Source organism: Serratia sp. 2880STDY5682894 (assembly GCF_001537385.1).
GTDB lineage: Bacteria > Pseudomonadota > Gammaproteobacteria > Enterobacterales > Enterobacteriaceae > Serratia > Serratia nevei.
In genome coordinates, this window is the sequence record NZ_FCJA01000012.1 from 1 (window position 1) to 56,734 (window position 56,734).

General features: G+C 60.2%; 54 protein-coding genes and 1 riboswitch (1 of these 55 cut by a window edge). Of the genes, 28 read left to right on the plus strand and 26 right to left on the minus strand.

From position 1 onward, the window contains the following. Positions 1 to 355: 355 nt before the first annotated feature. Entirely contained in the window at positions 356 to 1,219 is an 864-nt protein-coding gene (murI, locus tag AWX27_RS21520; protein WP_060424947.1) for a glutamate racemase, read from the minus strand. Beyond that, complete coding sequence (btuB, locus tag AWX27_RS21525) at positions 1,164 to 3,041, minus strand: TonB-dependent vitamin B12 receptor BtuB (protein WP_060424950.1); 1,878 nt, start codon at positions 3,039 to 3,041, stop codon at positions 1,164 to 1,166. Before btuB ends, murI begins: the two co-directional genes overlap by 56 nt. 68 nt (positions 3,042 to 3,109) lie before the next feature. Next, positions 3,110 to 3,323: riboswitch (cobalamin riboswitch) on the minus strand. A 122-nt stretch (positions 3,324 to 3,445) separates the two neighbouring features. On the opposite strand from btuB, the gene trmA reads away from it, so the two are divergent. Then, complete coding sequence (gene trmA / locus AWX27_RS21530; RefSeq protein ID WP_060424952.1) at positions 3,446 to 4,549, plus strand: tRNA (uridine(54)-C5)-methyltransferase TrmA; 1,104 nt, start codon at positions 3,446 to 3,448, stop codon at positions 4,547 to 4,549. Between the two features lie 34 nt (positions 4,550 to 4,583). Here trmA and AWX27_RS21535 read toward each other — a convergent pair whose 3' ends face one another. Both AWX27_RS21535 and fabR read right to left on the minus strand, forming a co-directional pair. After that, entirely contained in the window at positions 4,584 to 4,955 is a 372-nt protein-coding gene (locus tag AWX27_RS21535) for a YijD family membrane protein (RefSeq protein WP_049201879.1), read from the minus strand. A 15-nt stretch (positions 4,956 to 4,970) separates the two neighbouring features. Further along, positions 4,971 to 5,603 carry an HTH-type transcriptional repressor FabR gene (gene fabR / locus AWX27_RS21540; RefSeq protein ID WP_004931044.1) on the minus strand — a complete coding sequence of 211 codons (633 nt, stop codon included), beginning with the start codon at positions 5,601 to 5,603 and terminating at the stop codon, positions 4,971 to 4,973. 218 nt (positions 5,604 to 5,821) lie between these two features. Between fabR and sthA the strand changes: the two genes are divergently transcribed. Then, entirely contained in the window at positions 5,822 to 7,219 is a 1,398-nt protein-coding gene (gene sthA, locus AWX27_RS21545; protein ID WP_004931047.1) for a Si-specific NAD(P)(+) transhydrogenase, read from the plus strand. Here sthA and oxyR read toward each other — a convergent pair. Beyond that, the gene (gene oxyR / locus AWX27_RS21550) at positions 7,202 to 8,119 is read right to left on the minus strand and encodes a DNA-binding transcriptional regulator OxyR (RefSeq protein WP_033636422.1); all 918 of its coding nucleotides are present in this window, start codon (positions 8,117 to 8,119) and stop codon (positions 7,202 to 7,204) included. The genes sthA and oxyR overlap by 18 nt on opposite strands. A 151-nt stretch (positions 8,120 to 8,270) precedes the next feature. On the opposite strand from oxyR, the gene AWX27_RS21555 reads away from it, so the two are divergent. From AWX27_RS21555 to AWX27_RS21565, 3 genes are all read left to right on the plus strand, one after another. Continuing rightward, entirely contained in the window at positions 8,271 to 9,002 is a 732-nt protein-coding gene (locus tag AWX27_RS21555) for a glutathione peroxidase (protein WP_019452251.1), read from the plus strand. Between the two features lie 72 nt (positions 9,003 to 9,074). Then, the gene (locus AWX27_RS21560; protein WP_060424956.1) at positions 9,075 to 10,523 is read left to right on the plus strand and encodes a dihydrolipoyl dehydrogenase; all 1,449 of its coding nucleotides are present in this window, start codon (positions 9,075 to 9,077) and stop codon (positions 10,521 to 10,523) included. A gap of 181 nt (positions 10,524 to 10,704) precedes the next feature. Further along, on the plus strand, positions 10,705 to 11,031 hold the full coding sequence (locus tag AWX27_RS21565; protein WP_060424959.1) for a type II toxin-antitoxin system HicB family antitoxin: 327 nt from the start codon (positions 10,705 to 10,707) through the stop codon (positions 11,029 to 11,031). A gap of 36 nt (positions 11,032 to 11,067) precedes the next feature. Here the strand turns inward: AWX27_RS21565 and argH are convergent, their stop codons facing one another. The 4 genes from argH to argC all read right to left on the minus strand — a co-directional run bounded on the left by argH (position 11,068) and on the right by argC (position 15,554). After that, positions 11,068 to 12,441: an argininosuccinate lyase gene (argH, locus tag AWX27_RS21570; protein ID WP_043140965.1), complete on the minus strand. Its 1,374-nt coding sequence runs from the start codon at positions 12,439 to 12,441 to the stop codon at positions 11,068 to 11,070. Positions 12,442 to 12,509: 68 nt separating this feature from the next. Continuing rightward, a complete protein-coding gene (locus tag AWX27_RS21575) occupies positions 12,510 to 13,730 on the minus strand; it encodes an argininosuccinate synthase (protein ID WP_019452247.1) in 1,221 nt (406 codons plus the stop codon). Between the two features lie 25 nt (positions 13,731 to 13,755). Next, entirely contained in the window at positions 13,756 to 14,529 is a 774-nt protein-coding gene (argB, locus tag AWX27_RS21580; protein ID WP_060424961.1) for an acetylglutamate kinase, read from the minus strand. A gap of 20 nt (positions 14,530 to 14,549) precedes the next feature. After that, the gene (argC, locus tag AWX27_RS21585; RefSeq protein ID WP_025304655.1) at positions 14,550 to 15,554 is read right to left on the minus strand and encodes an N-acetyl-gamma-glutamyl-phosphate reductase; all 1,005 of its coding nucleotides are present in this window, start codon (positions 15,552 to 15,554) and stop codon (positions 14,550 to 14,552) included. Positions 15,555 to 15,770: 216 nt separating this feature from the next. On the opposite strand from argC, the gene argE reads away from it, so the two are divergent. Both argE and ppc read left to right on the plus strand, forming a co-directional pair. After that, positions 15,771 to 16,916 carry an acetylornithine deacetylase gene (argE, locus tag AWX27_RS21590; protein WP_033649896.1) on the plus strand — a complete coding sequence of 382 codons (1,146 nt, stop codon included), beginning with the start codon at positions 15,771 to 15,773 and terminating at the stop codon, positions 16,914 to 16,916. 258 nt (positions 16,917 to 17,174) lie between these two features. After that, positions 17,175 to 19,811 (plus strand): phosphoenolpyruvate carboxylase, encoded by a 2,637-nt coding sequence (gene ppc / locus AWX27_RS21595; RefSeq protein ID WP_038872687.1) that lies wholly within the window; start codon positions 17,175 to 17,177, stop codon positions 19,809 to 19,811. Positions 19,812 to 19,921: 110 nt separating this feature from the next. Here the strand turns inward: ppc and metF are convergent, their stop codons facing one another. From metF to metB, 3 genes are all read right to left on the minus strand, one after another. Continuing rightward, positions 19,922 to 20,818, minus strand: a complete 897-nt coding sequence (metF, locus tag AWX27_RS21600) for a methylenetetrahydrofolate reductase (RefSeq protein ID WP_033645217.1) — start codon at positions 20,816 to 20,818, stop codon at positions 19,922 to 19,924. A gap of 227 nt (positions 20,819 to 21,045) precedes the next feature. Beyond that, on the minus strand, positions 21,046 to 23,481 hold the full coding sequence (locus AWX27_RS21605; RefSeq protein ID WP_060424963.1) for a bifunctional aspartate kinase/homoserine dehydrogenase II: 2,436 nt from the start codon (positions 23,479 to 23,481) through the stop codon (positions 21,046 to 21,048). Positions 23,482 to 23,483: 2 nt separating this feature from the next. Next, entirely contained in the window at positions 23,484 to 24,644 is a 1,161-nt protein-coding gene (metB, locus tag AWX27_RS21610) for a cystathionine gamma-synthase (RefSeq protein WP_060424965.1), read from the minus strand. 304 nt (positions 24,645 to 24,948) lie between these two features. Between metB and metJ the strand changes: the two genes are divergently transcribed. Further along, positions 24,949 to 25,266: a met regulon transcriptional regulator MetJ gene (gene metJ / locus AWX27_RS21615; RefSeq protein WP_004931076.1), complete on the plus strand. Its 318-nt coding sequence runs from the start codon at positions 24,949 to 24,951 to the stop codon at positions 25,264 to 25,266. A gap of 77 nt (positions 25,267 to 25,343) precedes the next feature. On the opposite strand, the gene rpmE is transcribed toward metJ, so the two are convergent. Further along, entirely contained in the window at positions 25,344 to 25,559 is a 216-nt protein-coding gene (gene rpmE, locus AWX27_RS24775) for a 50S ribosomal protein L31 (RefSeq protein WP_004931078.1), read from the minus strand. Positions 25,560 to 25,758: 199 nt separating this feature from the next. Here rpmE and priA point away from each other — a divergent pair, with 199 nt between their 5' ends. The 7 genes from priA (at position 25,759) to rraA (ending at position 33,812) form a co-directional block, all read left to right on the plus strand. Continuing rightward, positions 25,759 to 27,954 (plus strand): primosomal protein N', encoded by a 2,196-nt coding sequence (gene priA, locus AWX27_RS21620; RefSeq protein WP_060425020.1) that lies wholly within the window; start codon positions 25,759 to 25,761, stop codon positions 27,952 to 27,954. 291 nt (positions 27,955 to 28,245) lie between these two features. Then, the gene (cytR, locus tag AWX27_RS21625) at positions 28,246 to 29,274 is read left to right on the plus strand and encodes a DNA-binding transcriptional regulator CytR (protein WP_038872675.1); all 1,029 of its coding nucleotides are present in this window, start codon (positions 28,246 to 28,248) and stop codon (positions 29,272 to 29,274) included. Between the two features lie 65 nt (positions 29,275 to 29,339). After that, positions 29,340 to 30,257 carry a cell division protein FtsN gene (gene ftsN, locus AWX27_RS21630; protein WP_060424966.1) on the plus strand — a complete coding sequence of 306 codons (918 nt, stop codon included), beginning with the start codon at positions 29,340 to 29,342 and terminating at the stop codon, positions 30,255 to 30,257. Between the two features lie 102 nt (positions 30,258 to 30,359). After that, positions 30,360 to 30,890 carry an ATP-dependent protease subunit HslV gene (gene hslV / locus AWX27_RS21635; protein ID WP_004931085.1) on the plus strand — a complete coding sequence of 177 codons (531 nt, stop codon included), beginning with the start codon at positions 30,360 to 30,362 and terminating at the stop codon, positions 30,888 to 30,890. A 12-nt stretch (positions 30,891 to 30,902) separates the two neighbouring features. Beyond that, entirely contained in the window at positions 30,903 to 32,237 is a 1,335-nt protein-coding gene (hslU, locus tag AWX27_RS21640) for an HslU--HslV peptidase ATPase subunit (protein ID WP_025304663.1), read from the plus strand. Between the two features lie 96 nt (positions 32,238 to 32,333). Then, positions 32,334 to 33,251 (plus strand): 1,4-dihydroxy-2-naphthoate polyprenyltransferase, encoded by a 918-nt coding sequence (locus AWX27_RS21645; RefSeq protein WP_015379416.1) that lies wholly within the window; start codon positions 32,334 to 32,336, stop codon positions 33,249 to 33,251. Positions 33,252 to 33,326: 75 nt separating this feature from the next. Then, a complete protein-coding gene (rraA, locus tag AWX27_RS21650) occupies positions 33,327 to 33,812 on the plus strand; it encodes a ribonuclease E activity regulator RraA (protein WP_038872664.1) in 486 nt (161 codons plus the stop codon). A 60-nt stretch (positions 33,813 to 33,872) separates the two neighbouring features. On the opposite strand, the gene zapB is transcribed toward rraA, so the two are convergent. After that, on the minus strand, positions 33,873 to 34,112 hold the full coding sequence (gene zapB, locus AWX27_RS21655; protein WP_004931092.1) for a septal ring assembly protein ZapB: 240 nt from the start codon (positions 34,110 to 34,112) through the stop codon (positions 33,873 to 33,875). A gap of 524 nt (positions 34,113 to 34,636) precedes the next feature. Between zapB and AWX27_RS21660 the strand changes: the two genes are divergently transcribed. From AWX27_RS21660 to glpX, 3 genes are all read left to right on the plus strand, one after another. After that, positions 34,637 to 35,482 (plus strand): MIP/aquaporin family protein, encoded by an 846-nt coding sequence (locus AWX27_RS21660; RefSeq protein ID WP_038872721.1) that lies wholly within the window; start codon positions 34,637 to 34,639, stop codon positions 35,480 to 35,482. Positions 35,483 to 35,524: 42 nt separating this feature from the next. Further along, positions 35,525 to 37,033 (plus strand): glycerol kinase GlpK, encoded by a 1,509-nt coding sequence (gene glpK, locus AWX27_RS21665; protein ID WP_019452234.1) that lies wholly within the window; start codon positions 35,525 to 35,527, stop codon positions 37,031 to 37,033. Positions 37,034 to 37,161: 128 nt separating this feature from the next. Then, complete coding sequence (gene glpX / locus AWX27_RS21670) at positions 37,162 to 38,172, plus strand: class II fructose-bisphosphatase (RefSeq protein WP_060424968.1); 1,011 nt, start codon at positions 37,162 to 37,164, stop codon at positions 38,170 to 38,172. A gap of 40 nt (positions 38,173 to 38,212) precedes the next feature. On the opposite strand, the gene tehA is transcribed toward glpX, so the two are convergent. Together tehA and emrD are read right to left on the minus strand one after the other, a co-directional pair. Then, positions 38,213 to 39,187, minus strand: coding sequence for a dicarboxylate transporter/tellurite-resistance protein TehA (gene tehA / locus AWX27_RS21675; RefSeq protein ID WP_060424970.1), 975 nt, complete (start codon positions 39,185 to 39,187; stop codon positions 38,213 to 38,215). A gap of 134 nt (positions 39,188 to 39,321) precedes the next feature. Further along, complete coding sequence (gene emrD / locus AWX27_RS21680; RefSeq protein ID WP_004931102.1) at positions 39,322 to 40,506, minus strand: multidrug efflux MFS transporter EmrD; 1,185 nt, start codon at positions 40,504 to 40,506, stop codon at positions 39,322 to 39,324. A gap of 297 nt (positions 40,507 to 40,803) precedes the next feature. Here emrD and AWX27_RS21685 point away from each other — a divergent pair, with 297 nt between their 5' ends. Continuing rightward, the gene (locus AWX27_RS21685; RefSeq protein ID WP_060424972.1) at positions 40,804 to 41,415 is read left to right on the plus strand and encodes a helix-turn-helix transcriptional regulator; all 612 of its coding nucleotides are present in this window, start codon (positions 40,804 to 40,806) and stop codon (positions 41,413 to 41,415) included. A 3-nt stretch (positions 41,416 to 41,418) separates the two neighbouring features. Then, a complete protein-coding gene (gene fpr, locus AWX27_RS21690) occupies positions 41,419 to 42,165 on the plus strand; it encodes a ferredoxin--NADP(+) reductase (protein WP_047729616.1) in 747 nt (248 codons plus the stop codon). Positions 42,166 to 42,176: 11 nt separating this feature from the next. On the opposite strand, the gene AWX27_RS21695 is transcribed toward fpr, so the two are convergent. After that, entirely contained in the window at positions 42,177 to 42,596 is a 420-nt protein-coding gene (locus AWX27_RS21695) for a DUF805 domain-containing protein (protein WP_019452229.1), read from the minus strand. 199 nt (positions 42,597 to 42,795) lie between these two features. Between AWX27_RS21695 and AWX27_RS21700 the strand changes: the two genes are divergently transcribed. Further along, on the plus strand, positions 42,796 to 43,380 hold the full coding sequence (locus tag AWX27_RS21700; RefSeq protein WP_047729614.1) for a DUF1454 family protein: 585 nt from the start codon (positions 42,796 to 42,798) through the stop codon (positions 43,378 to 43,380). Between the two features lie 127 nt (positions 43,381 to 43,507). Beyond that, positions 43,508 to 44,275 carry a triose-phosphate isomerase gene (gene tpiA / locus AWX27_RS21705; RefSeq protein WP_004931113.1) on the plus strand — a complete coding sequence of 256 codons (768 nt, stop codon included), beginning with the start codon at positions 43,508 to 43,510 and terminating at the stop codon, positions 44,273 to 44,275. Positions 44,276 to 44,340: 65 nt separating this feature from the next. On the opposite strand, the gene AWX27_RS21710 is transcribed toward tpiA, so the two are convergent. The 4 genes from AWX27_RS21710 to cpxP form a co-directional block, all read right to left on the minus strand. Beyond that, on the minus strand, positions 44,341 to 45,330 hold the full coding sequence (locus tag AWX27_RS21710; protein ID WP_060424973.1) for a sulfate ABC transporter substrate-binding protein: 990 nt from the start codon (positions 45,328 to 45,330) through the stop codon (positions 44,341 to 44,343). Positions 45,331 to 45,516: 186 nt separating this feature from the next. After that, positions 45,517 to 46,479, minus strand: a complete 963-nt coding sequence (pfkA, locus tag AWX27_RS21715) for a 6-phosphofructokinase (RefSeq protein WP_004931116.1) — start codon at positions 46,477 to 46,479, stop codon at positions 45,517 to 45,519. A 231-nt stretch (positions 46,480 to 46,710) separates the two neighbouring features. Beyond that, positions 46,711 to 47,613, minus strand: coding sequence for a CDF family cation-efflux transporter FieF (gene fieF, locus AWX27_RS21720; protein WP_033649885.1), 903 nt, complete (start codon positions 47,611 to 47,613; stop codon positions 46,711 to 46,713). A 132-nt stretch (positions 47,614 to 47,745) separates the two neighbouring features. Continuing rightward, a complete protein-coding gene (gene cpxP / locus AWX27_RS21725) occupies positions 47,746 to 48,225 on the minus strand; it encodes a cell-envelope stress modulator CpxP (protein WP_004931122.1) in 480 nt (159 codons plus the stop codon). 148 nt (positions 48,226 to 48,373) lie between these two features. Here cpxP and cpxR point away from each other — a divergent pair, with 148 nt between their 5' ends. From cpxR to AWX27_RS21750, 5 genes are all read left to right on the plus strand, one after another. Next, positions 48,374 to 49,072 carry an envelope stress response regulator transcription factor CpxR gene (cpxR, locus tag AWX27_RS21730; protein WP_004931124.1) on the plus strand — a complete coding sequence of 233 codons (699 nt, stop codon included), beginning with the start codon at positions 48,374 to 48,376 and terminating at the stop codon, positions 49,070 to 49,072. Continuing rightward, entirely contained in the window at positions 49,069 to 50,463 is a 1,395-nt protein-coding gene (cpxA, locus tag AWX27_RS21735; RefSeq protein ID WP_047729612.1) for an envelope stress sensor histidine kinase CpxA, read from the plus strand. Before cpxR ends, cpxA begins: the two co-directional genes overlap by 4 nt. A 43-nt stretch (positions 50,464 to 50,506) precedes the next feature. Beyond that, entirely contained in the window at positions 50,507 to 50,980 is a 474-nt protein-coding gene (trmL, locus tag AWX27_RS21740) for a tRNA (uridine(34)/cytosine(34)/5-carboxymethylaminomethyluridine(34)-2'-O)-methyltransferase TrmL (protein ID WP_004931130.1), read from the plus strand. Between the two features lie 61 nt (positions 50,981 to 51,041). Continuing rightward, positions 51,042 to 51,815 (plus strand): CHAD domain-containing protein, encoded by a 774-nt coding sequence (locus tag AWX27_RS21745; RefSeq protein WP_060424975.1) that lies wholly within the window; start codon positions 51,042 to 51,044, stop codon positions 51,813 to 51,815. A gap of 104 nt (positions 51,816 to 51,919) precedes the next feature. Next, entirely contained in the window at positions 51,920 to 52,591 is a 672-nt protein-coding gene (locus tag AWX27_RS21750; RefSeq protein WP_060424978.1) for a DUF3313 domain-containing protein, read from the plus strand. Positions 52,592 to 52,652: 61 nt separating this feature from the next. On the opposite strand, the gene cysE is transcribed toward AWX27_RS21750, so the two are convergent. The 5 genes from cysE to AWX27_RS21775 all read right to left on the minus strand — a co-directional run bounded on the left by cysE (position 52,653) and on the right by AWX27_RS21775 (position 55,836). Further along, complete coding sequence (cysE, locus tag AWX27_RS21755; protein ID WP_004931135.1) at positions 52,653 to 53,474, minus strand: serine O-acetyltransferase; 822 nt, start codon at positions 53,472 to 53,474, stop codon at positions 52,653 to 52,655. Positions 53,475 to 53,577: 103 nt separating this feature from the next. After that, the gene (gpsA, locus tag AWX27_RS21760; protein WP_038872626.1) at positions 53,578 to 54,597 is read right to left on the minus strand and encodes an NAD(P)H-dependent glycerol-3-phosphate dehydrogenase; all 1,020 of its coding nucleotides are present in this window, start codon (positions 54,595 to 54,597) and stop codon (positions 53,578 to 53,580) included. Further along, complete coding sequence (secB, locus tag AWX27_RS21765; RefSeq protein WP_025304678.1) at positions 54,597 to 55,067, minus strand: protein-export chaperone SecB; 471 nt, start codon at positions 55,065 to 55,067, stop codon at positions 54,597 to 54,599. Before secB ends, gpsA begins: the two co-directional genes overlap by 1 nt. Before the next feature lie 57 nt (positions 55,068 to 55,124). Next, positions 55,125 to 55,373: a glutaredoxin 3 gene (gene grxC / locus AWX27_RS21770; protein WP_004931142.1), complete on the minus strand. Its 249-nt coding sequence runs from the start codon at positions 55,371 to 55,373 to the stop codon at positions 55,125 to 55,127. 28 nt (positions 55,374 to 55,401) lie between these two features. After that, entirely contained in the window at positions 55,402 to 55,836 is a 435-nt protein-coding gene (locus AWX27_RS21775) for a rhodanese-like domain-containing protein (RefSeq protein WP_038872623.1), read from the minus strand. A gap of 297 nt (positions 55,837 to 56,133) precedes the next feature. Between AWX27_RS21775 and gpmM the strand changes: the two genes are divergently transcribed. Then, positions 56,134 to 56,734, plus strand: the start of a protein-coding gene (gpmM, locus tag AWX27_RS21780; protein ID WP_060424981.1) for a 2,3-bisphosphoglycerate-independent phosphoglycerate mutase. 944 nt of this gene lie beyond the right edge of the window; 601 of the gene's 1,545 nt are visible here — the first part of the coding sequence; the start codon lies at positions 56,134 to 56,136; the stop codon falls past the right edge of the window.

Sequence of the window (56,734 nt, forward strand, 5' to 3'; positions counted from 1 at the left end):
CACTCGAGAAGCGATGCTCAAAGATTTACTGCATGAATTTTACTTCAGTTAGTCACTCTTCAAGACTTGATATTTTTTGCATCCGAAGATGCTGGATATCGTCTTGTGGAGTGCCCACACAGATTGTCTGATAAATTGTTAAAGAGCAGTGCCGAGAAACTCATCGGCGCGGGCTGCGTATATTACGCTTTTCACCCGGAGAGTCAAGCGTTTATTTCGCTTTCTTCTCGCTGACCCGGCGGCTTGTCAGTCGTTGTTCCCGGTCAGTGGAGGCGCATTATAGGGAGTTCTCGGCGGGCCGCAACCCCTATTTTCAATATTTTTTCCGACCGTTGAATGTTTAACCAAAACACCGTTAAAGCGGCAGTTTTTTCAACGATTTAAAGCCGTAGCCCTGCAAAACGGGCAATAAAGCGTCAGTATCTTCATTTAACGCCATGCAATACGCCAGATTCTCTTCCTGGCTCGAGACCAGATTTTCCTGCGTCGAGATGAGCCAGGCGGTACGACGGGCAATCGCCGCACCGGAATCCACCAGCCGGGTGCCTTCTGGCAACACCTGCATCAGCTCTTCAGCTAATAGAGGAAAATGAGTGCAGCCCAGCACGACGGTATCCGGCGGCTCGCGCATGCTCAGCCACGGATGCAGGATCTTCTTCAGCACCGGCAGCGGCACGGCTTCGCCGTGCAGCTTGGCCTCCGCCAGTTCCACCAGCTCTGAAGAGCCCAGCAGCTCAATCTTGCAGTCGGTAGCGAAACGGGAAATCAGTTCGTGGGTGTAGCTGCGCTGTACGGTGCCGCGAGTCGCCAACAGGCCGACAATGCCATTGACGGTAAGACGGGCGGCAGGCTTGATGGCGGGTACCACGCCCACGACCGGGAAACTGAAGCGCTCGCGCAGGGCCGGCAAAGAGACGGTGCTGGCAGTGTTACAGGCAATGACGACAATCGCCAGAGGATGCCGCTGCTGCACTGCGCCGACAATCTCCACCACGCGCTCAACGATAAACTCTTCGGACTTCTCGCCGTAGGGGAACGCCACGTTGTCGAAAGCGTATATATAGTGGAGATCCGGCAGCAACTGCCGAATCTCTTGATATACCGACAGCCCGCCGACGCCGGAATCGAAAACCAGCACCGTCGGGCGAGGTGTGGCGGTGCTGTTAGAAGGTATAGCTTCCAGTGAGGTAGTATTCTCTTCCTGGAGTAGCGTAGCCATAGGCCGTCTCATAATCTTTATCAAACAGGTTGGCAATTCTACCACGAACTGTCAGATGAGATGTGACCGGATACGAAACTGCGAGATCCCACAGGCTCACTCCGCCAAGTTTAACCGTCGGGCTTGGATAAACGCCATAATCCTTGTCGTAGCGCTCACCTAAGTATTGATAGGTCACTGCCCAGTCAAAGTCGTACAGCTGCCAATCCAGCTCATATTTCACCTGTTGTTTCGCGCGGCGCAGCAGCACTTCGTTGGTTTTAGCATTGCGCGGGTCGACATAATCGTAACCAATCTGATGCGTCAACGGACCGGTTTCAAAAGAAGCGGTGGCCTCTACGCCCTTAATGGTCGCCTTACCGATATTGTAATAACGGTAACTCACCGGATCGCTGTCAATCAGGTTATCAATGTCGTTGCGATAACCGGAAACGCGCCAGGTCACCGGCCCGGTCAAACCTTCGAAGCCGCCTTCCCACTGTTTGCTTTCTTCCGGCTTCAAGTTGCTATTGCCATAAGTGGTACTAAACAGCTGGTTCATGTTTGGCGCTTTAAACGCGGTGCCATAGGAAGCGATGAAGCGGTATCCTTCGATGAACTCCCAGGCCGCGCTGGTTTGCCACGTGCCGTGCCAGCCGAACTCCGAATTATCGTCGCCGCGCGCGGCAGCCTCAAGCGTCACCGGCCCCACCAGTTGCTGCCCGGTCAGATAGATGCCGGTATTGCGCTGGCTTCTCTCGCGGCTGACGGACGCGGTGCCCGGTTTGATCTGTTGATCCTGCCAGTCGGCACCCGCACTGACGGTGCCTTGAGCCACCTTGAAAGTATTGCCCCACTGCAGATTGTATTGCTCCGAATCATCCAGGCTGGAGGAGATCGCATACTGCCCTTTGCGCGGATCGTAATTGTAGTCTTTGCTGTGGCTATAGCTTCCCACTAACTGCGTGGCGTAAATCCCTTCCTGATAGCGCAACCCGGTGTCCCAAGTTTGACTATACAGTTTGCGCGTATCCGGCAGACCGGTGATATTGAAATTTTTATCGTAAGAATAAAAGCCGTCGTAGCCCGTACGGTTGTCGTAGCCATATCCACGCACAAAGCCGCTGATTTGCTCGTTGAACCGGTGCTGTACCGCCCCATATAGCGATTTGCTCATGAAGCCATCGCGATCGGGCTGCGGAATGCTGGTGTTGCCTTCAGCCACCACATCATACCCTTTGGTATAAGTGTAATTCCCTGCCACCGTCGCCACGGTGCTGTCGCCCAGCTGTTGCTGGGTCGACGCGTCATAGGCCTGATAGCCGTTGGAGCCGACGCCTGCAGAGAGCGTAGTACCGTTCTTTTCACGCGTGGTGATGATGTTGACCACACCACCGATGGCGTCGGAACCGTACACCGCCGAGCGCGGGCCGCGAATGTATTCGACTTTCTGCACCAGCGAAATCGGGATTTGGCTGAGATCGGAAGAGCCGCTGACGCCCGCCTGGTTAAGGCGAATGCCGTCGATCAATACCAAGACATGGCTGGAGTTGGTGCCGCGAATAAACAGTGAGCTCTTTTGCCCCAGCCCGCCGTTTTGGCCGATGTCCACGCCCGGCAAACGGCGCATCACGTCGGTCAGGCTCTTGGCCTGCCAACGATCGATATCGTTACGGGTGACGATAGAAGTCGGCGCCAGCACGGAAGAAACCGGCTGCGGGAAGCGGTTGGCGGTCACCACCAGGTTATCGCCATTCGTGGCTGTCGTGTTGTCTTGCGCCCATCCAGAAAAAGCCGTGACGGAGGAGACCACCGCCAGCAGCGTATTTTTTGTAATTGTCATGAGAAAAGCATCCAAACTTAATTGGCGGATGCCGCAGGATCATGGCCGGTAGTTCGCGACGGCCACGGACATTGCGACGTAACACCGGCAGGTCTTCGGGCTTGGGATTTGCGGGCCGCGGGGTGCGACCGGCAACGGGCGATGACTTCCCATCCTGCAGTGGACAGTGTCTGCGTCGAAACGCTATCGCCGTGACTTCCCCTTACCGCTGCGCGTCAGCTCCGGATTCACACCGGATTCCCTTTTCACTCGCTGCTTGAGGCCGGACGGCAATGCTACGATCAATGAAAATAGATGTCTAGACTGCTACTAATGTTACAAATAATAAACGCGACAAAACTGGACTTCACGGGCTGATTCCCTACAATCCCCGCTGATCAAATTTGCCTGACGAGAAGACACACATGACGCCCGAGAATTTGCCTATTGAACGTTACGATGACCAACTGGCGGAGAAAGTCGCCCGCCTGAAGACGTTGATGTCACCGTTCGCGGCGCCCGAGCCGGAAGTGTTCCGCTCGCCAGTCGACCACTACCGCATGCGCGCCGAATTCCGCATCTGGCACGACGCGGACGACATGTACCACATCATGTTCGATCAGCAGACCAAGCAGCGTATTCGCGTCGATCAATTCCCGGCCGCCAGCGAACTGATCAACCGCCTGATGAGCGCCCTGATCGCCGCGCTGAAACCGGAGCCGATCCTGCGCCACAAGCTGTTCCAGATCGATTATCTGTCGACGCAAAGCGGCAAAATCATCGCCTCGCTGCTGTACCACCGCAAGCTGGATGACGTTTGGCAACGGCGCGCCGAGCAGCTGCGTGACGAACTGCGCGCTCAGGGTTTCGATCTGCAGCTGATCGGCCGGGCGTCGAAGACCAAAATCATGCTCGACCAGGATTATGTCGACGAAGTGCTGCCGGTCGCCGGCCGCGACATGATCTACCGCCAGGTGGAAAACAGCTTCACTCAGCCCAACGCGGCCATGAACGTGCAGATGCTGGAATGGGCGCTGGCGGTGACCGCCGGTTCCAAAGGCGATTTGCTGGAGCTGTATTGCGGCAACGGCAACTTCTCGCTGGCGCTGGCGCGCAATTTCGAGCGCGTGCTGGCGACCGAGATCGCCAAACCGTCGGTGGCGGCGGCGCAATACAACATCGCTGCCAACCATATCGACAATGTGCAGATCATCCGCATGGCGGCGGAAGATTTCACCCAGGCGATGAACGGGGTGCGCGAATTCAACCGGTTGAAGGGCATCGATCTGAGCGGTTACAACTGCGAGACAATTTTCGTCGATCCGCCGCGCAGCGGGCTGGACGATGAAACGGTGAAGATGGTGCAGGCCTACCCGCGCATTCTGTATATCTCATGCAACCCGGAAACGCTGTGCGCCAACCTGGAAACGCTGCAGGCCACGCACCGGGTCAGCCGCCTGGCGCTGTTCGATCAGTTCCCGTATACCCATCACATGGAATGCGGCGTGCTGCTGGAAAAGCGCTGCTGATACGACAGGGGCGCCATCATGGCGCCCCGTTGCATTACGACTCTTGAGTCGGCGCATCCGGCGCCTTGCGCGCCTTCAGTTTGACTCCGATCCACAGTACCAGCGCCACGCAGATCACCGACGGCAGGAAGTTGGAACCGATCTGCGGGTATTCTGCGCGCACGATGGCGCTGTACATCAGCAGCCCCAGCAGGAAACAGGCCGCCGCCAGCTTCGGCATGCCGTCCGGCATGGCGCGGTTCAGGTAACGCTGATGCAGGCAGTACACCGCCAGCACCAACGCGATCAGCGGGAAGATCGAAAACGGCACCACCGAGCTGAACAGCGCGGCAAACGAACCGTTGATCGAAAGGCCGGCAATCAACGCCAGCAGTAAGGTGCCATTTTCACGGCCTGGTTTTTCCATCATTTTTTACCTTTTTTATACGTGGGACACAGAAGCTTTTTCTTGTTCGCGACGATACCAGTAATACGCCCCTTTGGAGATCATCCGCAGCTGAAGCACCAGCCGTTCTTCCAGCTGCTGCCGCTGCTCGACGTCGATATCCAGCGCTTCCGCGCCGGCGCTGAACACGATGGTGACCATCGCTTCCGCCTGCGCTTCGGTAAAGCTGCGCGGCATGTGATTTTCCAACTCGAGGTAGTCCGCCAGTTCGGCGATGAAATGCTGGATCTCGCGCGCCACCGCCGCACGGAATGCCGCCGACGTGCCGGAACGCTCGCGCAGCAGCAGGCGGAAGGCGTTCGGGTTGTTGCCGATAAATTCCATAAAGGTGGACACCGAAGTGCGGATCACGCTGCCGCCCTTGGCGATGCGTTGGCGCGCCTGGCGCATCAACTGACGCAGCATCAGGCCGCTTTCGTCCACCATGGTCAGCCCCAGCTCATCCACATCGCGGAAATGGCGGTAAAACGACGTGGGCGCGATGCCCGCCTCGCGTGAAACTTCCCGCAGGCTCAGGCTGGCGAAGCTGCGTTCGGCGCTCAGCTGGCTGAATGCGGCTTCGATCAGGGAACGACGAGTCCGTTCTTTTTGTTGTGCTCTGACGCCCATATGCATATCCGGATAGGTTCCATTCTCTCAGTCTAACGCCCTAGACTCGGCAATATAGCAAATTTTATTGCAACAGCATTTATACTAACGCGCTCTATCACACTTCCGCCCTGAGCCGATTGTGCTTTGCCTCAAAAAGCCTAATGGTGATTGGGTGAGCAGCGCTATGATGTTAAGATACCGTTGTAATCTTGTATAAAAAAACAGGTCTCTCCTACATGCAACAGCACTATCAATTTGATGCCATTGTGATTGGCTCGGGCCCTGGTGGTGAAGGTGCCGCCATGGGGCTGGTGAAACAGGGCGCCCGCGTGGCCGTTATCGAACGGTACAACAACGTAGGCGGCGGATGTACCCACTGGGGCACCATCCCTTCCAAAGCCCTCCGCCACGCCGTCAGCCGCATTATCGAATTCAACCAGAACCCGCTTTACAACAACTCGCGCACGCTCAGCGCGACCTTCCCTGACATTTTACGCCACGCCGATAACGTCATCAGCCAGCAGACCCGCATGCGCCAAGGCTTCTATGAGCGGAACCAGTGCAAACTGTTCGCCGGCGACGCGCGCTTCATCGACGCCAACACCGTCAGCGTCAGCTACATGGACGGCACCCAGGACACCATCCGCGCCGACCACATCGTGATCGCCTGCGGCTCGCGCCCTTACCATCCGGCCAGCGTCGATTTCAATCACCCGCGCATCTACGACAGTGATTCCATTCTCGAGCTGAGCCATGAACCGCGCCACGTGATCATTTACGGCGCCGGGGTGATCGGCTGCGAATACGCGTCTATCTTCCGCGGCCTGAACGTCAAGGTGGATCTGATCAACACCCGCGATCGCCTGCTGGCGTTCCTCGATCAGGAGATGTCGGATTCGCTCTCTTACCACTTCTGGAACAACGGCGTGGTGATCCGCCACAACGAGGAGTTCGAGAAGATTGAAGGCACCGAAGACGGCGTGATCGTGCACCTGAAGTCCGGCAAAAAGGTGAAAGCGGACTGCCTGCTGTACGCCAACGGCCGTACCGGCAACACCGATTCGCTGGGGTTGGAAAACGTCGGCCTGGAATCGGACAGCCGCGGGCTGCTGAAGGTGAACAGCATGTACCAAACCGCGCTGTCGCACATCTACGCGGTCGGTGACGTGATCGGCTATCCGAGCCTGGCTTCCGCCGCCTACGATCAGGGCCGCATCGCCGCGCAGGCGATCGCTTCCGGCGAAGCCAGCGGTCACTTAATCGAAGATATCCCGACCGGCATCTACACCATTCCGGAAATCAGCTCCGTCGGCAAAACCGAGCAGGAACTGACGGCGATGAAGGTGCCGTATGAAGTGGGCCGCGCCCAGTTCAAACATCTGGCGCGCGCGCAGATCGCCGGGATGAACGTCGGCAGCCTGAAGATCCTGTTCCATCGCGACACCCTGCAGATCCTCGGGATCCACTGCTTCGGCGAGCGTGCGGCGGAGATCATCCACATCGGTCAGGCGATCATGGAACAGAAAGGTGAAGGCAATACTATCGAGTATTTCGTTAATACGACCTTCAACTATCCGACCATGGCCGAAGCCTACCGGGTGGCGGCGCTTAACGGCTTAAACCGCCTGTTTTAACGCGTTGTCGATGTAGCCCTGCATGTGCTCGCGGATCGCTTCGGCCAACTGCTCATAACGGCTGCGCAGTGGGGAACCGGGGCGATACACCAACGCGATGGTGCGCTTCGGTTCCGGCTTGTAGCAATCCAGATAGCAGACGCCGTCGCGTTCGCGCTGCGGCGGCACCGCCAGTGACGGCAGCAGGGTAATGCCGCTGCCGGCCGCGACCATATTGCGCAGCGTTTCCAGACTGGTGGCGCGGAAGTGGGTATCCTCGTCCGCGCCCGCCTGGAAGCAGAAGCCCATCGCCTGATCGCGCAGGCAGTGGCCATCTTCCAGCATCAGCAGCTTCTCTCCCGCCAAATCCGGCATCGCCACGCGCTCGCGCTGCGCCCACGGGTGATCGGAATACACCGCCAGCTTCATCGGTTCATCGAACAGAGGCACTTCGATAAACGCCTCGGTTTCCTTCACCAATGCCAGAATGGCGCAGTCCAATTTGCCGCTGTCGAGTTGCGCCAGCAGTTGCTGGGTTTGCGCTTCGTGCAGGTACATTTCCAGTTTCGGGAAAGTTTTGTGCAGCGTCGGGATGATCTGCGGCAGCAGATAAGGCCCCACGGTCGGGATCAGGCCGATGTGCAGCGGCCCGGACATGGCTTCGCCCTGCTGGCTGGCCATCTCCTTCAATACTTTCACTTCGCGCAGCACGGTACGCGCCTGCTCCACCAGCAACAGACCCGCCTGGGTGAACAGCACCTTGCGGCTGGTGCGCTCGAGCAGCATGACGCCCAACTCGTCTTCCAGCTTGCGGATCTGCCCGCTCAGCGTGGGCTGGCTCACATGGCATGAATCGGCCGCACGGCGGAAGTGCCGGTGCTCGGCCAAGGCGACCAGATACTCTAAATCACGAATATTCATTGTTTCCCTCCATTCCATGATAGCTCATGGCGATAGATAAGATAGCAATGAGCGATTAGATCTATCAAGCCCCAGCGACAATAATGTGTCCCAACGAAGCGATATCGCGCTAAATGCTAAAAATTACTTTTCCTAATTAAGGGGTTAATCAATGTTTACCAGTCAAGAAGGCAAGAAAGTTCCTCAGGTTACTTTCCACACCCGTCAGGGCGACCAATGGATTGATGTGACCACTGATGACCTGTTCAAAAACAAAACGGTCATCGTGTTCTCGCTGCCGGGCGCGTTCACGCCGACCTGCTCTTCGAGCCATCTGCCGCGCTACAACGAGCTGTCCAGCGTATTCAAACAGCACGGCGTCGACGGTATTCTGTGCGTCTCGGTGAACGACACCTTCGTGATGAACGCCTGGAAAGCCGATCAGCATGCGGAAAACATCACCTTCGTGCCGGACGGCAACGGTGAATTCACCAAAGGCATGAACATGCTGGTCGAGAAAGCGGATCTGGGCTTTGGCCCACGTTCATGGCGCTACTCGATGCTGGTGCGCGACGGCGTGGTCGAGAAAATGTTCGTCGAACCGAACAAACCGGGCGACCCGTTTGAGGTGTCCGACGCCGACACCATGCTGAAATACCTGGCGCCGGAATTCAAAGTGCAGGAGTCGGTCTCCCTGTTCACCAAACCAGGCTGCCCATTCTGCGCCAAAGCCAAACAGATGCTGCAAGAACGCGGCATTCAGTATGAAGAGATCGTGCTGGGCAAAGACGCCACCACCGTCAGCCTGCGCGCCGTCAGCGGCCGCGCCACGGTGCCGCAAGTGTTCATCGGCGGCCGTCACATCGGTGGCAGCGACGATCTGGAAACTTTCCTGTCAGCTTAATAAGTAATAACAAAGCCAACGTGAACTTTGGCGGGCTACGGCCCGCCCTTTTTTTACCTTTCAGGAGCGGATATGAAACTGTTGAACGTTGATGTCGCGGTCATCGGCGGCGGCACCGCAGGGCTCGGCGCCTATCGCGCGGCCAAACTGTCTACCCCCAGCGTGGTGATGATCGAAGGCGGGCCTTACGGCACCACCTGTGCGCGCGTTGGCTGTATGCCATCCAAGTTGCTGATCGCCGCTGCCGAAGCGGTGCATCAAATCGAACGCGCGCCGGGCTTTGGCGTGCACCCAACCGGTAAAACCCGCATCGACGGACGTGAAGTGATGGCGCGCGTCAAGCGCGAACGCGATCGCTTCGTCGGCTTCGTGCTGGAAGGCGTGGACGAGATCCCGGCCGGCGACAAAATTCAGGGCTATGCCCGCTTTATCGACGACAACACGCTGCAGGTCGATGACCATACGCGCATCGTGGCGCAGCGCATTGTGATCGCCACCGGCTCCCGCCCCAGTTGGCCGGCGCCGTGGAGCGAACTGGGCGATCGTCTGATCGTCAACGACGACCTGTTCAACTGGGATGATTTGCCGCAGTCCGTCGCGGTATTCGGCCCCGGCGTCATCGGGCTCGAGCTGGGGCAAGCGCTGCACCGCCTCGGCGTCGACACCAAGGTCTTCGGCATCGGCGGCGCGGTCGGGCCGCTCACCGACAGCGCCGTGCGCGACTACGCCGCCAAAGCACTGGGGGAAGAGTTCTATCTCGACGCCGACGTGAAGGTAGAGATGATGCAGCGCGAAGGCGACAAGGTGTTTATCCGCTATCGGGACCTGCAGGGCCAACCGCAGGAGATCCTGGTGGACTACGTGCTGGCCGCCACCGGCCGCCGCCCCAACGTCGATCGGCTGGGCCTCGAAAACACCGGCTTGCAACTCGACGCCCGAGGCGTACCGCTGGCCGACTGCCTGACGATGCAAACCAGCGTGCCGCATATTTTCATCGCCGGCGACGCCAGCAACCAACTGCCGCTGCTGCACGAGGCCAGCGATCAGGCACGTATCGCCGGCGCCAACGCCGGCAGCTTCCCGGAGATCAACCCGGGCCTGCGCCGCAGCGCGATTTCGGTGGTGTTCTCCGATCCGCAGATCGCCATGGTCGGCTCAACCTTCCGCGAGCTGAGCGAGAAGTTCAGTGCCTGCGGCTGCTTTGAAGTGGGCAACGTCTCGTTTGAGAATCAGGGCCGCTCGCGGGTGATGCTGCGCAACAAAGGCATTCTGCACGTCTACGGCGAGCAAGGCACCGGCCGTTTCCTCGGCGCGGAAATGATCGGCCCGGACGCCGAACACATCGCACACCTGCTGGCCTGGGCGCACCAGCAGCAGATGACCGTCGATCAGATGCTGGACATGCCGTTCTATCATCCGGTGATCGAAGAAGGTTTGCGCACCGCGCTGCGCGATCTGCAGGCGAAGCTCAAACTCGGCACGGCCGAAATCGAGCGCTGCCAGCGCTGCCCGGGCGAATAACCTCTCATTCTCCGCTCATACCCACCGGGCCTTCAGGCCCGGTTTTTTGCGCAGCACTTTCCACATTTTCCTCCCTCCTCTTGCCTCACGGCCCTTCTGCGCTCATTTTTTATGCGTCGACATTGAAATGATACCGATATTGATACTAAAATAAAGAAAGGAGCCAGAATGGAGGAAGAACATGGAAAGGCATGAACACTATACCTATCGCATCACCTGGTCAGCGGAAGATCGTGAATATGTCGGGCTGTGCGCCGAATTCCCCTCGTTGTCCTGGCTGGCGGCCACGCGTACCGGCGCACTGGAGGGTATCGAAAAAGTCGTGAGCGAAACGATCGCCGATATGCTGGCGCAAGGCGAAACGCCGCCGCAGGCGCTGGCGGAAAAGAACTTCAGCGGAAAACTGGTGCTGCGCATGACGCCGGAACAGCATCGCCGGCTGGCGCTCGGCGCGATGGAGGAAGGCGTGAGCCTGAACCGCTATCTGTGTGCACGTCTGGCGGGGTAAAGGTTCAAGGGCGGCGCCGGGCCGCCCTTGTCGTCGTCAGGCCAAACGCTGTTTCGCTGCGGCGATTGCCGCGGCCACCTGCTGCGGTGCGACGCCACCTTTGGCCGCACGCTTGTCCAGGCAGGATTGCAACGCCAGGATCGGGTAAACGTCGTCGCCGATCGTCGCGCTAAACTGCTGCAAGTCCGCCAGCGGCAGCGCTTCCAGCGGTTTACCCTGGCGAATCGCTTCTACCACCGCCTCGCCGACGATGTGGTGCGCTTCGCGGAACGGCACGCCCTTGGCGACCAGGTAATCCGCCAGCTCTGTGGCATTGGCATAGCCCTGCTCCGCCGCTTCCTGGCAGCGCGGGCGTTTCACCTGGATGCCGTCCAGCACCAGCGCCGCCATCTGCAGGCAGTCCATCCAGGTGTCGAGCGCGTCGAACAGCCCTTCTTTGTCTTCCTGCATGTCTTTGTTGTACGCCAGCGGCAGGCCTTTCAGCGTCATCATCATACCGGTCAGCGCGCCCTGTACGCGGCCGCATTTGCCGCGGATCAGCTCCAGCGCGTCCGGGTTTTTCTTCTGCGGCATCAACGAAGAGCCGGAGGTCACGCGGTCGGACAGCTCGACAAACGCCGCTTCGCCGCTGTTGAAGAAGATCAGATCTTCGGCGAAGCGCGACAGGTGCACCATGCTGATGGCGGCGTTGGACAGCAGCTCCAGCACGTGATCGCGATCGGATACGCTGTCCAGGCTGTTGCGGGTCGCCGAGGCGAAGCCCAGCCAGCCGGCCAGCTGCTCGCGATCGATAGGATAAGCGGTGCCGGCCAGCGCGCCGCTGCCCAGCGGGCTGACGTCCAGCCGTTTCAGGGTATCCTGCAGACGGCTCTCATCGCGCGCCAGCATCTCGACATAGGCCAGGCACCAGTGCGCGAAAGTCACCGGCTGCGCGCGTTGCAGGTGGGTATACCCCGGCATCACCGCATCCTGGTTAGCTTCGGCGGTCTCCACCAGCGCCTGCTGCAGCTGGACGATCGCCTGATGCAGATCGCCGATCTGCTGTTTGCACCACAGCTTCAGATCGGTCGCGACCTGATCGTTGCGGCTGCGGCCGGTGTGCAGCTTCTTGCCCAAATCACCGACCTTCTCGATCAGCTTCTGCTCCACCCAGCTGTGGATGTCTTCGGCATCGCTTTGGACGATCGCCAAAGGGTCGGCCTGGACCTCCGTCAGTAGCGCATTCAGCGCCTGCTCCAGCTGCTGTTGCTCCGTTGCCGTCAACACGTTAACGGTCACCAGCGCCTTCGACCAGGCCACCGAGCCCACGATATCCTGCTCCGCCAGGCGATAATCGAACCGCAGCGAATCGTTGAGTTGCTTGAACCGCTGATCCGCCGCCTGAGTGAACCGTCCGCCCCAAAGTGCCATATCTTACTCCTGAATTTTTATGCGAAAGGGCGCAGCATGCTGCGCCCTTGCAGAGTCACGCCAATCGATTATTTATTCTTTTTCTCGTTCAACGCGCGGATGCGTGAAGACAGAGAGAACAGGCGAATAAAGCCGCCCGCGTGGCTGTGATCGTAAACTTCGTCTTCGCCGAAGGTGGCGAACTCTTCGGAGTACAGGCTGTTGGCCGATTTCTTCTGGGTCGCCGTCACCTGGCCTTTGTACAGCTGCAGCACGACTTCGCCGTTCACCTCTTCCGCCAGCGCTTCGGCAGAAGCCTGCAGCGAGCGGCGCAGCGGCGCGAACCAGCGGCCGTCGTACACCACATAGGACATCTCCAAGCCCAGCTGCTCGCGCCATTTGAAGCTGTCGCGATCCAACACCAGCTGTTCGACGGCGCGCAGCGCCGCCACCATGATGGTGCCCCCCGGGGTTTCATAGCAGCCGCGGGATTTGATGCCCACCAGGCGGTTTTCCACGATGTCGATACGGCCGACGCCGTGCTTGGCACCCAGCGCGTTCAGGGTTTCCAGGCACTGGTAAGGCGACAGCGCTTTACCGTTAACCGCCACAACGCGGCCTTTCTCAACGGTAACGGTCACCTGCTCAGGCTGATCCGGCGCTTCCTGCGGATCGACGGTCCATACCCAGCAATCTTTGTTCGGCGCATTCCACGGGCTTTCCAGCACGCCGCCTTCGGTGGAGATGTGCCAGGCGTTCTCATCGCGGCTGTAGATTTTTTCCAGCGACGCGGTGGTCGGAATGTTGCGCTCTTTCAGGTAATCCAACAGCGCTTCACGGGAACGCAGGTTCCACTCACGCCACGGCGCCACCACTTTCAGCTGCGGCGCCAGCGCGGTGTAGGTGGTCTCGAAACGCACCTGGTCATTGCCTTTGCCGGTCGCACCGTGGCACAGCGCGTCGGCACCCACTTTCAACGCCAGCTCGACCTGCGCCTTGGCGATGATCGGCCGCGCCATCGACGTGCCCAGCAGGTAGCTGCCTTCGTACAGGGCGCCGGTCTGCAGCACCGGATAAACGTAATCGCGGATAAATTCTTCACGCAGATCGACCACGTGACATTCAGAGGCACCGGACTGCAGGGCTTTTTGCTCCACGCCTTCCAGATCGCTGCGCTCCTGACCGATGTCCGCCACGAACGCCACCACTTCACAGCCGCCGTAGTTCTCTTTCAGCCATGGAATGATGGCCGAGGTATCCAGGCCGCCGGAGTACGCCAGAACGATTTTTTTGATGCCTTGGTTTTGCATGATCTATTCCTTTCTAATTCTAAAATTAAGCGAGGATCCGGGTGCCAATCGACACGCCGTTAAACAAAGCAGGAAGCTGATCGGCATGGCGCCAGCTGGCGATATCCACCGGGCGGCCGAGGGTGCGGGCCGCGTCGAGCGCCGCATTCACCTTCACCACCATACCATCGGTGATGATGCCTTGCGCGATCAGTTGTTCCGCTTTTTGCGCCGTCATTTCCGCAATGCGTTGCCCCTTGCCGTCGAGGATGCCGCTGACGTCCGACAGCAGGATCAGATCCGCCCCCAGCGTCGCCGCCAGCGCCGTCGCCGCCTGATCGGCGTTCACGTTCATTAACTGCCCTTCGGCAGTGATACCGATGGAGCTGACCACCGGCAGGTAGCCGGCGCTCAGCAGGGTATTGAGCAGCGCGGGCGAACCGGGCTGCGCGTTGCCGACGTGGCCCAATGCCGGATCGAGCGGGGTCACGACCGCGCTGCCGCCATCCGCCAGGCTCAGGCCGACGGCGTTGATTTGGTGTTTAATCGCCCACGCCAGCAGCGTTTTGTTGGCGGTGCCGGCCAGCGCGCCGGTGATGATGTCGATCTGATCGGCCGGCGTGACCCGCAGGCCGTTCTTTTTCACCACCGGCAAAGAGAGCAGCTTCATCAGTTCGTCCACCACGCAGCCGCCGCCGTGCACGATCACCAGCGGGCGCTGATGCTGCTGCCGGTAGCTGTCCAGCGCGGTAAACAGACGCTCCAGCGCTTCTTCACTGTCTAATAACACGCCACCTAACTTGATAATTAACGGGTTCATTGCTGTTTACTCACGCTGGTTTAAAGGAGTGACTGGGTTTCCGGGAAGCCGAAACGGATATTCAGGCATTGCACCGCCTGCGCCGCCGCGCCTTTCAGCAGGTTGTCTTCCACCGCTACGGCGATCAGATGCTCGCCCTGCACCGCAAAACCGATGTCGCAGAACGGCAGCCCCACCACCGCTTTCAGCGCCGGCACGCCCTGGTCGTACAACCGCACCAGCGGCTTGTCGTCATAGGCGGCATGATAGGCGGCGGCGACGTCCTGCGCGGTCACGCCGGCCTTCAGGCGGCAGGTGATGGTTTCAAGGATACCGCGCGGGAAGTTGCCCAGGTGCGGCGTAAAGATAACCGGCACGCCCAGGTGCGCGGCGATCTCCGGCTGGTGCCGATGAGTGAAAATACCGTACGGCTGCAGGCTCACTTCGCAGAAGCTGGTGGTCATGCTGGCCTTACGACCGGCGCCGCTGACGCCGCTGGTGGCGTTGATCACCGGCCACTGGTCGAGGTTCAGCAGCTGCTTCTCGATCAACGGCTTCAGCGCCAGCTGCGCCGCCGTCGGGTAACAGCCCGGCACGGCAATCAGCTGCGCCTGTTTAATCTTGTCGCTCTGCCACTCCGCCAGGCCGTACACCGCCTGCTCCAGCAGGGCGCCATGCTGATGTTCGAAACCGTAGTACTGGCTATAAAAACCGGCGTCCTGCACGCGGAAGGCGCCCGACAGATCGAACACCACGCAGCCCGCCGCCAGGAAAGCCGGTGCGATATCGTGGCTGACTTCATGGGCGGTGGCGAGGAACACCACGTCGATGCCCTGTGCCGCCTTGGCAACGTCGGTCAACGGCTGCAGCGGCAGATCGACGATGCCTTTCAACTGGGGATGGAGATCGGAAAGCAACTTTCCTGCATCTGCACTTTGCGCTGAAACCGCTAAAGCGGTTATGTTCATGTGTGGGTGGCGATTCAGGTAAGCCGTGAGCTCCGCTCCGGCGTAACCGCTGGCACCAACGATCAGCGTATTCAACATGTGGCCTTTCACCTTCTAAACTGACGTGCGGTCGCTTGCGACCCAGGTAACAGGGCTAGCCAGCGTTGTTGCGCCGTTCACCCACGGAGCCAGGCGTTGATGCTTTTATAAACATCCGGGTATCGGGTTCCCTTACGCTTCGGCTTACTGTATTTTTATTCAAAATAAATGCATGAATATTGATACTATCCTAACCAAAGGCTGTCAACAGTGAAGATGAAATTACCTCCATTTATTGAGCTGTACCGGGCGTTGATCGCAACGAAGTCGATCAGCGCCACCGATGCCGGCCTCGATCAGAGCAATGAGGCGTTAATCAACTTGCTGGCCGGATGGTTTGCCGACCTGGGCTTTCGCGTCGACGTACAGCCGGTGCCGGAATCGCGCCACAAATTCAACCTGCTGGCCAGCATCGGCGAAGGCAGCGGCGGCCTGCTGCTGGCCGGCCATACCGATACGGTGCCTTACGACGAAGGCCGCTGGACGCGCGATCCGTTCACCCTGACCGAGCACGACAACAAGCTCTACGGCCTGGGCACCGCCGACATGAAAGGCTTCTTCGCCTTTATTCTGGATGCGGTGCGCGACATCGACGCGAGCAAACTGACCAAGCCGCTGTACATTCTGGCTACCGCAGATGAAGAAACGACGATGGCCGGCGCACGTTATTTCGCCGCCTCCACCGCCATTCGGCCGGATTTCGCCATCATCGGCGAACCAACCTCGCTGCAGCCGGTGCGCGCACACAAGGGCCACATGGCCAACGCCATTCGCATCGTCGGCCAGTCCGGCCACTCCAGCGATCCGGCGCGCGGCGTCAACGCTATCGATCTGATGCACGAATCCATCGGCCGCCTGATGGAGCTGCGCAAAACCCTGCAGGAGCGCTACAACAACCCGGCGTTCGCCGTGCCTTATCCCACCATGAACTTCGGCCATATCAGCGGCGGCGACGCGGCCAACCGCATCTGCGCCTGCTGCGAGCTGCACCTGGATATCCGCCCGTTGCCTGGCATGACGCTCGACAACATCAACGAGCTGATGCATCAGGCATTGGAGCCGGTGAGCCAACGCTGGCCGGGCCGCCTGACCATCGAAGAGCTGCACGCGTCGGTGCCGGGTTACGAATGCCCGACCGACCACCGCATGGTGGCGGTGATCGAGGAACTACTGGGCACCCGCACGCAGGTGGTCAACTACTGCACCGAAGCGCCGTTCGTGCAGCAGGTTTGCCCGACGTTGGTGCTCGGCCCCGGTTCCATCGATCAGGCCCACCAGCCGGACGAATATATCGACACCGCGTTTATCGAACCGACGCGCAAACTGTTGGGCCAGCTGGTCAATCACTTTTGTCGGCAATAAACCCGACATTTAGCAGGGGAAATGCTTTATGCTTTCCCCTACCTCAAAATAAGTAGAAAACGGCGAAATAAGCCACGCTGATAACCGACGCGGCGTAATTAAATTTCAGAAAATGCGCCGATTTTGATGTTTTTTTGCTAAAAATAGTGTCAATTGACGATTGGACAGGAACGCGATGTGATCAGGCGGGCGGTCTGCGCCTGACGCGTGAAATTTATTTACAAGATAAAAATCATACAGAACTGGGTCAGGGGTTATATGAACGAACAATATTCGGCAATGCGCAGTAATGTCAGTATGCTCGGCAAATTGCTCGGCGATACCATCAAAGAAGCGCTGGGCGAGCATATTCTCGATCGCGTTGAGACCATCCGTAAGCTTTCCAAATCTTCACGCGCCGGCAACGAAGCGCATCGCCAGGAGCTGCTCTCCACCCTGCAGAACCTGTCCAACGACGAGCTGCTGCCGGTGGCGCGCGCCTTCAGCCAGTTCCTCAACCTGACCAACGTCGCCGAGCAGTACCACAGCATTTCGCCCAACGGCGAAGCCGCCAGCAACCCGGAAGCGCTGGCGCAGCTGTTCAGCCGCCTCAAAGACAAAAAGCTCAGCGACAAAGAGCTGCAGCACGCGGTGTCGCAACTTTCCATCGAGCTGGTGCTGACGGCGCACCCGACGGAGATCACCCGCCGCACCCTGATCCACAAGCTGGTGGAGGTCAACACCTGCCTCAGCCAGCTCGATCACAACGACCTGGCCGACTACGAGCGCAACAAGATCATGCGCCGCCTGCGCCAGCTGGTGGCCCAGTCGTGGCACACCGATGAAATTCGCAAACATCGCCCCTCCCCGATCGACGAAGCCAAATGGGGCTTCGCGGTGGTAGAAAACAGCCTGTGGGAAGGCGTGCCAGCGTTCCTGCGCGAATTCAACGAGCAGTTGGAAAACTCCATCAATTACAGCCTGCCGGCGGAAGCGGTGCCGGTGCGCTTCACCTCCTGGATGGGCGGCGACCGCGACGGCAACCCGAACGTGACCGCCGAAATCACCCGCCATGTGCTGCTGCTCAGCCGCTGGAAAGCCTGCGACCTGTTCACCCGCGATATCCAGGTGCTGGTCTCCGAGCTGTCGATGACCGAATGCACCCCGGAGCTGCGCGCCCGCGCCGGCGGTGACGAGGTGCAGGAACCGTACCGCGAAATCATGAAGCAGCTGCGCAGCCAGCTGATGAGCTCCCAGGCCTATCTGGAAGGCCGCCTGAAGGGCGAACGCGTGCTGAAGCCGCACGACCTGCTGGTGAACAACGAGCAGCTGTGGGAGCCGCTGTATGCCTGCTACCAATCGCTGCAGGCCTGCGGTATGGGCATCATCGCCAACGGTCAGCTGCTGGATACCCTACGCCGCGTGCGCTGCTTCGGCGTGCCGCTGGTGCGCATCGACGTGCGCCAGGAAAGCACTCGCCATACCGAAGCCATCGCCGAGCTGACCCGTTATCTGGGGCTGGGCGACTATGAAAGCTGGTCGGAAGCCGATAAACAGGCGTTCCTGATCCGCGAACTGAACTCCAAACGCCCGCTGGTGCCGCTGAAGTGGCAACCGAGCGCCGACACGCAGGAAGTGCTGGAAACCTGCCGGGTGATCGCCGAAGCGCCGCAGGGCTCGATCGCCGCCTACGTGATTTCGATGGCGCGCACGCCTTCCGACGTGCTGGCGGTGCACCTGCTGCTGAAAGAGGCCGGCTGCCCGTTCGCGCTGCCGGTCGCTCCGCTGTTCGAAACCCTCGACGATCTGAACAACGCCGACGACGTAATGACCCAGTTGCTGAATATCGACTGGTATCGCGGCTTTATTCAGGGCAAACAGATGGTAATGATCGGCTACTCTGACTCGGCGAAAGACGCCGGCGTGATGGCCGCTTCCTGGGCGCAGTACCGTGCGCAGGACGCGTTGATCAAAACCTGTGAAAAAGCCGGCGTGGCGCTGACGTTGTTCCATGGGCGCGGCGGCTCCATCGGCCGCGGCGGCGCACCGGCGCATGCGGCGCTGCTGTCGCAGCCGCCGGGCAGCCTGAAGGGCGGCCTGCGCGTCACCGAACAGGGCGAGATGATCCGCTTCAAATTCGGCCTGCCGGAAGTCACCATCAGCAGCCTGGCGCTGTATGCCGGCGCGATCCTCGAGGCCAACCTGCTGCCGCCGCCGGAACCGAAGAAAGAATGGCGGGCGTTGATGGACGATCTGTCCGAGACCTCCTGCCGAATGTATCGCGGCTACGTGCGTGAAAACCCGGACTTCGTGCCTTACTTCCGCGCGGCCACGCCGGAGCTGGAACTGGGTAAACTGCCGCTGGGCTCACGCCCGGCCAAACGCAAGCCGAACGGCGGCGTGGAAAGCCTGCGCGCCATTCCGTGGATCTTCGCCTGGACGCAGAACCGCCTGATGCTGCCGGCCTGGCTCGGCGCCGGTGCCGGATTGCAGGAAGCGGTGAAAGCCGGCAAGCAGGCGGAGCTGGAGGCGATGTGTCGCGACTGGCCGTTCTTCTCCACCCGCATCGCCATGCTGGAAATGGTGTTCGCCAAAGCCGACCTGTGGCTGGCGGAATACTACGATCAGCGCCTGGTGGATAAATCGCTGTGGCCGCTGGGCCAACAGCTGCGCGATCAGCTGGAAAGCGACATCAAGGTGGTGCTGACCATCGCCAACGATGCGCACCTGATGGAAGACCTGCCGTGGATCGCCGAATCCATCGCGCTGCGCAACGTTTATACCGACCCACTGAACGTCTTGCAGGCCGAGCTGCTGCATCGTTCGCGTCAGCAGGAGCAGCCGGACGCCCGCGTCGAGCAGGCGCTGATGGTCACCATCGCCGGCGTCGCCGCCGGGATGCGCAACACCGGCTAGTGAGCCTAATCGCGGCCCCGTTTATCGGGGCCGTTTTTTTATGTCTTGTCTTCCCCACAAAAAAAGGGCGCCGCGGTAAAGCGACGCCCTTTTTCAATGGAACAAGCCTGTCAGGCGGCGGCCACCGGTCGCACGCCCAGCGTGTGGCAGATGGCGTAGCTCATCTCGGCGCGGTTCAGCGTATAGAAGTGGAAATCTTTCACCCCTTCGCGGCTGAGGATCTTCACCATGTCCATGGCGATGTTGGCACCGACCATTTTGCGGGTCTCCGCATCGTCGTCCAGCCCTTCGAACATGCTGGTCATCCAGCTTGGCACCCGCACGTTGGTCATGGTGGCGAAGCGCTGCAGCTGCTTGAAGTTGGACACCGGCAGAATGCCCGGCACGATTTCCACGTCGATACCGGCGGCGACGCAGCGGTCGCGGAAGCGCAGGTAGCTCTCAACGTCGAAGAAGAACTGGGTGATGGCGCGGCTGGCGCCGGCATCGATCTTACGTTTCAGGTTAATCAAATCGGCCTGGGCGCTCTTCGCCTCCGGGTGCACTTCCGGGTAGGCGGCGACGGAAATGTCGAAGTCGCCCACGTCTTTCAGCAGCGCCACCAGATCGGTCGCGTACATTTCCGGCTTGCCGCCGCCCGGTGGCAGATCGCCGCGCAGCGCCACGATGTGACGAATGCCGCTGTTCCAGTAATCGGTCGCGATGTCGCGCAGCTGCGCCGGGCTGGCGTCGATGCAGGTCAGGTGCGGCGCCGCCTCCAGGCCGGTGCGCTCCTTGATCCCCTTGATGATGCTGTGGGTGCGATCGCGCTCGCCGGAGTTGGCACCGTAGGTGACGGAAACGAATTTGGGTTTGAGGATGCTCAGACGATCGATCGACTGCCACAGGGTCTCTTCCATCTCGCTGGTGCGCGGCGGGAAGAACTCGAATGATACGTTAATCTGGCCGTTCAACTCCGCCAGACTCTGATTCAGCGCTTCCCGCTGGTTTGCGTGGAAAAAGCTCATACCCTGCTCACCTCTTATCGATCACTGTTTTTATTTCATTTTGATGAGCGTCTATACGTTTAGACGTCTAGATAGAAAATGCCGCATGTTGGCTAAAGAGTCAACAGGAAAATGAGGGGAATAAGATGATTAATCCTCACCCACTCAACGAGGGAATTTCATGACGGCGGCAGGGATAAGTATGGCAGGAAAAGCAAGGGGCGCGGTGAACCCGCGCCCGCAGAGGATTAAAGCAGCTGCGCCAACCGGTTAAGGTCTGACTGGATCGCGCCGGCGGTCACGTCGCGGCCGGCGCCCGGCCCGCGGATCACCAGCGGATTATCGCGATACCAGCGGCTTTCGATGGCGAACACGTTGTCGCACGGCAGCAGCGAGGCCAGCGGATGCTCAGGACGCACCGCCTCCACGCCGACCCGCGCCTTGCCATTGGCATCGAAACGCGCCACGTGACGCAACACCAGGCCCATTTCGCTGGCGGCCTCAAAGCGCTGCTGCATCTGCTGGTTCAGCGCCTCACCGTTCTCGAAGAACTGATCGACGGAGCCCAGCTCGCAGCCCGCCGGCACCAGCGACTCGACCCGTACCTGGTTCGGTTCGATGTCGTAGCCCGCTTCGCGCGCCAGGATCACCAGCTTGCGCATCACGTCCTGACCAGAAAGATCGACCCGCGGATCCGGTTCGGTCAGCCCCTGCTGCCAGGCCTGATCCACCAGTTCAGTGAACGGCACCGTGCCGTCATACTGCAAGAACAGCCAGGAAAGCGTGCCGGAGAAGATGCCGCTGATTGCCAAAATACTGTCGCCGCTGTCGCGCAGATCGCGCACCGTATGGTTGACCGGCAGGCCGGCGCCGACGGTGGCGTTGTACAGCCAGTGGCGGCCGGTTTTGGCAAAGGCGTCGCGAATTTGGCGATAGGTATCGCTGCACGAGGCGCCCGCCAGCTTGTTGGCGCTGATCACGTGGAAACCGTAGCTGGCGAAATCCAGATACTGCCCGGCTAGCTCTTCGCTGGCGGTCACGTCGAGCACCACCAGATCGTCGAACGGGTGCGCGCGCATCCACAGGAACAGCGACTCTTCGTCGAGTTCCTGCGCCTCGTCCTCAAAGAACGCCAATGCACGGCTGGCATCCAGCCCCTCGTAGTTCAGCAGGCTGCGGCGGCTGTCCACCACCCCCGCCAGGATAAATTCGAAACCGCTGCGCGCGGAGATATTGGTCTGCTCACGGGCGAACAGCTCCAGCCAGCGCGACCCGATGTTGCCCTTGCCGAACAGCACCAGACCGATACGCTTCTCGGCGCGGAACAGGCTTTGGTGCAGCCCCTGAATCAGCAGCGCGGTCGGCCCCTGGCGCAATACCGCCACCAGGCTGATGCCATCTTCGGCCTGCCAGATAAACTCAACCGGCTGATCTTTCAGTTGCTGATAGAAACGGTGGCTGTGCAGCGGGTTCTTGCATACCCCGGCGCCGACCATCGCCACCAGCGCCAACCCTTCGCGCAGGTGCAGTTCACCCGGCAGCGCCGAGGCCTGCAGGGTCGCCAGCGCGCTGTTGACCACCTCGGAGGTGTAGCACAGCTGTATCCGATTGCGGTCAGGATGGATGCCCACCGCCAGCGGTTTGATCTGTGCGCGCTTGAGCACCAGATCCAACTCTTTCTGCGCCAATTTGAAGTCGTGCTGAGCGGCGACGTGCAGCTCAATCAGACACACGTCATCGTGGCTGGTGACAATCTTGGCGCCAGTGCCGGACGCCAATACGCGCTCGATGCGTGTCGAGCCCTGCTCCGGCTGGTAGCTGCAGCGCAGCTGAAGATCGATATCGCTGCCGGAGACCGGCTGCAGGGTGCGGGTATGCAGCACCGGCGCCGCCAGGCGCGCCAGCTCGCTGGCTTCGTCCAGGCGCAGCAGCGGCAGCAGGCAGGCGTCTTTCACCTTGCGCGGGTCGGCGCTGTATACCCCGGCCACGTCACTCCAGATGGTGACGCGCGCCGCGCCGGCCAACGCGCCGACCTGAGTGGCAGAGTAGTCGCTGCCGTTGCGCCCCAACAGCACGGTTTCCCCGGCGTCGTTGCGCGAAATGAAGCCGGTCACCACCAGGCGCTTGCCCGGATGTTGGGCCAACAATTGTTGCAACAGCGGATAAGAACGGCCTTCATCCACCTGCGGCTGCGCGGCGCGCTCGGCGCGCAGGAAATCACGCGCATCCAGCCAGGCCGCCTGCATATCCAGGTGGTTGAGCACCGCCGCCATCAGGCGCGCCGACCAGATCTCGCCGTGCCCGACCACTTCGGCATAGCACACCTCGTCGACTTTGCCGTCCAGCAGCACCGCCAGACGTTCCAGATCCTGAATGAACTCGGCGATCAGCGGCTCGGCGCTTTCCGCCGGCAGCAGGCCGCCGATAAGATCGCTATGATAGCGACGCAACGTCTGCTGCACCTGGTGCGCAGACAGGCGATCGCTCTGGCTGAGCTTCAGCCAGTTGATCAACTGGTTGGTGGTACTGCCGGCGGCCGATACCACCATCATGTCGCCCGGCTGGCTGTATTCCGCCATAATCCCGGCCACACGCAGATAACACTTCACATCCGCCAGACTGCTGCCGCCAAACTTGTGCAGTTGACGCCCGCTCACCGGCCCTGCTACAGCAATTGCATTCATGCTTACCTCGTTGCCGCCGCCTGGAAAGCGCGTTCCAGATCGGCAATCAAATCTTCACTGTCTTCAATACCCACGGAAATGCGCAGCAGGCTCTCGGAGATGCCGGCCGCTGCCCGCGCCTCCGCCGCCATACCGGCGTGGGTCATGGTCGCTGCATGCGAGATCAGGCTTTCTACGCCGCCCAGCGATTCTGCCAGAGTAAACAGCTCAAGGGCAGAGAGAAAACGGCGCAGCACCGCTTCATCGCCGTCCAGTTCAAAACTCAGCATCGCGCCGAAGCCGCGCTGCTGCCGGCGGGCGATCTCATGCCCCGGATTTTCCGGCAGGGAGGGATGATACAGCTTTTTCACCAGCGGTTGCTGCTGTAAATAGCCGACAATCGCTTCGGCGTTTTGCTGCGCCGCCTTGATGCGCGGCGACAGCGTGCGCATGCCGCGCAGCAGCAGATAGCTGTCGAACGCGCCGCCGGTCACGCCGATATTGTTCGCCCACCAGGCCAATTCGACCGCCAGCTCGGGATCTTTGGCAATCACCGCGCCGGCCACCACGTCCGAATGCCCGTTCAGGTATTTGGTGCAAGAATGGACCACCAGATCGGCACCGAGTTCGATCGGCTGTTGCAGGGCCGGGCTGAGGAAGGTGTTGTCCACCACCGTCAACGCGCCCGCCGCGTGTGCGGCGGTGCAGATCGCCGCAATGTCCACCACGCGCAGCAGCGGATTGCTGGGGCTTTCAATCAGCACCAGCTTCGGCTTTTGCGCCAGCGCCTGCTGCAGGGCGGCTTCATTACCCTGATCGACGAACAATACGCGATAGGCGCCGCGCTTGCTCAGGCTGTCGAACAACCGATAGCTGCCGCCGTAGCAGTCGTGCGGCGCCACCAGCAGATCGCCCGGCTTCAGCAGCACGGTGGTCACCAGATGGATCGCCGACATCCCGCTGCCGGTCATCACCGCGCCGGCGCCGCCTTCCAGCTCCGCCAACGCGCGTTGCACCACGTCGCGCGTCGGGTTGCCGCGGCGCGAGTAATCATGGGCTCGGGGTTGGTTGAAGTCGGTAAAGTTATAGGTGCTGGACAGATGAATCGGCGGGACAACGCAGCCATACTGTTCGTCGTCGTTCAGGCCGCTGCGTACGGCAATCGTGGCTGGTTTACGCGTCATGGGCTCGCTCGGCTCTCGGTTCGGTGAATGAGGCCTAAAGAGTAATCGCAGGATTGATAGACGTCAATACATCTGGACATCTAAACTTCTCTGCGTATAGATTGAGCAATGGCACAATACCCGCTAAAATTATGCCGATATGACATGACGATAAGATGTTAAGCCACAATGTCCGGCCGAGGCGGGGCATTCAGTGACCCTGGTCGCGTAAAATTGACATTTATTTAGTGAGAACAGTGAAGATCGGGCATAATTGGCCGGTTTTTAGAATTTTGTAATTTTTCTGACAAAGTTAAGGTGTCCCATGGCTGAGTGGAACGGCGAGTATGTCAGCCCTTACGCTGAACACGGTAAAAAAAGCGAGCAAGTCAAAAAGATCACGGTATCCATTCCGCTGAAGGTCCTGAAAATCCTCACCGACGAACGGACCCGTCGCCAGGTGAACAACCTGCGCCACGCCACCAACAGCGAACTGCTGTGCGAAGCGTTTCTGCATGCCTTTACCGGCCAGCCGCTGCCGAACGATGAAGACCTGCGCAAAGAGCGCAGCGATGAAATCCCGGAAGCCGCAAAAGCGTTGATGCGCGAACTGGGTGTCGATCCCGATACCTGGGAATATTGAGAACCGTCCGGCGAACGCCGGCGGCAGAAACGAAAAAAGGCGCCAAAGGCGCCTTTTTCATCGGACGATAAGAAATCTTATTTCTTAGCGCCTGGTACGCTGAAACGCTTGTTGAAGCGGTCAACGCGGCCACCGGTAGCAACGTCACGCTGCTTGCCAGTGTAGAACGGGTGGCATGCGCCACAAACGTCCAGGTTCAGATCGTGGCCCACGGTGGAGCGGATCTTCATCACGTTACCGCAAGAGCAGTTAGCAGTAACTTCTTCGTATTTTGGGTGGATACCTTGTTTCATGGGAAACCTCAGTTAAGGCCGTGTCGCTATCCAGCCCTGTTTCGCCAGACACCACACGTGGTTGATAATAGAATTTTGGTATCGAATTATACCAAAGGCGGCAAATTATACAGCATTAGTCGAGGCGCGCAATCGGAACCGTACATTTGCCGATGCGCCGTGTAAACTGATGCCCACTTTTTTCAATTTGGATGAGATCATGCCCGTCGTACACGTTGCCTTGCCGGTCCCCCTCGCCCGCACCTTCGACTATCTGCTGCCGCCCGGCATGCAGCCGGTGGCCGGCGCGCGCGTGGGCGTGCCCTGGGGCAGGCAGCATGCGATCGGCATCGTCACCGGCTGCAGCGACACCAGCGAACTGCCGCTGGACAAGCTCAAACCGATCGACAGCGTGATCGACGCCGAGTCGCTGTTCTCCCCCAGCCTGTGGCGCATCCTGCGCTGGGCCAGCGATTACTATCACTACCCCATCGGCGAGGTGCTGTTCCATGCGCTGCCGATCCTGCTGCGGCAAGGCAAACCGGCCGAGGCCGCACCGCTGTGGCAATGGTTCGCCACCGAAGAGGGGCGCGCCACCCCGCCCGAAAGCCTGAAACGCGCGCCGAAACAGCAGCAGGCGCTGGCGGCGCTGCTGCAACGCCCGGTCTATCGCCACCAGGTCAGCCAGCTGGAGCTGACGGAAAGCGCCCTGCAGGCGCTACGCGCCAAAGGGCTGATCGATCTGCGCGCTCAGGTCGCGGATACGCACGACTGGCGCCCTAACTTCGCGGTGCTCGGCGAGCGGCTGCGGCTGAACACTGAACAGGCTACCGCCGTCGGGGCGATCAGAAGCGAGGATGAGCAGTTCGCCGCCTGGCTGCTGGCCGGGGTGACCGGCTCCGGCAAGACCGAGGTCTACCTCAGCGTACTGGAGAACGTGCTGGCCAAAGGCCGGCAGGCGCTGGTGCTGGTGCCGGAAATCGGCCTGACGCCGCAAACCATCGCCCGCTTTCGCGAGCGCTTCAACGCGCCGGTAGACGTAATGCACTCCGGCCTGAACGACAGCGAGCGGCTGGCGGTTTGGCTGCGCGCGCGCAGCGGCGAAGCCGCCATCGTCATCGGCACCCGCTCGGCGCTGTTCACGCCGTTCCGTCAGCTGGGCGTGATCATCATCGACGAAGAGCACGACAGCTCTTATAAACAACAGGAAGGCTGGCGCTACCACGCCCGCGATCTGGCGGTGTTCCGCGCCCGGGAAGAGGATATCCCGATGGTGATGGGCTCCGCGACCCCGGCATTGGAAACGCTGCACAACGTGCAGCTGGGCAAATACCGCCAACTGAAGCTCACCCAACGCGCGGGCAACGCCAAACCGGCGGCGCAGCACCTGATCGATCTGAAGGGGCTGCCGCTGAAGGTCGGCCTGTCGCAGCCGCTGCTGAAGAGCATGCAGCACCATTTAAAAGCCGGCAATCAGGTGATGCTGTTCCTCAACCGCCGCGGTTACGCCCCGGCGCTGCTGTGCCACGAGTGCGGCTGGATCGCCGAATGCCAGCGCTGCGATCACTACTACACCTTCCACCAGCATCAGCGCCAGCTGCGCTGCCACCACTGCGACAGCCAGCGGCCGGTGCCGCACCAGTGCCCGCAGTGCGGCTCCACCCACCTGGTGTCGGTCGGCGTCGGCACCGAACAGCTGGAGCAGGAGCTGGCGCCGCTGTTCCCCGATACGCCAATCACCCGCATCGATCGCGACACCACCAGCCGTAAAGGCGCGCTTGAGCAGCACCTGGCGGATATCCATCGCGGCGAAGCGCGCATTTTGATCGGCACGCAGATGCTGGCCAAGGGCCACCATTTTCCCGACGTCACCCTGGTGGCGTTGCTGGACGTGGACGGCGCGCTGTTCTCCGCCGACTTCCGCTCCGCCGAGCGTTTCGCTCAGCTGTATACCCAGGTCTCCGGGCGGGCCGGCCGGGCGGGCAAACAGGGTGAAGTGCTGCTGCAAACCCACCATCCGGAGCACCCGCTGCTGCAGGTGCTGCTGCAACAGGGTTACGACGCCTTCGCCAAACAGACGCTGGCGGAGCGCAACAGCGTGTTTCTGCCGCCTTACACCAGCCACATCATCGTGCGCGCCGAAGATCACGACAACCAGCAGGCCCCGCTGTTCCTGCAGCAGCTGCGCAACCTGCTGGAAGCCAGCCCGCTGAAGGACGACTCGCTATGGGTGATGGGCCCGGTGCCGGCGCTGCAGTCCAAACGCGGCGGCCGTTTCCGCTGGCAGCTGCTGCTGCAGCACCCGACGCGGCGCGTCCTGCAACAGCTGATGAAAAGCTCGCTGCCGCTGATCGGCACCCTGCCGCAAACGCGCAAGGTGAAATGGACGCTGGATGTCGATCCGATCGACAGCTGATCCCGGAAAAGTCCGATTTAGCTGCCGCAGTGCAAACGTTTACCCTTGAAATTGCGAGCGAACGCTAAAAAACCTTCTCAGGTCACATTTTTTATGCAAATTAGGTAACAAAGGCGGGGCGTATTCTGTTTAGAATGTCTGCGAGGGCAAATTTTGTCGCCACATCGCAGCGCGACGGAGTGCCCGAACGCGAGTGGCGCTCAATGACAACAATCTCGCCACCGCATGCCGGACATTGTGAGCAAACAGCAGTAGTGGCGTCGGCATGGGGCTGACGCAAGGAGAAAGGCGTTGGAACACAAGAAAGAGTTATCCATGGCGACCATGAAAGACGTCGCCGAAATGGCGGGCGTTTCAACGGCTACCGTATCGCGTGCGCTGATGAACCCGGAAAAGGTGTCAACGCCGACGCGCCAGAAAGTGGAACAGGCCGTCCTGGCCGTGGGTTATTCTCCTCATGCTCTGTCACGCAATATCAAGCGCAACGAATCCCGCACCATCCTGGTGATCGTGCCCGACATCTGCGATCCGTTTTTCGCCGATGTGATCCAGGGGATCGAACAGACCGCCGCCCAACAAGGCTATCTGGTGCTGATCGGCGACTGCGCGCAGCAAAACCAGCAAGAGCGCACCTTCGTCAATCTGATCATCACCAAACAGATCGACGGCATGCTGCTGCTGGGCTCCAACCTGCCGTTCGACGCCAGCAAGGAAGAACAGCGCAACCTGCCGCCGATGGTGATGGCCAACGAGTTCGCCCCCGAGCTGGAACTGCCGACGGTGCACATCGACAATCTGACCGCCGCCTTTGAAGCCGTGCATTATTTGCATCAATTGGGCCACCGGCAGATCGCCTGCGTCGCCGGGCCGGAACAGATGCCGCTGAGCCATTATCGGCTGCAGGGTTACGTTCAAGCGCTACGTCGTAATGGCATTACCGTCGAAAGCAGCTATATTACCCGGGGTGATTTTACCTACGAAGCCGGCGCGCAAGCGCTGACGGCGCTGATGGCGCAGCCGAAACCGCCAACGGCGGTGTTCTGCCACAGCGACGTCATGGCGATCGGCGTGCTGTCCCAGGCGAAGAAAATGGGGCTGCGGATACCGCAGGATCTGTCGATCGTCGGCTTTGATGACCTCAAGCTGGCGCAGTATTGCGATCCGCCGCTGACCACGGTGGCGCAGCCGCGCTTCCAGATCGGCCAGCAGGCGATGTTGTTGCTGTTGGAGCAGTTGAACGGCCAGACGGTGGCCAGCGGCTCCCGGCTATTGGACAGTGAATTGATTATCAGAGGCAGCACCGCTGCCCCGAAACGCTAGTCAAATATTTTAGGGTTCAGTAACATGACGGACTTATCCTCTCATCAGGACACAGCGGAATAATAGTGGCACAAAAAGACTATGTAAGCCGTGGGCGCGCAGCAGGAGCTAAGCGTAAAACCCCCAGCCGTAAAAAACGCAGTTCTCCGAAGGTTTCCAAAACCGTGCTGGCGTTAGCCGCCGCGTTGCTGGTTGTCTTTGTCGGTGGCCTCTATTTCATTACCCACAACAAGCCGGAAGACGCGCCGTTGTTGCCTGCGCACACCACGCGCCCCGGCAACGGCCTGCCGCCGAAGCCGGAAGAGCGCTGGCGCTACATCAAAGAGCTGGAAAATCGGCAGATCGGCGTGCAAACCCCGACCGAACCGACGGCCGGCGGCGAGCTCAATTCCAAAACTCAGCTGACCGCCGAACAGCGGCAGCTGCTGGAGCAGATGCAGGCCGATATGCAGCAGCGCCCGACGCAGCTGAACGAAGTGCCGTATAACGATCCGGGCCAGGCCAACGCGCGCAGCACCCGCCAACAGCAGCAGATGCAACAACAGCAAATGCAGCAGCAGCAGGTCAGCCAGCCGCCGCGCAACCCGTTCAGCAACGGGGCCACTACCGCGCCGGTGCAGCCGCACCCGCAGCCAAAACCAACTACCCAGCAACCGGTGCAGGTGAAACAGCCTGAGCCGAAGCCGCAACCGAAGCCGGAGCCCAAACCGGAAGTGAAGCAGGAAACGGCCAAGCAGGAAACCAAACCGGAATCGAAGCAGAAGTGGATGGTGCAATGCGGTTCGTTCCGCGCCACCGATCAGGCTGAATCCGTGCGTGCGCGCCTGGCGTTCGAAGGCATCGAGAGCCGCATCACCGCCGGCGGCGGTTGGAATCGCGTGGTGCTCGGCCCGTACAGCAGCCGCGCCGCCGCGGACAAAACCCTTTCGCGCCTGAAGGGCGTCGGCATGTCGAGTTGCATTCCCCTCTCCGTTGGGGGTTGAAAAGCGTCAATCCCCCCCCATCTATACTCTCAATATGCCTCGTAGCGTCTGCGAAAGCAGGCGCTGCGGGGACTTCTTTCCGTCTTTAACGAGGGTCTGCTCGTGACAACAATTGTAAGCGTACGCCGCAACGGCCAGGTCGTCATCGGTGGTGATGGCCAGGCAACCCTGGGTAATACGGTGATGAAGGGTAACGTCAAGAAAGTGCGTCGCCTGTATAACGACAAAGTGATCGCCGGTTTCGCCGGTGGCACCGCTGACGCCTTCACGCTGTTTGAACTGTTTGAACGCAAACTGGAAATGCATCAGGGCCACCTGGTGAAAGCCGCCGTCGAGCTGGCGAAAGACTGGCGCACCGACCGCATGTTGCGCAAGCTCGAAGCGCTGCTGGCGGTCGCCGATGAAACCGCCTCGCTGATCATCACCGGCAACGGCGATGTGGTGCAGCCGGAAAACGATCTGATCGCCATCGGCTCCGGCGGCCCGTACGCCCAGGCCGCAGCCCGCGCCATGTTGGAAAATACCGAGCTGAGCGCCCGCGACATCGTTGAGAAATCCCTCAACATCGCCGGCGACATCTGTATTTACACCAACCATTTCCACACCATTGAAGAATTGCCTTCCAAAGCGTAAGGATCGAATACCATGTCTGAAATGACCCCGCGCGAGATCGTCAGCGAACTGGACAGCTATATCATTGGCCAAAACAAGGCCAAACGCGCTGTCGCCATTGCCCTGCGCAACCGCTGGCGCCGGATGCAGCTCAACGAGATGCTGCGTCACGAAGTGACCCCGAAAAACATTCTGATGATCGGCCCAACCGGCGTCGGTAAAACCGAAATCGCCCGTCGTCTGGCGAAGCTGGCCAACGCGCCGTTCATCAAGGTTGAAGCCACCAAGTTCACCGAAGTGGGCTATGTGGGCAAAGAAGTGGACTCCATCATCCGCGATCTGACCGATGCCGCCATCAAAATGGTGCGCATGCAGTCGATCGAGAAAAACCGCACCCGTGCCGAAGAGTTGGCCGAAGAGCGCATTCTCGACGTGCTGATCCCGCCGGCCAAGAACAACTGGGGCCAGCCGGAAGAGCATCAGGAGCCGTCCGCCGCCCGCCAGGCATTCCGCAAGAAACTGCGCGAAGGCCAGCTGGACGACAAAGAGATCGAAATCGATCTGGCCGCGGCGCCGATGGGCGTGGAAATCATGGCGCCTCCGGGCATGGAAGAGATGACCAACCAGCTGCAGTCGATGTTCCAGAACCTCGGCGGCCAGAAGCAAAAGCCGCGCAAGGTGAAGATCAAAGAAGCCTTCAAGCTGCTGGTGGAAGAAGAAGCCGCCAAGCTGGTGAACCCGGAAGAGCTGAAAGAGCAGGCGATCGAAGCGGTTGAACAGCACGGCATCGTGTTTATCGACGAGATCGACAAAATCTGTAAGCGCGGCGGCCAGAGCTCCGGCCCGGACGTCTCGCGCGAAGGCGTGCAGCGCGATCTGCTGCCGCTGGTGGAAGGCTGCACCGTGTCGACCAAGCACGGTATGGTGAAGACCGACCACATCCTGTTCATCGCTTCCGGCGCGTTCCAGACCGCCAATCCGTCGGATCTGATCCCGGAACTGCAGGGCCGTCTGCCGATCCGCGTTGAGCTGCAGGCGCTGACCACTGAAGACTTCGAGCGCATCCTGACCGAGCCGAGCGCGTCGCTGACCGAGCAGTACAAAGCGCTGATGGGCACCGAAGGCGTCAACATCGAGTTCACCGCCGACGGCATCCGCCGCATCGCCGAAGCCGCGTGGCAGGTCAACGAAAGCACCGAGAACATCGGCGCGCGTCGTCTGCACACCGTGCTGGAACGTCTGATGGAAGATATTTCCTACGATGCGAGTGAAATTAATGGCCAATCCATTACAATTGATGCGGATTACGTGCGCAGTCATCTGGATGAACTGGTGGCGGATGAAGATTTGAGTCGTTTTATCCTATAATCGCTCAATCATTGTCTTGTCAGTCATCTGTGTGGGAGGCATTGCCTCCCACAATTATTTCTAACGGACACCGCAACTCACTGACAGAAGCGAAACATGAGCTCATCAACCTCCACCACCCCGATCTCCGCCTGGCTGGAAAGTCTACGCCCCCGCACCCTGCCGTTGGCTTTTGCCTCCATCGTGGTCGGCTCGGCCATCGCCGCCTGGCACGGCAGCCTGAAACCTGAAGTGGCGCTGCTGGCGCTGTTGACCGCCGGCCTGCTGCAGATCCTCTCCAACCTGGCGAACGACTACGGCGATGCGGTCAAAGGCAGCGACAAAGAAGATCGCATCGGGCCGTTGCGCGGCATGCAAAAAGGCATGATCACCCAGGCGCAGATGAAACGGGCGCTGGTGGTGACGGTGGTGCTGATCGCCCTCGCCGGCTGTTCGCTGATCGCAGTCGCCTGCGAGCAACCCAGCGACGTGGTGGGCTTCCTGGTGCTGGGCGGGCTGTCTATCGTGGCGGCCATCACCTATACCGTCGGCAACAAGCCCTACGGGTATTTGGGGCTGGGCGACATCTCGGTGCTGGTGTTCTTCGGCTGGCTGAGCGTGGCCGGCACCTACTATCTGCAAACGCACACCTTCGACAGCGTCGTGATGCTGCCGGCCACCGCCTGTGGCCTGCTGGCGACGGCGGTGCTCAACATCAACAATCTGCGCGATATCGAGAGCGATCGCGAAAACGGCAAGAACACGCTGGCGGTGCGCCTCGGCCCGCACAAGGCGCGCATTTACCATGCCCTGCTGCTCGGCGGCGCGGTGCTGTGTTTCGCGCTGTTTACGCTGTTCAATCTCCACAGCCCGTGGGGCTGGCTGTTCGTGCTGGCGATCCCGCTGCTGGTGCGCCACGGCCTGCGCGTGCTGCGCGATCCGACGCCGGTCGGCATGCGGCCGATGCTGGAACACATGGTCAAGGCGGCGTTGCTGGCCAACCTGCTGTTCGCCATCGGCGTGGCGCTCAGTTAAAAACTGATGATTTTGCCAACAGGGCGAATAAAGGGATATACTGAACATTCCAGCGGCAAACAGACGTAAAATCCTATGAAATACGATACTTCCGAACTTTGCGACATCTATCATGAAGAGGTGAACGTTGTTGAACCTCTGTTCTCCAATTTTGGCGGGCGTACTTCATTTGGCGGGCAGATCACCACGGTGAAATGCTTTGAGGATAACGGCCTGTTGTTCGATCTGCTTGAAGAAAACGGCCGCGGCCGCGTGCTGTTGGTCGACGGCGGCGGTTCGGTACGCCGGGCGCTGATCAACGCCGAACTGGCGCGCCTGGCCGCCCAGAACGAATGGGAAGGCATCGTGGTGTACGGCGCGGTGCGTCAGGTGGACGATCTGGAAGAACTCGACATCGGCATTCAGGCGATGGCGGCGATCCCGGTGGGTGCCGTGAGCGAAGGCGTGGGCGAAAGCGATATCCGCGTCAACTTCGGTGGCGTCACCTTCTTCTCCGGCGATCACCTGTATGCCGACAACACCGGCATCATCCTCTCCGAAGACCCGCTCGACATCGAGTGATTTTCGGTCATGAAAAAGGGCGCCTGAGGCGCCCTTTTCGTTGCTGCATGGCGTGAGGAATCAGACCTCTTCCATTTTGCCCAGCAGAGCGCGCAGGCGATCTTGCCATACGTGCTGTTCTTCTTTCAGCTGTTGGTTTTCGCGCACCAGCGCTTCGTGGTTGCCGGAGGCAGCCTGAACTTCCTGCGACAGAGAGTTGTTTTTGTCTTTCAGCTCTTCAATTTCCATCTGCAACAAGGTGATGGTATCAATCGCCTGCTGTACTTTTGCTTCCAGTTTCTCAAATACTTCAAATGACATGCTTCAGTCCCCTCATGATAGCAAGGCGTACATCTATAAGTAGCGGCCGCAACGTCGGCTGCAGCTACTGCGAATATTGCATCGCGCTCAGTGACGCGCGCCGTTACGGAAGGCGCGCCAGTCTCGATTCGTTAAAAACGATTGTAAGTAGCCAGTCTCCGCCTGTCTAGCAACATACCGGATCATCGCGCAGTCTGTTGCAATTTTCCTGCCCCCGCCATCAGCAAAAACTGAAAATCCCCGCCGCCACCGCCGCGAGTTGTTAACAACCCTCGCCAAACCACTGGTCAGATCACACTTTTATGGCTCAGAAAGAACACTAAACGACGCGAAATCGCTCAATTTTATGACGCGCCACACACATTTTGATTTCGCTATTTCTCGTTTATGTTCGTTAACGATAAATTTACATCACGTCCTTATTCAATAATTGGACGAGATGAAAAAAACTGTGCCCATAGGCCGGATGTATACCCAACTGAGCCTATAAACCAACAACCGCCGTTTTGCAGGACAACAACATTATGAGCCAAACCACCAGTCCGACATTAAAAGGCCAGTGCATCGCCGAGTTCCTCGGCACGGCGCTGCTGATCTTCTTTGGCGTAGGCTGCGTTGCCGCGCTGAAACTGGCGGGCGCCAGCTTCGGCCAGTGGGAAATCAGCATCATTTGGGGCCTGGGCGTCGCCATGGCCATCTATCTGACCGCCGCCATTTCCGGCGCGCATCTCAACCCTGCGGTCACCCTCGCTCTGTGGCTGTTCGCCTGCTTCGACGGGCGCAAAGTGGTGCCTTACATCATTGCACAGGTCGCCGGTGCCTTCTGCGCCGCTGCCCTGGTCTATGGGCTGTACTACAACCTGTTCTTCGACTTTGAAGCGGCTCACCACATGGTGCGCGGCAGCAACGAAAGCCTCGAACTGGCGGGCATCTTCTCGACTTACCCTAACGCGCACATCTCCGTCGGCCAGGCCTTCCTGGTAGAAACGGTGATCGCCGCCATTCTGATGTGCCTGATCCTGGCGCTGACCGACGACGGCAACGGCATTCCGCGCGGCCCGCTGGCCCCGCTGCTGATCGGTATTCTGATTGCCGTGATCGGCGCCTCCATGGGACCATTGACCGGCTTTGCGTTGAACCCGGCGCGTGACTTCGGGCCGAAACTGTTTGCCTACCTGGCCGGCTGGGGCAAAGTCGCCTTCACCGGCGCACGGGACATCCCGTACTTCCTGGTGCCGATCTTCGCCCCTATCGTCGGCTGTGGCCTGGGCGCTTTCGGTTACCGCGCGCTGATTGGCCGCCACCTGCCGTGCGACGTCTGCGTGACGGAAGAAGAGCCTGATGCCAAGACCCAGCAGCGCAAAGCGTGATGGGTGCAGTTTTACACGGTTAACAACAGCAGGATAATTACCATGACTGTAGAAAAAAAATACATTGTCGCACTCGACCAAGGGACCACCAGTTCACGCGCCGTCGTGCTCGATCACGACGCCAACATCGTTGCGGTATCGCAGCGCGAATTCCCGCAGATCTATCCAAAGGCCGGCTGGGTTGAGCACGACCCGATGGAGATCTGGGCGTCGCAAAGCTCGACGCTGGTAGAAGTGCTGGCGAAAGCCGACATCAGTTCCGATCAGATCGCCGGCATTGGCATCACCAACCAGCGAGAAACCACCATCGTCTGGGAAAAAGAGACCGGCAAGCCGATTTACAACGCCATCGTCTGGCAGTGCCGCCGCACCGCCGACATCTGCGAGAAGCTCAAGCGCGACGGCCTGGAAGAGTACATCCGTCACAACACCGGCCTGGTGGTTGACCCGTACTTCTCCGGCACCAAGGTGAAGTGGATCCTGGACAACGTCGAAGGCGCCCGCGAGCGCGCCAAGCGCGGCGAACTGCTGTTCGGCACCGTCGATACCTGGCTGGTGTGGAAAATGACCCAGGGGCGCGTACACGTTACCGATTACACCAACGCCTCACGCACCATGATGTTCAACATCCACGAGCTGGACTGGGATGAGCGCATGCTGGAAGTGCTGGATATCCCGCGTGCCATGCTGCCGAAAGTCCGCCCTTCCTCCGAGGTGTACGGCCAGACCAACATCGGCGGTAAAGGCGGCACGCGTATTCCTATCGCCGGTATCGCCGGTGACCAGCAGGCAGCGCTGTACGGCCAGCTATGCGTTCAACCGGGCATGGCGAAGAACACCTACGGCACCGGCTGCTTCCTGCTGATGAACACCGGCAAAGAAGCGGTGCGCTCGAAAAATGGCCTGCTGACCACCATCGCCTGCGGCCCGCGCGGTGAAGTGAACTATGCGCTGGAAGGCGCGGTGTTCATCGGCGGTGCGTCTATCCAGTGGCTGCGCGATGAGCTGAAACTGATCAGCGACGCCGCCGACTCCGAATACTTCGCCACCAAGGTGAAAGACAGCAACGGCGTCTATGTGGTGCCGGCCTTTACCGGCCTGGGCGCCCCTTACTGGGATCCGTATGCCCGCGGCGCCATCTTCGGCCTGACCCGTGGCGCCAACAGCAACCACATCATCCGCGCCACGCTGGAATCCATCGCCTTCCAGACCCGTGACGTACTGGACGCCATGCAGGCCGACGCCAACACCCGCCTGCAATCGCTGCGCGTGGACGGTGGCGCGGTCGCCAACAACTTCCTGATGCAGTTCCAGTCCGATATCCTCGGCACCCGCGTAGAACGCCCTGAGGTGCGTGAATCGACGGCGCTGGGTGCCGCGTTCCTGGCGGGCCTGGCCATCGGCTACTGGAACGATCTGGATGAAGTGAAGAGCAAAGCGGTGATTGAGCGCGAATTCCGCCCAAGCATCGAAACCACCGAACGCAACTACCGCTACAGCGGCTGGAAAAAAGCGGTGGCTCGTGCTCAGGCATGGGAAGATCACGAGTAATCTCGACGCTGCCGTTTCTCCAACAAGCGCTGCCTGCGGGCGGCGCTTTTTTTTGCCCCGCCCCGCCGCCACCGCGCTGTGATAGACTTTGCCGATATTTTCTTCCCTTTCTCACAGACAGGTTTGCCATGAAACGTGAATTAGCCATCGAATTTTCCCGCGTTACCGAAGCCGCCGCGCTGGCGGGCTACAAATGGCTGGGACGCGGCGACAAGAACGCCGCCGACGGCGCGGCGGTCCACGCCATGCGCATCATGCTCAACAAAGTGGATATCGATGGCCGCATCGTGATCGGCGAAGGCGAGATCGACGAAGCGCCGATGCTGTATATCGGCGAACAGGTCGGCACCGGCCAGGGCGACGCGGTCGACATCGCGGTCGATCCGATCGAAGGCACCCGCATGACCGCCATGGGCCAGTCGAATGCGCTGGCGGTATTGGCGGTGGGCGATCGCGGCACCTTCCTGCACGCGCCGGACATGTACATGGAGAAGCTGGTGGTCGGCCCGGCGGCGCGCGGCGCCATCGATCTCGACCTGCCGCTGGCGGAGAACCTGCAGAACGTCGCCGCACGGCTGGGCAAACCGCTGTCGCAGCTGACGGTGATCGTCTTGGCCAAACCGCGCCACGACGGCGTCATCGCGCAGATGCAGCAGCTGGGCGTGCGGGTGTTCGCCATTCCTGACGGCGACGTGGCGGCCTCCATTCTCACCTGCATGCCGGAAAGCGAGGTCAATGTGATGTATGGCATCGGCGGCGCGCCGGAAGGGGTGATCTCAGCCGCGGTGATCCGCGCGCTGGACGGCGACATGCAGGCGCGTTTGCTGCCGCGCCATGAGGTGAAAGGCGACAGCGCCGAGAACCGCCGCATCGGCGAACAGGAACTGACACGCTGCCGGGAAATGGGTATCGAGGCCGGTCAGGTGCTGCGCATGGACCAGATGGCGCGCAACGACAACGTGATCTTCTCCGCCACCGGCATCACCAAGGGCGATCTGCTGGAAGGTATCAGCCGCCAGGGCAACATGGCCACGACCGAAACCCTGCTGATCCGCGGCAAGTCGCGCACCATCCGCCGCATCCGTTCGACCCACTATCTGGATCGCAAAGACCCGGCGCTGCACGAGTTTTTGCTGTAAGCCGACAAGAGACCGCCCCCAGCAGCCGCTGAGGGCGGGTTCATCCCGCCACCGGCGTTTTGGCGGGCAGCAGTTTCCCACGCAACAGCAGCCACAGCGTCTTCACCATCAGGCCGACGAGCAGCAGGTTAGCCAACGCGAACAGCCCCCAGGCCAGCACTTGCATATCGGCCCCGCGCTGGCTCTGCAACAACCGCAGCGACGCGTTCGCCATCGCCGATAAGCCGAACGAGAAAGCCCACATGCCCGGGCTGAAGCCACCGGCAAAAAACCAACGCACCAACCGGAACATAAAAAACAGCTGCAGCAGGCCGTAGCCCAACAGGATTAAGGCGAACGTATCGAAGTCGTTGCCATTGACGCATAACCACGCGTAGCAGGCGACAAAGGCCGGAGCCAGCTGAATACCGATAACGCCGCGGGCGGCGGCCGGCAGCGCGGCCTTGGTGCGCAGACGGTGGATGATGGCGGGTTCGAGGGTCAGCCATGAAATCAAACCGGCTCCAAGAAACATCATGCCGATATCAGGGTGGCCGGCGGTGCCAAACGCCATCGCGCAGATAAAGTTAGCGGCCACCGTCGGCAGGTAGAATCCCGGCGTCGTGGCCTCCGACGCGAACTCGCCGCGCCACAACGGCGCACAGCGCCAGGCCGAGAAGATGAGCTGGCCGACGGAGCCCGCGACCATCAGCCCATTCGCCAGCGGCAGGCTATAGGGGTGCAGACCGATGGACACCAACACGCCGCCTGCCGGAAGCAGGCTGATAAAACTGAACTGAGTGTTGCTGCGAAACTCGTCACGCACCGCGCGTGGGTCAATCAGGCAGCGGCAGAGATAGATCAGCGCCAACGCCAGCCAGATAGCACTGCCGAGAAAGATGAGCGACTCACCCAGCCAGCCGGGCCCATAGCCGAGCGTGGCGGCGTATCGCCAGGCGCTGCCGAGGCCGAAAACCCCCAGAACCATCCCAAAGAAGCCGACGGGAACACGTTGAATGCACTGCAGTGATGACATAGCGAATAACCCGGAAAAATACTGTCGGTAAAGTGTATACCGATCGCCTCAGCGCAGTAATAACCTGGGTCAAACCGGCGGCAGGACCTTAGTCGTCTTGCAAGACTAAGGCCTGCGCCGGTTCAGGAAGAGGGTTATGCGGTATGCCCCTGATGTTGCATCCGGTTGGACAGCGGCCACCAGCACAGCAGGATCAGCAGCGCCATCGCGAACATCAGCAATCCGAGGCTGAACTGCCCGGTTTGCGGCAGCATGGCGGAAAGCCAGGTCGCGAGCCCCGATCCCATGTTCTGCATGCCGCCCACCAACGCGCCCGCCGCGCCGGCCAGGTAAGGGAACGGCTCCATCGCCCCGGTGGTCGCCAGCGGGAACAGCATGCCGGCGCCGAAGAAGAACAGCGCGGCCGGCACGATCAGCGTCCAGATGTTCATCACGCCGAACCAGCCCGGGATCCACATCATCGCCCCCGCCAGCAGGCAGCTAATCACCGAATGCCACATCAGGGTGTGGAAGGTCTTGCCGTCGCGCCCGGCGTACCAGGCGCCGAAAAACGCCGCCGGGATCGGCAGAATGAACAGGATGCTGACGGTCAGACCGCTCAGCCCCAATACGCCGCCCATCAACACGCCACAGCTGGCCTCGAATACCGCAATCCCCGCCAGCGCGCCGATCAGCATCACCAGATAGCAGCTGAAGGTGCTGTCGCCCAGCAGCTGGCGAAAACTGGCCAGCATGCGGCGTTTTTCCGTCTGCACCGGGCGGGTCTCCGGCAACCAGCGAAACATGGCGAAGGCGACGCAGGCGCACAGCGCCAACAGGAAGGCATAACAGGCGCGCCAGCCGAACACCATTGCCAATGCGCCGCCGATCACCGGCGCGAGCAGCGGGCTAACCAGAATCCCCATGTTCAACAGGCTATTGGCGTAGCGCAGCGCGGTGCCGGCATACAGATCGCGCGGCATGGTGCGCGCCATCACGCCCGCCACGCCGGTGCCCATGCCCTGAATCGCGCTGGCGGCGACCAGCATCGTCAGGTTGGTGGACAGCAGCGCGCCCAGCGCACCGACCAGGAAGATCATCATGCCGGTCAGGATCACCGGACGACGTCCGATACGGTCCGATATCGGACCGTAAATCAGCTGGGAGAAACCGTAGGTCAGCAGATACGCCGCCATCACCCGTTGCACGGCGCCGGTGCGAACCGACAGATCGTGGGCGATATCAGCAATCACGGGAACATAAATGGTTTGCGCCATCTGGCCGACGGCGACCAACAGGATAAGCATCACCAGCAGGTGAAAATTCTCTAGTTTTCTCATTATCTTCGTTAACGTTTCAACTCGTCACAGCGTCCCGGTATGGCCGTTGCAGCAGCCAGAACGGCGAGCAGCCCTCTATGGCGGCATAAACTAATCAAATCTGATTTTTTTAGCGAGTTTCAGGCAGATATTGATCCAGGTCACACTGGCAGCAAACCCGACCAGGCTCGTAAATTAAACTGTACGTCTAACGCTTTGGAGTTAAAAATAGCGCCCTTGCAGTAGCCGCGCTTTAGCATTTAATCGATAATTCTTTTCATCAACTTGAAATAAAATAACACCATAGGGATTTGGTTCATGAAAACACCTGAGCTGATTTTATTGCAGTTAAAGGCTCTCGGCCCGCACTCGGCCAAAATGCTGGCGGAGCGTCTGGACATTACGCCGATGGGCATCCGACAACATCTGCAATCCCTGGAAAAACGTGAGTTGGTTTGTTACGAAGAAGCGCGCAGCAAGGTCGGCCGCCCGACGCGCTACTGGTCGCTGACCGAGCGAGGGCACGCCTTTGCCGCCGCCGATCAGGAGCGGCTGCGGGCATCCGCGCTGCAGCTGTTTGGCGGCGCCGGGGTGGAGCCGTTGCTCAACGCGCGCGAAGAGCAGCTTTATCTGCGTTATGCCGAAGAGCTGTCCGCCGAGCGCAGCCATCAGGACCGGTTAGCCCGCCTGGTGCGCCTGCGGCAACACGACGGTTACATGGCCGAATTGTTCGACCACCCGCACGGCACGCTGTTGGTGGAAAACCACTGCCCGATTGGCGTGGCCGGTTCCAGCTGCAGCAGCCTGTGCAATTCCGAGCTGCAGCTGTTTCACCGCCTGTTCGGCAACGACTACCGGGTAGAGCGCACCGCGCACGCCATTTCCGGCTCACGACATTGTGCTTATTTGATTCGACCACGGGAGCTTTAGAGTATGGCTGAATGGGTAAACGGCAAGGTTACGCAGGTAAAACAATGGACCGACGGGCTGTTCAGCCTGGTGGTCAATGCCCCCATCGATCCTTTCACCGCCGGGCAATTTGCCAAGCTGGCGCTGGAGATCGACGGCGAACGGGTGCAACGTGCCTACTCCTACGTCAATGCCCCCGACGACGCCAATCTGGAGTTCTATCTGGTCACCGTGCCGGAAGGCAAGCTGAGCCCGCGCCTCAGTCAGCTGCAGCCGGGCTCGGACGTGATGGTAACCAAAGAAGCGGCCGGCTTCTTCGTGCTGGACGAGGTGCCCGACTGCGATACGCTGTGGATGCTGGCGACCGGCACCGCCATCGGCCCCTATTTATCGATTCTGCAGCAGGGCGCCGGCCTGGAGCGCTTCAACAACCTGGTGCTGGTGCACGCCGCGCGCTTTGCGCGTGACCTGAGCTACCTGCCGCTGATGCAGCAACTGCAGCAGCGCTACAACGGCAAGCTGCGCATCCAGACCGTCGTCAGCCGCGAAGAGGCGCCCGGCTCATTGACCGGCCGCGTACCGGCGCTGATCGAGGACGGCCGGCTGGAAGCGGCGATCGGTTTGACTATCGACGCCGAAACCAGCCACGTGATGCTGTGCGGCAACCCGCAAATGGTGCGGGACACCCAGCAAACGCTGAAAGACCACCGCCAGATGCGCAAGCACCTGCGCCGCAAGCCGGGCCACATCACCAGCGAACACTACTGGTAACCCGGCGAGGGTCAGCGGAACTTCACCGGTTCGGCTTCCGGGCCGAACCGGTTATCTCCCGGCGTGCCGACGAAGGCCCCCAGATCGATCATCATCATCACGATAATCAGCGTCGGAATGAAGCGCCCAACGCCCCATTGCCAGATCGGCGCCAGCATCTGCCAGTTCCCCGCCGCCAGCATCCACGCCAGGATCAGCAGCAGCGCCCACCAGCCGGCCTTGTTGCGATCGTGCAGGCGCTTGACCAGCACCGCCGCCGTCGGCCACAGCAGCGCCACGATAAAGAAGGCGATGGATTGGATGGCGACCAGCTGATAATTGGCCAGCGTAAACGCCGCCGCCATCAGCACCAACCACAGCCCCATCCAAATCCAGAAGTCGCGCCGCCCGATGCGGCCCTTAAAAGAAAAACACCACTGTTGTAACGTCATCGATTCCTGCGCTCTAAGCCTGCCCATATTCTGCGCCGCAGTGTAACATAGGCGCTGCCGGGCCGAGTTTTCCGCCTCGCATAACGCGGTGCGCCGCACAGCTTTCTCGTCAGCGAACCGATAATGGCGTGGGATCTTTGACAAGCCCCGCGGGTTATCGCTTTAATCGGAGCCATCTTTGTCCTTGATGCCATACGCCATGCTGAGAAAAACCCTCGTCATCGCCTGCCTGCTTCAGGTGGCCGCCAGCGCCTGGGCCGATCCGCCGCCCGCCGATGCGACGCCCGCCGCACCTTACCTGCTGGCCGGGGCACCGACGTTCGATCTGACGGTGGTCAAATTCCGCGAAAAATACAACCGCGATAACCCGAAGCTGCCGATTGGCGAATTCCGCGCCATTCCCGCCGCCGAAGACGATTCGCCGCTGCTGACGCGCGCCGCCAGCAAACTCAACGAAAACCTGTACGCCTCCACCGCGCTGGAGAAAGGCACCGGTAAAATCAAAACGTTGCAGATCACTCACCTGCCGCTGCAGCAGGCCAATGAAGAAAAAGCCGCGCGCGCCATCGCCATCAGCTACATGGCGGCGCTGATGCGCCAGTTCGAACCGGCGTTGACGGTGGAACAGAGCCAGAACAAGGTGAACAGCCTGCTGGAAAAAGGCAAAGGGTCGCGCTTTTACCAACAGCAGGTCGGCGCCATTCGCTATGTCGTCTCGGACAACGGCGATAAAGGCGTAACCTTCGCGGTTGAACCGATTAAGCTGGCGCTTTCCGAGCCGTAACGGCGCGGCATTTAATGACGAAAAGCAAAGCCTTCGCGCTTAATGATCTCTATACTGTTGGGCAGGTAAACTGCCGGTCCGGCAGTTGTCATTTCGACTCTCGCGTTTTCTAGTTGGAGGAAAAAACATGCGTCATCCATTAGTTATGGGTAACTGGAAGCTTAACGGCAGCACCCACATGGTCAACGAACTGATCGCCGGCCTGCGCAATGAGCTGAGCAGCGTTGACGGCTGTGGCGTCGCCATCGCCCCGCCGGTGATGTATCTGGATCAGGCCAAGCACGCGCTGGCCGGCAGCCGCATCGCGCTGGGCGCGCAGAACGTGGACGTTAACCTGTCCGGCGCCTTCACCGGTGAAGTTTCCGCCAACATGCTGAAAGACGTCGGCGCCCAGTACATCATCATCGGCCACTCCGAGCGTCGCACCTACCACAAAGAAAGCGACGAAGTCATCGCCGAGAAATTCGCCGTGCTGAAAGAAGCCGGCCTGATCCCGGTGCTGTGCATCGGTGAAACCGAAGCGGAAAACGCTGCGGGCAAAACTGAAGAAGTGTGCGCGCGCCAGATCGACGCCGTGCTGAAAACGCTGGGCGCACCGGCGATGAAAGGCACCGTGATCGCCTATGAGCCGGTCTGGGCCATCGGTACCGGCAAGTCCGCTACCCCTGCGCAGGCGCAGGCCGTGCACAAATTTATCCGTGACCACATCGCCAAACACGATGCCGCGGTTGCCGCTGAAATCATCATCCAGTACGGCGGTTCGGTGAACGACAAGAACGCCGCAGAGCTGTTCTCTCAGCCGGACATCGACGGCGCGCTGGTTGGCGGCGCTTCGCTGAAAGCCGACGCTTTCGCCGTGATCGTCAAAGCCGCTGCCGCAGCGAAAAAAGCCTGATTGTCTTAGGCTTGTCATAAAAAAACCCCGGCAAGCCGGGGTTTTTTATTGCCGCTCAGACGGCATCAGCGTTTGCTTATCTCGTCGAACACGCCGCCGGTGGCGAAGTGCACCTTCTGCGCTTCGGTCCAGCCGCCGAAGGTGTCATCCACGGTGAACAGCTTCAGCTGCGGGAACTGCCCGGCAAACTTGGCCGCCACCGCCGCATCGCGCGGACGGTAATAGTGCTGTGCCGCGATGGTCTGCCCTTCCGGCGAATACAGATACTTCAGGTAGGCGGTCGCCACGTTGCGGGTACCGCGTTTATCGACCACCTTATCCACTACCGACACCGTCGGTTCGGCCAGGATCGATTCACTCGGGGTGATAATCTCGAACTTGTCTTTGCCCAGTTCTTTCTCCGCCAACAACGCTTCGTTTTCCCAGGCGATCAGCACATCGCCGATACCGCGCTCAACAAAGGTGTTGGTCGCGCCGCGCGCGCCGGAATCTAACACTTCGACGTTCTTGTACAGGTTTTTGACGAAGTCCTGCGCCTTGGCCTTATCGTTGTTGTTGTGGTGCAACGCGTAGCCCCAGGCGGCCAGGTAGTTCCAGCGGGCGCCACCGGAGGTTTTCGGGTTCGGGGTGATCACCGACACGCCCGGTTTGAGCAGATCGGGCCAATCGTGAATCTGTTTCGGGTTGCCTTTGCGCACCAGGAAGACGATGGTCGAGGTGTAAGGCGCCGAGTTGTCCGGCAGGCGTTTGATCCAGTCTTTCTCGATACGCCCGCGTTCGGCGATGGCGTCGACGTCATAGGCCAACGCCAGCGTCACCACGTCGGCCTCGATGCCGTTGATCACCGAGGTCGCCTGTTTGCCGGAGCCGCCATGCGACTGGCGCACCGTCACCTTGTCGCCGGTTTCCGCCTGATAGTGCTTGCTGAATGCCGTGTTGTAAGCCTGATAGAACTCACGCGTCGGATCGTATGACACGTTCAGCAGTTGAATATCCTTCGCCATGGCGCCGGACGCCAACAGCACCAATGTCAGACCAACACCCCATTTACGCATCGACAGGCTCTCCCAGAAAATTAAGCGCAACCTCAATCGGTTGATTTAGCATCAGAGCCTGCCAGAAACTTTCCCGGCAATTAAAGAATAAAAAATTTTGGGATAGATGATTCCGGAATATATCGCCGACGGGCATAAAAAAGCCCCCGCGAGCGGAGGCTTTTTTGTCGTGCGGTGAGCGGCATATCAGTACAGTTTTTTCGCCGTTTCCAGCCAGTCACCCTTGAACGGACGCTTCATGTTTTCGATCGCGTCGATGATGTCGTGATGCACCATTTTTTCGTTCTGGATACCGACGCAGCGGCCGCCGTAACCCTGCAGCAGCAGCTCGATGGCGTAGGCGCCCATGCGCGAGGCCAGGATGCGGTCGTAGGCAACCGGCGAACCGCCGCGTTGAATGTGGCCCAACACGGTAGCGCGAGTTTCACGCTTGGTTTCCTGCTCGATGTGGCGCGCCAGCTCATCGATATCGCAGATGTGCTCGGTGATCGCCACGATGGCGTGTTTTTTACCCTTGGCGATACCGGCCTTGATTTCGCACACCAGATCTTCGCGATTGAATTCGATTTCAGGCAGCACGATGAATTCGCAGCCGCCGGCAATCGCCGCCGCCAGCGTCAGATCGCCGCAGTAACGGCCCATCACTTCCACGATGGAGATACGCTGGTGCGAAGAGGAGGTATCGCGCAGGCGGTCGATCGCTTCCACCACGGTTTCCAGCGCGGTGAAGTAACCGATGGTGTAGTCGGTACCGGCAACGTCGTTATCGATGGTGCCCGGCAGACCGATGCACGGGAAGCCTTCTTCCGTCAGGCGTTTGGCGCCCATGTAGGAACCGTCGCCGCCGATCACCACCAGCGCGTCGATGCCGCGATTCTTCAGGTTTTCAATCGCCTTGGCGCGCACGTTTTCATCCCTGAACTCCGGGAAGCGGGCCGAGCCGAGGAAGGTGCCGCCGCGGTTGATCATGTCGGACACGCTATAGCGGTCCAGCTGCTCCATGCGATCTTCGTACAAGCCAAGGTAGCCATCGTAAATACCAAAAACTTCCAGACCTTCTGAAAGCGCAGAACGCACAACGCCGCGGATTGCAGCGTTCATACCCGGCGAATCACCGCCGCTCGTCAGTACACCGATTTTCTTGATCATGACTACCTCTGAACTGTGTAGATGCAATTTCTTAAGAATTCTGTCTCCGCCGATCGTCTTGAAACCTCTCCGGCTGCAGAAAACCAGCTTTACGGCTTATTGCTGGATATTATATCAAAAACACCCAGCTGAATTGATTCAAGTCACGCAATATAACGGTAAAAATACCGCATGGCACGCTGAGCTAACTCAGATATTCATGATAATACTTCGATCTATGCCTCTATCTGATTATAGCTCCCAATGCCCCTGCCTACCCGGTGGCACCACGGAGCACGGATCCAGGTGAATGATGACGTCTGCCCCCGCAAAACGGTGCCGCAACGCCTGTTCCACCTGATCGGCCAACCGATGCGCCTCACGCAGCGGCAGCGTGTCTTCCATCTCCAGATGCAGCTGGATGAAACGCGTCGGCCCCGACTGCCGCGTGCGCAGATCGTGCGCGCCTTTCACCCCGGGCCAAGAGGAAACAACCTCGATAATCGCCTGGCGTTCGTCATCCGGCAACGCCCGATCCAGCAGCGACTGCACCGCTTCGTAGCCCATGCGCAGCGCGCTATACAGGATGTAAACGCCGATGCCCAGCGCGAACAGCGCGTCCGCCCGCTGGAAGCCGTACCAGCTTAGCCCAAGAGCGATAAGAATAGCACCATTCATCATGACATCTGACTGATAATGCAGCATATCTGCGCGCACTGCCTGGCTGCGCGTTTTTCTGACCACCCAACGTTGATAGGTGACCAGAATCAGGGTGCTGATCAACGCGATCACAGTCACGACGATCCCGACGCCGGGATCGCGCAGCGTTTGCGGCGCATACAAATGCTGGAAGCCGGTGAGGAACAGAAACAGGGCGGAGCCGGAAATAAACATGCTTTGCGCCAGCGCCGCCAGCGACTCCGCTTTGCCGTGGCCAAAGGTGTGCTCGGCATCGGCCGGCTGCAGCGAATAGCGCACCACCAGAAGGTTGGTCAGCGAGGCGGCAATATCGACCAGCGAATCCACCAGCGCCGCCAGCAGGCTGACCGAACCGGTGTGGTACCAGGCGACGATTTTGATCAACAGCAGCGACGACGCCAGCGCGGTAGCGGCCAACGCAGCGGACTTTACCAGGCGTGCATAGCGCTGTTCCATGAAGGGATCCCGGTCAAAAGGTGTGGCGCTCAATATAGCGAAATGTCGGATAAAAAAAACCCCGCCATCATGGCGGGGAAGACAGGGATGGTGTCTATGGCAAGGAAAAACAGGGGACTACTCAGTCGTACTTCACTTCTGGGCAGAAGCTTGCTGCAAACCAGAAATTTGTTGCTCCATCTGCTGCATACGCTGCTGATGTTTCTGGTCTAAAACACTTTTTTGCTCTGGCGTCAGCAGGTTATACATTTGGTTGCGCACCCGGGCCATTTCGACCTGGCGCTTGACCTGCTGTTGGGCCATCTTTTCCGCCTGGGCATACACGGCGGCTTCGTCAAATTTCTCTGCGGTCACCAGTTTATGCATGGCTTCCATTTCAGCTACATTGACACCAGGCAGATCGTGCCGGGCCTGGCGCATCAAATCGCGCATTTGCTGGCGCTGCTGTTCGCTGAGGCTGACACCGTCGAACATATGGTGCTGGCCGGGTATTCGGGTCATCGCGTCGTTGCCGGGAGGTTGGGCTGTGTCCGGTATAGTGTCGGCAGCGAAGGCAGCGGTCGAACCAATTGCCAGCAGTGATGCCATAACTAATGCGGTCACCTTACGCATTTCAACTCCTCAAGCTTTCTCACTTTGCGAATCAACGAGGAGCAGTGTACCGCTACACCTGAAAACCTGCGTCAGTGCATGTAAAACTACGTAAAGTCATGGAATGGCAACAGTTGATGACGTATTTTGCGTCTGGAGGTAAATCATAATGAACAAGATTCTGTTAGTTGACGACGACCGCGAGTTGACCTCGCTGTTAAAAGAACTGCTTGAAATGGAAGGTTTTAATATCGTCGTCGCGCACGATGGCGAGCAGGCGTTGTCGCTGCTGGACAGCTCCGTCGACCTGCTGCTGCTCGACATCATGATGCCGAAGAAAAACGGCATCGATACGTTGAAAGAACTGCGCCAACATCACCAGACGCCGGTCATCATGCTGACCGCGCGCGGCAGCGAACTGGACCGCGTGCTGGGCCTGGAGCTGGGCGCCGATGATTACCTGCCGAAACCCTTCAACGATCGCGAACTGGTCGCGCGCATTCGCGCCATTCTGCGCCGTTCCAACTGGAGCGAACAGCAGCAGCAGGTCGACAGCGGCGCCCCGACGCTGGATGTCGATGGCCTGCAGCTCAACCCCGGCCGCCAGGAGGCCAGCTTCGACGGTCAGGTACTGGATCTGACCGGCACCGAATTCACCCTGCTTTACCTGCTGGCGCAGCATCTCGGCCAGGTGGTGTCGCGCGAACTGCTGAGCCAGGAAGTGCTGGGCAAACGCCTGACCCCGTTCGATCGCGCCATCGACATGCACATTTCCAACCTGCGGCGTAAGCTGCCGGATCGCAAAGACGGGCATCCGTGGTTCAAAACCCTGCGCGGGCGGGGTTATTTGATGGTATCTGCAACATGATCAACAGTTTGACGGCACGCATCTTCGCCATTTTCTGGTTCACGTTAGCCCTGGTGCTAATGTTGGTGCTGATGGTGCCCAAGCTCGACTCCCGCCAAATGACCTCGCTGCTCGACAGCGAGCAGCGGCAGGGGTTGATGCTGGAACAGCACGTCGAGGCCGAGTTGCAAAACGATCCGGCCAACGATCTGATGTGGTGGCGCCGCCTGTTCCGCGCCATCGACAAATGGGCGCCGCCGGGCCAACGCCTGCTGCTGGTCACCAGCGAAGGCCGGGTGATCGGCGCGCAGCGCAATGAAATGCAGATCGTCCGCAACTTCATCGGCCAATCCGATAATTCAGATCATCCGAAGAAGAAAAAGTACGGTCGCGTCGAGCTGGTCGGGCCGTTCGCGGTGCGCGACGGCGAAGACAACTACCAGCTGTACCTGATCCGCCCCGCCAACAGCCCGCAATCCGATTTCATCAACCTGATGTTCGACCGGCCGCTGCTGCTGCTGATCGTCACCATGCTGATCAGCGCCCCGCTGCTGCTGTGGCTGGCCTGGAGCCTGGCGAAACCGGCACGCAAGCTGAAGAACGCCGCCGATGACGTGGCGCGTGGCAACCTGAAGCAGCATCCGGAACTGGAGGCCGGCCCGCAGGAGTTTCTGGCCACCGGCGCCAGCTTCAACCAGATGGTCAGCGCGCTGGAGCGCATGATGAACGCGCAGCAACGGCTGATCTCGGACATCTCGCACGAGCTGCGCACGCCGCTGACGCGCCTGCAGCTGGCCACCGCGTTGATGCGTCGCCGCCATGGTGAAGGCCACGAGCTGGCGCGCATCGAAACCGAAGCGCAGCGGCTGGATTCGATGATCAACGATCTGCTGGCGCTGTCGCGCGGGCAGCAAAAAGGCGAGCTGGCGCGCGAGCAGCTGAAGGCCAACGACCTGTGGGCCGACGTGCTGGACAATGCCCGTTTCGAAGCGGAACAGATGGGCAAGCAGTTGGAGATCACCGCGCCGCCCGGCCCGTGGACGCTGTTCGGCAACGCGAGTGCGCTGGATAGCGCGTTGGAAAACATCGTGCGCAATGCCCTGCGTTATTCGCACACCCGCATTGCCGTGGCGTTCAGCGCCGACAATCAGGGCGTGACCATCGAGGTTGACGACGACGGCCCCGGCGTCAGCGCCGAAGATCGCGAGCAGATCTTCCGTCCGTTCTACCGCACCGATGAAGCGCGCGACCGCGAATCCGGCGGCACCGGCCTCGGCTTGGCGATCGTCGAAGCGGCAGTCAACCAGCATCGCGGCTGGGTGAAGGCCGAAGACAGCCCGCTTGGCGGCCTGCGGCTGGTGCTGTGGCTGCCGCTGCATCATCAACGTCTGTCGACTAAGACAGAACAGTAAGAGTTTGCTATCCTGCGCCCCTCGTTCACGAGGGGCCTGCAACATGCTGAACATCGTTTTATTTGAACCCGAAATTCCACCCAACACCGGCAATATCATCCGCCTGTGTGCCAATACCGGCTTTAACCTGCACCTGATCGAACCGCTGGGATTCCCGTGGGACGACAAGCGCCTGCGCCGCGCCGGGTTGGACTATCATGAGTTCACCCGCGTCAGCCGCCATGCCGATTACGCTGCCTTTCTCGCCGCCGAAAACCCACAGCGGCTGTTTGCCCTGACCACCAAAGGCACGCCGGCGCACAGCGCCGTCAGCTATCAGGCCGGCGACTACCTGCTGTTCGGCCCGGAAACGCGCGGGTTGCCCGCCGACATCCTCGATGCGCTGCCTGCGCAGCAAAAAATCCGCATCCCGATGCAGGCGCAAAGCCGCAGCATGAACCTGTCGAATGCCGTATCGGTGGTGGTGTATGAGGCCTGGCGGCAGCTGGACTATGCCGGCGCGCTGATCAAGGCATAATCCGCGACGACGCGCCATACTGGAAGCATCATCGCTGCGATGTTCTTTCCAGGAACGGCACATGGCTTTCATCGAGGATATTGTCACCCAGCTTCGCCGCCTCGAGACGGCGCTGAACGAGGCGCTGCTGCGGCTGCAGCAGGCGCAAGACAGCGAAGCGCTGCACGACCTGCGCGTCTGTCTGCGCCGCATTCGCAGCCTGCTGCGCCCGTTGCGCGGCTGCCCCGGCGCAACGCGGCTCGATCGGGCCGCCGCCGAGTTGGGCAGGCTCACGACGCCGCTGCGCGATCTCGAGGTGCTGATCGCCGAACTGGCAAGCCATCGCCTCGATTGGCAGGCCAACGTGCGCCGGAGCGATCTTCAGGCTCGCTGCCGTCAACTGCTCGCCCATCCGCAGCTCATCGACTTTCCCTCGCTGTTGCACGCCTGGCCGCGCCGCTTCCGCCGCACCGCGCGACGCACCGCCAAATACCGCCTGAACCGGCGCCTGCAGCGCCAACAGCGGCAGCTGCGCCGGGCATTGGCCGATACCGGCTACGATCGCCACCATCTGCGGCTGCTGATAAAACGCCTGCGTTACGCCGCCGAAGCCTATCCGCAACGCCTTTCCCTCTCTGCCGAAGCGACGGCGGGCCTCAAAGCGGCGCAAAACGCCCTCGGCGACTGGCACGATCGGGAGGTCTGGTGCCTGCAGGCCGAGCATCAGGCGGATCTCTGGCCGTTGTTGCCCCTATGGCATGTTGAGCAACGCCAGGCGCTGGCCAGAGCGGATACCCTACTCGCCGCCTTATCACCGGCGCTGGCGGCGAAAACCGGCGGCGCATCACGATCCTGAAAAAAGGCCACGGCAGGGCACGCCCGGCCCCGAAAATGCCCGATGAGGCACAGATAATGCGCTATGTTTTGTAAGGGTAATCACCACTCATCATAGGAAACCATATGAAGAAACAACGCTTGAGCGTTGCCATGGCGGTTCTGGCAGCGGTCCTGTTGCTGGCGGGCTGTTCGTCCAAAGTCACCCAAACGTCTCAATATTCGGGCTTCTTGTCCGATTACAGCAAACTGCAGGAAACCACCTCGCCAAGCGGCCATAAAACGCTGCGCTGGATAGATCCAAACTACAAGGAATCCAACTACCGCGGCCTCTATTTCCAACCGGTGGTCTATTTCCCGGCGGAAAAACCGACCACGCGCGTCAGCCAGGACACGCTGAACAAAATCAAGGCGTATGCGACCCAGCGGATTAAAGCCGCGCTACAGAACCGCTTCACCATTCTGCCCAGCCCGGCAGGCTCACGTGTGTTAGTAGCCAAACTCGCCATCACCGCCGTTTCCGCCGAAAACGAAGACATGAAGTTCTATGAGGTGGTACCGGTCGCGGCGGTCGTTGCCAGCACCATGGCGGCGACCGGGCACCGGACGCAAAATACCGCGCTGTATATCGAAGGCGAGCTGATCGACCAAGACACCGGTAAAACGGTGATGGAAGTGGTACGCAAGGCTTACGGCAAAACCGTCAACAACGACAGCACGCCGGTCACGGCGGATGACGTCAAGGCGGCGATCGACGACATCGTTACCGATATCACCAACTTCCCGAAACAGGGCTGACCGCCGCCTGAAAAACACAGGGGGAGCCGAAGCTCCCCCTGAATGGCTGCGCAGACGGCACTCAAATGCCGTCGCCGTACTCAAAGCCGTGATTGGTGCCGTTGAAGTATTGGTCCATATCCATCGACGGCGTATCGCTCTCCGGCCGCCCGACGATGCGCGCCGGCACGCCGGCGGCGGTGGTGTGCGGCGGTATCGCCTGCAAGACCACCGATCCCGCGCCGATCTTCGCGCCCTTGCCCACCTCGATATTGCCGAGAATTTTGGCGCCGGCGCCAATCATCACCCCTTCGCGAATTTTCGGGTGACGGTCGCCGCTGGTTTTACCGGTACCGCCCAGAGTGACCGACTGCAGGATAGAGACGTTGTTCTCCACCACCGCCGTTTCACCGATCACGATGCCGGTGGCGTGGTCGAGCATGATGCCGCAGCCGATGGTCGCCGCCGGGTGGATGTCCACGCCGAAGGCGACGGAAATTTGATTTTGCAGGTAGATAGCCAGCGCTTGCCGCCCTTGCTGCCACAGCCAGTGACCGATACGGTAAGCCTGCAACGCATGGAACCCTTTCAGGTAAAGCAGCGGCGTGGAATATTTATCGACCGCCGGGTCGCGCAGCCGCACCGCAAGGATATCGCGCGCCGCCGAAACGATCATCTGGTTGTCGGACTTGTACGCCTCTTCCACCACCTCGCGCACCGCGATGGCGGGCATGATCGGCGTCGCCAGCTTGTTGGCCAGCATATAGCTGAGCGCGCTGCCCAGGTTCTCATGCTTGAGCAACGTCGCATGGAAAAAGCTGGCCAGCATCGGTTCACAATCAGCCAGTGCTCGCGCTTCTGATTTAATGCTGTTCCAGACCTGCTCCAACTCTTCTGACGACATCACATTCCCCTCTGCCTTGCCAAACGGGCCGCTTCACACGGTAGCGCGAAGCGGCCCAGGTCATTTGCGGGGTCAGCACGCTGCCCCGGCATATCGTTTTATGTCACGCGCTGGGTTTTTCGTCCTTTCGGGCTCGCCCCAGCAGGCTCAGCGCCGCTTCGCGGGCGTCTTTATGGCAGTAAAGCACCTGATAAATCTGTTCGGTGATCGGCATTTCCACGCCGTGCCGCTGCGCCAGCGCCAACACCTCTTTGGTATTGCGATAGCCCTCGACCACCTGGCCGATGCTGTCCTGCGCTTCCTGCACGCCTTTGCCCTGCCCCAGCATAATGCCGAAGCGGCGGTTGCGCGATTGGTTGTCCGTGCAGGTTAGCACCAGATCCCCCAGCCCCGCCATGCCCATGAACGTCGAAGGATCGGCGCCCAACGCAGAACCCAGACGGCTCATTTCCGCCAGCCCGCGTGTAATCAACGCGGTGCGGGCGTTGGCGCCGAAACCGATGCCGTCGGACATGCCGGCGCCGATGGCGATCACGTTCTTCACCGCGCCACCAAGCTGCACGCCGATGAAGTCGGGATTGCTATAGACACGGAAGCTCTTGCCGCAGTGCAGCAGCTGTTGCAGATCGTCGGCGAACTGCGCATCGGTCGCCGCCAGCGCGATCGCCGTCGGTAGGCCGGCGGCCAGCTCTTTGGCAAACGTCGGCCCGGAGAGCACCGCCAGCGGGATCGTCTCGCCCAACGCCTCACGCGCCACGTCCTGCAGCAACCGACCGGTTTCCGCTTCCAGCCCCTTGGTGGCCCACACGATACGGGCGTCCGGGCGCAGATGCGGCTTCAGCTGGCGCAGCACGTCGCCGAACACGTGGCTCGGCACCACCACCAGCACGTCGCGGCTGGCCGCCAGCGCACGCGCCAAATCGGCTTCAAGCAGCAGGGTATCGGGGAAGGGAACGTCGGGCAGAAACGCCTGATTGCAGCGATCTTGCTGCAACGTTTGAATTTGCGCGGGGTTGTGCCCCCACAGCACCACGGAGTGGCCGTTACGCGCCAGCGTAATGGCCAATGCGGTGCCGTACGAGCCGGCACCGATGACAGTCATTGAAGCATTGACGGTGTTCATCAGGCATCCTGATGTGGTGCGGCACCTTCGCCTTCCGCCTGCTGCTGCAGATAGTTCATGAACAGCGCGTCAAAGTTGACCGGTGCCAGGTTCAGCTGCGGGAATGTGCCGCGGGAAACCAGGCTGGTGATGCACTCGCGCGCATACGGGAACAGGATGTTCGGGCAGTATGCACCCAGGCAATGCGCCAGCTGCGTGCCTTCGATGCCTGCTACCGAGAAGATGCCCGCCTGTTGCACTTCGCACAGGAACGCAGTTTCTTCGCCCAGGCTCGCCGTCACGGTTACGCGCAGTACCACTTCATACACTTCGTCAGCCAGCTGGCTGGACGCGGTATCCAGATCAAGTTTAACTTCCGGCTGCCATTCCTGCTGGAAAACCTGCGGCGCGTTCGGCGCTTCGAAGGAGATGTCCTTGGTATAAATACGTTGGATCTGGAAAGCCATTTCGGTGCTGTTTTGTTCTGACATGTGAGTAATACCCTTGGTTAAACGTCCTTATTGACACTCGGTGAACCGGCAAGCTGCTTAAAGCAGCGGATCCAGGCCGCCGCGAGCATCGAGTTCATATAAATCATCGCAGCCGCCGATATGCCGGCCGTCGATGAAAATCTGCGGCACCGTGGTGCGCCCGCTGCGCTCGATCATCACTTCGCGCTTGGCGTTATCGCCGTCGATGGCGATCTCGTTAAACGCCGCGCCCTTGCTGTTCAACAGCGCCTTGGCGCGATGACAGAACGGACAGGTCGCTTTGGTGTAGATATCAATGTTAGCCATGGATTGCCACCTCAAATAGGTTAAACGGTTACTTACCGCGCACCAGCGGCAGGTTTTCTCCGCTCCAGCCGGAAATGCCGTCTTTCAGCATAGTCACCTTTTCAAAACCGGCCTTGCTCAGGTTCTCCGCCGGCTCGCGGGAGGCGGTGCCGTTGGCGCACACGACGATGATCGGCTGCGCTTTGTGTTTTTCCAGCTCGCCCAGGCTGCCGTTTTTGATTTCGCTGGCGGTCAGGTTGATGGCGTTGGCCAGGTGACCACGGCGGAAATCGTCGCGGCTGCGGGTGTCGACCACCACGGCTTCTTCTTTGTTGATCAGGCGAATAGCTTCACCGCGGGCGATCTCTTTAACCTTGGAGAAACGGCTTTTGAAGGTCATGACGATCACGGCGACCAGCAGAGCGATCCAAGCCAGGCTCAGAATAGGGTGTCTGCTTACGAATGGCATAATTTCTTGCAGCATGGGGTGTAACAACTCCCGTCAGTTAAGGGATAAATAAGTCAAGGTTCCAGAGTATACCTGCCGAGTGCGGCAAATACAGCCAATAAGCAAGCGCGATTGTAGAAACTGCGGGCTGCGCTGAGAAATTCCCGACGTCAGAGCATAAAAGCCCGCGCGATTCGCCGCAACCTTGATCTCTTTGGGCTATTTATCGCCGCCGGCGGTGTAAAATCAGCCGGTTTTTCGAGGGTGAATAGCCATGCCTGCGGCGGGCGCATGGCTATTCGCAGCTTAAAAAGTTCATAAGAGGTCAATGCAATGTCGAGCAACAAAAAACCGATGGTACTGGTGATCCTGGACGGTTACGGCCATCGTGAAGAGCGGCAGGACAACGCGATCCTGAACGCCGGCACCCCGGTGATGGATCGCCTGTGGCGGGAGCAGCCGCATACGCTGATCGCCGCTTCCGGGCTGGATGTCGGCCTGCCCGATGGGCAAATGGGCAACTCCGAAGTCGGCCACGTCAACCTGGGCGCCGGGCGCATCGTGTACCAGGATCTGACCCGACTGGACAAAGCGATCGCCGACGGCGACTTCTTCGCCAACCCGGTGCTGACCGCCGCCGTCGATAAGGCCGTAGCGGCCGACAAGGCGGTGCATATCATGGGCCTGCTGTCGCCGGGCGGCGTGCACAGCCACGACGAGCACATCCTGGCCATGATCAAGCTGGCCGCCCAACGCGGCGCCAAAGCCGTTTATCTGCATGCCTTCCTCGACGGGCGCGACACGCCGCCGCGCAGCGCCGAAGCCCCGCTGCAACGCTGCCGCGACGCTTTCGCCGCGCTGGGCGTCGGGCGCATCGCCTCGCTGATCGGCCGCTACTACGCGATGGACCGCGACAACCGCTGGGATCGCGTGC

Excerpts from the sequence above, each read along its gene's own strand:
- AWX27_RS21565 (WP_060424959.1), top strand. The coding sequence starts at position 10,705 with ATGGAAAGGCATGAACACTATACCTATCGCATCACCTGGTCAGCGGAA.
- murI (WP_060424947.1), bottom strand. The coding sequence starts at position 1,219 with ATGGCTACGCTACTCCAGGAAGAGAATACTACCTCACTGGAAGCTATA.
- pfkA (WP_004931116.1), bottom strand. The coding sequence starts at position 46,479 with ATGATCAAGAAAATCGGTGTACTGACGAGCGGCGGTGATTCGCCGGGT.
- fpr (WP_047729616.1), top strand. The coding sequence starts at position 41,419 with ATGGCTGAATGGGTAAACGGCAAGGTTACGCAGGTAAAACAATGGACC.
- cpxR (WP_004931124.1), top strand. The coding sequence starts at position 48,374 with ATGAACAAGATTCTGTTAGTTGACGACGACCGCGAGTTGACCTCGCTG.
- AWX27_RS21560 (WP_060424956.1), top strand. The coding sequence starts at position 9,075 with ATGAAACTGTTGAACGTTGATGTCGCGGTCATCGGCGGCGGCACCGCA.
- trmL (WP_004931130.1), top strand. The coding sequence starts at position 50,507 with ATGCTGAACATCGTTTTATTTGAACCCGAAATTCCACCCAACACCGGC.
- argC (WP_025304655.1), bottom strand. The coding sequence starts at position 15,554 with ATGTTGAATACGCTGATCGTTGGTGCCAGCGGTTACGCCGGAGCGGAG.
- AWX27_RS21535 (WP_049201879.1), bottom strand. The coding sequence starts at position 4,955 with ATGGAAAAACCAGGCCGTGAAAATGGCACCTTACTGCTGGCGTTGATT.
- ppc (WP_038872687.1), top strand. The coding sequence starts at position 17,175 with ATGAACGAACAATATTCGGCAATGCGCAGTAATGTCAGTATGCTCGGC.
- AWX27_RS21710 (WP_060424973.1), bottom strand. The coding sequence starts at position 45,330 with ATGCGTAAATGGGGTGTTGGTCTGACATTGGTGCTGTTGGCGTCCGGC.
- fabR (WP_004931044.1), bottom strand. The coding sequence starts at position 5,603 with ATGGGCGTCAGAGCACAACAAAAAGAACGGACTCGTCGTTCCCTGATC.
- AWX27_RS21745 (WP_060424975.1), top strand. The coding sequence starts at position 51,042 with ATGGCTTTCATCGAGGATATTGTCACCCAGCTTCGCCGCCTCGAGACG.
- btuB (WP_060424950.1), bottom strand. The coding sequence starts at position 3,041 with ATGACAATTACAAAAAATACGCTGCTGGCGGTGGTCTCCTCCGTCACG.
- AWX27_RS21645 (WP_015379416.1), top strand. The coding sequence starts at position 32,334 with ATGAGCTCATCAACCTCCACCACCCCGATCTCCGCCTGGCTGGAAAGT.
- AWX27_RS21775 (WP_038872623.1), bottom strand. The coding sequence starts at position 55,836 with ATGCTGCAAGAAATTATGCCATTCGTAAGCAGACACCCTATTCTGAGC.
- cpxA (WP_047729612.1), top strand. The coding sequence starts at position 49,069 with ATGATCAACAGTTTGACGGCACGCATCTTCGCCATTTTCTGGTTCACG.
- metB (WP_060424965.1), bottom strand. The coding sequence starts at position 24,644 with ATGACGCGTAAACCAGCCACGATTGCCGTACGCAGCGGCCTGAACGAC.
- fieF (WP_033649885.1), bottom strand. The coding sequence starts at position 47,613 with ATGGAACAGCGCTATGCACGCCTGGTAAAGTCCGCTGCGTTGGCCGCT.
- AWX27_RS21575 (WP_019452247.1), bottom strand. The coding sequence starts at position 13,730 with ATGCAAAACCAAGGCATCAAAAAAATCGTTCTGGCGTACTCCGGCGGC.
- metF (WP_033645217.1), bottom strand. The coding sequence starts at position 20,818 with ATGAGCTTTTTCCACGCAAACCAGCGGGAAGCGCTGAATCAGAGTCTG.
- glpK (WP_019452234.1), top strand. The coding sequence starts at position 35,525 with ATGACTGTAGAAAAAAAATACATTGTCGCACTCGACCAAGGGACCACC.
- AWX27_RS21605 (WP_060424963.1), bottom strand. The coding sequence starts at position 23,481 with ATGAATGCAATTGCTGTAGCAGGGCCGGTGAGCGGGCGTCAACTGCAC.
- emrD (WP_004931102.1), bottom strand. The coding sequence starts at position 40,506 with ATGAGAAAACTAGAGAATTTTCACCTGCTGGTGATGCTTATCCTGTTG.
- oxyR (WP_033636422.1), bottom strand. The coding sequence starts at position 8,119 with ATGAATATTCGTGATTTAGAGTATCTGGTCGCCTTGGCCGAGCACCGG.
- tpiA (WP_004931113.1), top strand. The coding sequence starts at position 43,508 with ATGCGTCATCCATTAGTTATGGGTAACTGGAAGCTTAACGGCAGCACC.
- AWX27_RS21660 (WP_038872721.1), top strand. The coding sequence starts at position 34,637 with ATGAGCCAAACCACCAGTCCGACATTAAAAGGCCAGTGCATCGCCGAG.
- tehA (WP_060424970.1), bottom strand. The coding sequence starts at position 39,187 with ATGTCATCACTGCAGTGCATTCAACGTGTTCCCGTCGGCTTCTTTGGG.
- cysE (WP_004931135.1), bottom strand. The coding sequence starts at position 53,474 with ATGTCGTCAGAAGAGTTGGAGCAGGTCTGGAACAGCATTAAATCAGAA.
- zapB (WP_004931092.1), bottom strand. The coding sequence starts at position 34,112 with ATGTCATTTGAAGTATTTGAGAAACTGGAAGCAAAAGTACAGCAGGCG.
- secB (WP_025304678.1), bottom strand. The coding sequence starts at position 55,067 with ATGTCAGAACAAAACAGCACCGAAATGGCTTTCCAGATCCAACGTATT.
- argE (WP_033649896.1), top strand. The coding sequence starts at position 15,771 with ATGAAATTACCTCCATTTATTGAGCTGTACCGGGCGTTGATCGCAACG.
- gpsA (WP_038872626.1), bottom strand. The coding sequence starts at position 54,597 with ATGAACACCGTCAATGCTTCAATGACTGTCATCGGTGCCGGCTCGTAC.
- AWX27_RS21695 (WP_019452229.1), bottom strand. The coding sequence starts at position 42,596 with ATGACGTTACAACAGTGGTGTTTTTCTTTTAAGGGCCGCATCGGGCGG.
- cpxP (WP_004931122.1), bottom strand. The coding sequence starts at position 48,225 with ATGCGTAAGGTGACCGCATTAGTTATGGCATCACTGCTGGCAATTGGT.
- rpmE (WP_004931078.1), bottom strand. The coding sequence starts at position 25,559 with ATGAAACAAGGTATCCACCCAAAATACGAAGAAGTTACTGCTAACTGC.
- AWX27_RS21685 (WP_060424972.1), top strand. The coding sequence starts at position 40,804 with ATGAAAACACCTGAGCTGATTTTATTGCAGTTAAAGGCTCTCGGCCCG.
- AWX27_RS21700 (WP_047729614.1), top strand. The coding sequence starts at position 42,796 with ATGCTGAGAAAAACCCTCGTCATCGCCTGCCTGCTTCAGGTGGCCGCC.
- AWX27_RS21555 (WP_019452251.1), top strand. The coding sequence starts at position 8,271 with ATGTTTACCAGTCAAGAAGGCAAGAAAGTTCCTCAGGTTACTTTCCAC.
- rraA (WP_038872664.1), top strand. The coding sequence starts at position 33,327 with ATGAAATACGATACTTCCGAACTTTGCGACATCTATCATGAAGAGGTG.
- grxC (WP_004931142.1), bottom strand. The coding sequence starts at position 55,373 with ATGGCTAACATTGATATCTACACCAAAGCGACCTGTCCGTTCTGTCAT.
- metJ (WP_004931076.1), top strand. The coding sequence starts at position 24,949 with ATGGCTGAGTGGAACGGCGAGTATGTCAGCCCTTACGCTGAACACGGT.
- sthA (WP_004931047.1), top strand. The coding sequence starts at position 5,822 with ATGCAACAGCACTATCAATTTGATGCCATTGTGATTGGCTCGGGCCCT.
- AWX27_RS21750 (WP_060424978.1), top strand. The coding sequence starts at position 51,920 with ATGAAGAAACAACGCTTGAGCGTTGCCATGGCGGTTCTGGCAGCGGTC.
- hslU (WP_025304663.1), top strand. The coding sequence starts at position 30,903 with ATGTCTGAAATGACCCCGCGCGAGATCGTCAGCGAACTGGACAGCTAT.
- argH (WP_043140965.1), bottom strand. The coding sequence starts at position 12,441 with ATGGCACTTTGGGGCGGACGGTTCACTCAGGCGGCGGATCAGCGGTTC.
- priA (WP_060425020.1), top strand. The coding sequence starts at position 25,759 with ATGCCCGTCGTACACGTTGCCTTGCCGGTCCCCCTCGCCCGCACCTTC.
- glpX (WP_060424968.1), top strand. The coding sequence starts at position 37,162 with ATGAAACGTGAATTAGCCATCGAATTTTCCCGCGTTACCGAAGCCGCC.
- trmA (WP_060424952.1), top strand. The coding sequence starts at position 3,446 with ATGACGCCCGAGAATTTGCCTATTGAACGTTACGATGACCAACTGGCG.
- argB (WP_060424961.1), bottom strand. The coding sequence starts at position 14,529 with ATGAACCCGTTAATTATCAAGTTAGGTGGCGTGTTATTAGACAGTGAA.